The following is a 55,434-nucleotide window of genomic DNA, read 5'->3' as shown; positions in this document are numbered from 1 at the left end:
AGCAGCTGGAATCACTATATAAGTGAGAGCTATGAGTTTGGAACGGTCAAGCAAGCCTTGACAGTAAGCGGTTGTTCCCTCATAATCATCAGTTCTCTGCGGAGGGGTGCCCGAGTGGCTAAAGGGGGCAGACTGTAAATCTGTTGGCTTACGCCTACGTTGGTTCGAATCCAACCTCCTCCACCAGAATGCAGGTTGTAGCAGTAGATGGGAATCCATGGATCCTTGCGGGTGTAGCTCAATGGTAGAGCAGAAGCCTTCCAAGCTTACGACGAGGGTTCGATTCCCTTCACCCGCTCCAGCAACAAAGAAGTAGCGCCCATGTGGCTCAGTGGTAGAGCACTCCCTTGGTAAGGGAGAGGTCGGCAGTTCGATCCTGCCCATGGGCACCAGAAGTACTCGGTGATTGTTTGCGCGCGGCGCAACGTACGGATAAATCCTCTTAGGAGTCGAAAATGGCCAAGGGTAAGTTTGAGCGGACCAAGCCGCACGTGAACGTCGGCACGATCGGTCACGTTGACCACGGCAAGACCACGCTGACGGCAGCGATCACGACGGTTCTGACCAAGAAGTTTGGCGGCGAAGCAAAGGCATATGACCAGATCGACGCGGCGCCGGAAGAAAAGGCACGCGGTATCACGATCAACACGGCGCACGTCGAGTACGAAACGGCTAACCGCCACTACGCACACGTCGACTGCCCGGGCCACGCTGACTATGTGAAGAACATGATCACGGGCGCAGCGCAGATGGACGGCGCGATTCTGGTGTGCTCGGCCGCAGACGGCCCGATGCCGCAAACGCGTGAGCACATCCTGCTGGCGCGTCAGGTTGGCGTTCCGTACATCATCGTGTTCCTGAACAAGTGCGACATGGTGGACGACGCTGAGCTGCTGGAGCTCGTCGAGATGGAAGTTCGTGAACTTCTGTCGAAGTACGATTTCCCGGGCGACGACACGCCGATCATCAAGGGTTCGGCCAAGCTGGCGCTGGAAGGCGACACGGGCGAGCTGGGCGAAGTGGCGATCATGAATCTGGCCGATGCGCTGGACACGTACATCCCGACGCCGGAGCGCGCAGTTGACGGTGCGTTCCTGATGCCGGTGGAAGACGTGTTCTCGATCTCGGGTCGTGGCACGGTGGTGACGGGTCGCGTTGAGCGTGGCGTCGTGAAGGTCGGCGAAGAAATCGAAATCGTCGGTATCAAGCCGACGGTGAAGACGACCTGCACGGGCGTGGAAATGTTCCGCAAGCTGCTCGACCAGGGTCAGGCAGGCGACAACGTTGGTATCCTGCTGCGCGGCACGAAGCGTGAAGACGTGGAGCGTGGCCAGGTTCTGGCGAAGCCGGGTTCGATCAACCCGCACACGCATTTCACGGCTGAAGTGTACGTGCTGAGCAAGGATGAAGGCGGCCGCCACACGCCGTTCTTCAACAACTATCGTCCGCAGTTCTACTTCCGTACGACGGACGTGACGGGCTCGATCGAGTTGCCGAAGGACAAGGAAATGGTCATGCCGGGCGACAACGTGTCGATCACGGTGAAGCTGATCAACCCGATCGCGATGGAAGAAGGTCTGCGCTTCGCAATCCGCGAAGGCGGCCGTACGGTCGGGGCAGGTGTCGTTGCCAAGATTCTCGAGTAACGCCAGATAGTTCTCGTTAATCGGTGGTTTCGGGGTTGGCGGTGTCGTCAACCCCAAAATGGTTTAGGGGTATAGCTCAACTGGCAGAGCGTCGGTCTCCAAAACCGAAGGTTGGGGGTTCGATTCCCTCTGCCCCTGCCAACTCACGCGTCGTATGTGGCGCTTCGTTAAGGTGTTATGGCGAATCCTTCCGTCGAAACTGTAAATACATCCGGCGACAAGCTGATGCTCGTCGCGGGCGTATTGTTGGTCTTGGCCGGGTTCGTGGGGTTCTTCTGGCTCAGCGGCCAGGAATGGTACGTCCGCGGAGCTGCCTTGGCTGTTGGCGCTATCGCAGGTGTTGCAGTCGGTCTTCTCTCCGCGCCTGGCAAGGGTTTCATCGCTTTCGCCAAAGACTCGTACAAAGAAGTTCGTAAGGTTGTCTGGCCGACTCGTAAAGAGGCCACCCAGACAACGCTCGTAGTGTTCGGCTTCGTGTTCGTGATGGCGATCTTTCTTTGGATTAGCGATAAATCCATCGAATGGGCGATTTTCTCGGTGATTCTGGGTTGGAAATGATATGAGCGATACTCCGGCGTCCCCGAGCGGCAAACGTTGGTACGTGGTGCACGCCTACTCCGGCATGGAGAAGAGCGTGCAACGTGCGCTTCAAGAGCGCATTGAACGTGCTGGCATGCAAGACCAATTTGGTCAAATCCTCGTTCCGACTGAAGAAGTGGTCGAGGTGAAAGGTGGTCACAAATCAGTGACCGAACGTCGTTTCTTTCCGGGTTATGTGCTCGTGGAAATGGAGATGACGGATGAGACGTGGCACCTTGTGAAGAATACTGCAAAGGTGACGGGTTTCGTCGGCGGGGCGCGTAATCGTCCGAGCCCGATTTCCCCGCGGGAAGTCGAAAAGATCATGTCGCAAATGCAGGAAGGCGTGGAAAAGCCGCGTCCGAAGACCCTGTTCGAAGTGGGCGAGATGGTTCGGGTGAAGGACGGTCCATTCACGGATTTCAACGGCAGCGTCGAAGAAGTGAACTACGAAAAGTCGCGCGTCCGTGTTTCCGTTACAATTTTCGGCCGCGCAACGCCGGTCGAGCTGGAATTCGGCCAGGTCGAAAAGTTGTAATCCAGAATTCTACGGGGCGCACCAATCGGTGCGCCCCGTATTTCGCGCTTACGGTCCGCGTAATGGCCGTTGAGGAGCGCAAGTAGCCTGTTTTTGGCGAACGCGCGCTACTACTCACTGAATGTCCGCTTGTACCCCGGCGGCGTTCCTAAGAGGTTTTCAAAATGGCAAAGAAAATCATCGGCTTTATCAAGCTGCAGATTCCTGCAGGTAAAGCCAACCCGTCGCCGCCGGTCGGTCCGGCACTGGGCCAACGCGGCCTGAACATCATGGAGTTCTGCAAAGCGTTTAACGCGCAGACTCAAGCTATGGAACCGGGTCTGCCGATTCCGGTCGTGATCACTGCGTTCGCGGACAAGAGCTTCACGTTCGTTCTGAAGACGCCGCCGGCTACGGTTTTGATCAAGAAAGCAGCAAAGATCGACAAGGGTTCGGCTAAGCCGCATACCGACAAGGTCGGCAAGATCACCCGCGCTCAAGCTGAAGACATCGCCAAGACCAAGATGCCCGATCTGACGGCAGCTGATCTGGACGCAGCGGTTCGTACAATCGCTGGTAGCGCCCGCTCGATGGGCATCACCGTGGAGGGCGTGTAAATGGCTAAGCTTTCAAAGCGTCTGCAAGCATTTGCAGCCAAGGTTGATCGTCAAAAGCTGTACGCGATCGACGAAGCTCTGTCGCTCGTGAAGGAATGCGCAAGCGCCAAGTTCGACGAGTCGATCGACGTTGCAGTGCAACTCGGCATCGACGCGAAGAAGTCGGACCAAGTGGTTCGAGGCTCGGTCGTGCTGCCGGCTGGTACCGGTAAGTCGGTTCGCGTGGCCGTATTCGCTCAAGGCGAAAAGGCTGAGCAGGCTCGTGCAGCCGGCGCGGAAATCGTCGGTATGGAAGACCTGGCTGAACAAGTCAAGGCTGGCAAGTTGGACTTCGACATCGTGATCGCTTCACCGGACACGATGCGCGTTGTCGGTACGCTTGGTCAGATTCTCGGCCCGCGCGGCCTGATGCCGAATCCGAAGGTTGGCACGGTTACGCCGGACGTCGCGACCGCGGTCAAGAACGCCAAGGCTGGCCAGGTGCAATTCCGTGTCGACAAGGCCGGTATCATCCACGCCACGATTGGTCGTGCTTCGTTTGAGCCGACGGCTCTGCGCAGCAACCTGAACGCTCTCGTCGACGCGCTGCAAAAGGCGAAGCCGGCAACGAGCAAGGGTGTGTACCTGCGCAAGGTTGCGCTGTCGAGCACGATGGGTGTTGGCGTTCGCGTCGACCAGGCATCGATCGCAGCACAGTAACGAATTCATCGCCTCGATGTGAGTCGAGGCGGTTTTATGGGCTTTGGGCGGTCGCAAGATGGCAGTTAGCATCGAGCGACCGGTTGTCAAAGACCGTTGGCGGGAACGCAGCAGGCAGGCGGCCCCTTAATGTAAAGCCAACGCAGATGGCGAACCCGAAAAGGTTTTGTAGTGATGACGCCGTTGGATGTCCGCAGAAATGTGGAGATCGGGCGGTCGAAATACTCCTGACTGGTCGGACGCCGTTATTGAACGCGGTACACAAGGCGCACGCTGCGTGTATCGAATCTGGAGGTTAACCGTGCCACTCAATAAAGAAAGCAAGCAGGCCGTCGTCGCTGAGGTTGCCGCGCAAGTCGCGAAAGCCCAGACCGTGGTTCTGGCTGAGTATCGTGGGATCACGGTTGGCGATCTGACCAAGCTGCGCGCGAAAGCGCGTGAGCAACAGGTTTACCTTCGTGTGTTGAAAAACACGCTGGCGCGTCGCGCTGTTGAAGGTACCCCGTTTGCTTCTTTGGCAGAGCAGATGACCGGTCCCCTGATCTACGGCATCTCGGAAGATGCCATTGCCGCTGCTAAGGTCGTCAACGACTTCGGCAAGAGCAATGACAAGTTGATCATCAAGGCTGGTTCCTACGAAGGCAAGGTGATGGACAAGGCTGGCGTGCAAGCGCTGGCAAACATCCCGAGCCGCGAAGAACTGCTCTCCAAGCTGTTGTACGTTATGCAAGCACCTGTTTCTGGCTTTGCGCGCGCTCTGGCCGCGCTGGCAGAAAAGAAACAAGGCGAAGAAGCTGCTGCTTAACGCACTTCAGTCGAGCGTGATTGATCGCTGGCTGTATCCGAATTCAATTTAGGAGTATTTCAAATGGCAATCGCAAAAGATGACATCCTCGAGGCAGTAAGCTCGATGTCGGTTCTGGAACTGAACGAGCTGGTCAAGGCGTTCGAAGAAAAGTTTGGCGTGTCGGCCGCTGCTGTTGCAGTGGCAGGCCCGGCAGGCGCAGCTGCAGCTGTCGCTGAAGAGCAAACCGAATTCACGGTCAACCTGACGGAAGTCGGCGCGAACAAGGTTTCGGTCATTAAGGCTGTTCGTGAACTGACGGGTCTCGGCCTGAAGGAAGCGAAGGACCTGGTCGACGGTGCACCGAAGCCTGTTAAGGAATCGGTACCGAAGGCTGCTGCTGAAGAAGCCAAGAAGAAGTTGGAAGAAGCCGGCGCGAAGGCTGAAATCAAGTAAGTTTCAGCGCGTTGTGCGAAGGCTGGCGGTTTTCCACCGCCGGCCTTTTTGTGCTTTGTGGGAATCACGTTTTTGCCAGCTGATTTCGGCAAGAGCGGGGGTCCCAGAAGCCAAAGAAAATCGCCTATCGGCAATATTGACCGGCGCTTCTCTTTGTCTTCTGAAGCGACTGCAGAAGGCAAGTTTGGTCGGGTAGCGGGCAACATAGGCATCCGCTGCCGTCAGCCAGCGGTTGGTAGCGGCCAACCACCAAGCTTCTAGGCTCGTTCAAGCCATCGGACGGCCATCGGGTCTCAGTCGGTGAACACTCGGGTTGTCTCATCAAGGTATCCTGCCTCGACAACAATGCCCGCCGTGATTCGGAGATCGTATGCAATATTCCTTCACCGAGAAGAAGCGCATTCGCAAGAGTTTTGCGAAGCGCCCCATCGTTCACCAAGTACCTTTCCTGCTGGCTACCCAGCTTGAATCATTCAGCACGTTTCTGCAAGCAGACACGTCGTCCACGCAACGCAAGCCGGAAGGCCTGCAGGCTGCGTTTACATCCGTTTTCCCGATTGTTTCGCACAACGGGTTCGCGCGTCTAGAGTTCGTCAGCTACATGCTGTCGCCGCCGGCATTCAACATCAAGGAATGTCAGCAGCGCGGTTTGACCTACTGCTCGGCACTGCGCGCGAAAGTGCGTCTGGTGCTGCTCGACAAGGAATCGCCGAGCAAGCCGGTCGTCAAGGAAGTGAAGGAACAGGAAGTGTACATGGGCGAAATTCCGCTCATGACGCCGACGGGTTCGTTCGTCATCAACGGTACGGAACGTGTGATCGTTTCGCAGCTGCATCGTTCGCCGGGCGTGTTCTTCGAACACGACAAGGGCAAGACGCACAGCTCGGGTAAGCTCCTGTTCTCGGCACGTATCATTCCTTACCGCGGTTCGTGGCTCGACTTCGAATTCGATCCGAAGGACGTGCTGTACTTCCGCGTTGACCGCCGTCGCAAGATGCCGGTCACGATTCTGCTCAAGGCTATTGGCCTGACGCCGGAACAGATCCTCGCGAACTTCTTCGTGTTCGACAATTTCACGCTGATGCCGGAAGGCGCGCAGATGGAATTCGTGCCGGAGCGTCTGCGTGGTGAAGTCGCACGTTTCGATATTACGGATCGTGACGGCAACGTGATCGTCCAGAAGGACAAGCGGATCAACGCCAAGCACATTCGCGATCTCGACAACGCGAAGACGAAGTTCATCTCGGTTCCGGAAGACTATCTGCTCGGGCGCGTGCTGGCGAAGAACGTCGTCGACGGCGACACAGGTGAAGTCATCGCTAACGCGAACGACGAAATCACCGAAACCGTCCTCGAAAAGCTCCGCGAATCGAAGATCAAAGACATCCAGACGCTCTACACGAACGATCTGGATCAAGGTCCGTACATCTCGTCGACGCTGCGTATCGACGAAACCGCCGACAAGATGGCCGCTCGCATCGCGATCTACCGCATGATGCGTCCGGGCGAACCGCCGACCGAAGAAGCGGTCGAGGCGCTGTTCAACCGTCTGTTCTATAGCGAAGACGCATACGACCTGTCCAAGGTGGGTCGTATGAAGTTCAATCGCCGTGTCGGTCGCGACGAAATCGTCGGTCCGATGACGCTGCAAGACGACGACATCCTCGCCACGATCAAGATCCTGGTCGAACTGCGTAACGGCAAGGGCGAAGTGGACGACATCGACCACTTGGGCAATCGTCGTGTGCGTTGCGTCGGCGAACTGGCGGAAAACCAGTTCCGCGCAGGTCTCGTGCGTGTCGAACGTGCTGTGAAGGAACGCCTCGGCCAGGCCGAAAGCGAAAACCTGATGCCGCACGACCTGATCAACTCGAAGCCGATTTCGTCGGCGATTCGTGAGTTCTTCGGTTCGTCGCAGCTGTCGCAGTTTATGGACCAAACGAACCCGCTGTCGGAAATCACCCACAAGCGCCGTGTTTCGGCACTTGGCCCGGGCGGTTTGACGCGTGAGCGCGCTGGCTTTGAAGTTCGCGACGTGCACCCGACCCACTATGGCCGTGTGTGTCCGATTGAAACGCCGGAAGGTCCGAACATCGGCCTGATCAACTCGCTCGCACTGTACGCGCACCTGAACGAATACGGCTTCCTGGAAACGCCGTATCGCAAGGTCGTGGACAGCAAGGTGACCGATCAAATCGACTATCTGTCGGCGATCGAAGAAGGCCGTTACGTGATCGCTCAGGCGAACGCGGCGGTTGCTGCTGATGGCTCGCTGACCGACGAACTGGTGTCGTCGCGTGAAGCAGGCGAAACGCTGATGGTTACGCCGGACCGCATCCAGTATATGGACGTGGCGCCGTCGCAGATCGTCTCGGTGGCAGCATCGCTGATTCCGTTCCTCGAGCACGATGACGCGAACCGCGCATTGATGGGTTCGAACATGCAGCGTCAGGCTGTGCCGTGTCTGCGTCCTGAAAAGGCTGTGGTCGGTACGGGTATTGAACGCACGGTGGCAGTCGACTCGGGTACCACGGTTCAGGCATTCCGTGGTGGTGTGGTCGATTACGTCGACGCAGGCCGTATGGTGATTCGCGTGAACGACGATGAAGCCGTTGCTGGCGACGTCGGCGTGGACATCTACAACCTGATCAAGTACACGCGTTCGAATCAGAACACGAACATCAACCAGCGCCCGATCGTGAAGGTCGGCGACATCGTGTCGCGTGGCGACGTGCTGGCTGACGGTGCATCGACCGACCTCGGCGAACTGGCTCTCGGCCAGAACATGCTGGTCGCGTTCATGCCGTGGAACGGCTACAACTTCGAAGATTCGATCTTGATCTCGGAGAAGGTGGTTGCTGACGACCGTTACACGTCGATCCACATCGAAGAACTGAACGTCGTAGCTCGCGATACGAAGCTCGGACCGGAAGAAATTACGCGCGACATCTCGAACCTGGCTGAAGTTCAACTCGGCCGTCTCGATGAGTCGGGCATCGTCTACATCGGCGCTGAAGTTGAAGCAGGCGACGTGCTGGTCGGTAAGGTTACGCCGAAGGGTGAAACCCAGCTGACGCCGGAAGAAAAGCTGCTGCGCGCGATCTTCGGTGAGAAGGCTTCGGACGTGAAGGACACGTCGCTGCGCGTGCCGTCGGGCATGAGCGGCACGGTCATCGACGTGCAAGTGTTCACGCGTGAAGGCATCCAGCGCGACAAGCGTGCGCAACAGATCATCGACGATGAACTGAAGCGTTATCGCCTCGACCTGAACGACCAGCTGCGTATCGTGGAAGGCGATGCATTCCAGCGTCTCGCACGTATGCTGGCCGGCAAGGTCGCGAACGGCGGTCCGAAAAAGCTCGCGAAGGGTACCAAGATCGAACAGGCTTACCTGGAAGATCTCGACCACTACCACTGGTTCGACATCCGCCTCGCGGATGAAGAAGCAGCGGCACAGCTCGAAGCGATCAAGGACTCGATCGAACAGAAGCGTCACCAGTTCGATCTGGCGTTCGAAGAAAAGCGCAAAAAGCTCACGCAAGGCGACGAACTGCCGCCGGGCGTGCTGAAGATGGTCAAGGTGTATCTGGCTGTTAAGCGTCGTCTGCAGCCTGGCGACAAGATGGCCGGCCGTCACGGTAACAAGGGTGTTGTGTCGAAGATCGTTCCGATCGAAGACATGCCGTACATGGCCGATGGCCGTCCGGCTGACGTCGTTCTGAACCCGCTCGGCGTGCCGTCGCGGATGAACGTGGGTCAGGTTCTCGAAGTGCATCTGGGTTGGGCCGCGAAGGGTCTCGGCTGGCGTATCGCCGAAATGCTGCAGCGTCAGGCGAAGATCGCTGACCTGCGCGAATTCCTGACCAAGATCTACAACGAGTCGGGCCGCGCTGAGGAGCTGGATAGCTTCACGGACGACGAAATCGTCGAACTGGCGAAGAACCTGCGCGAAGGCGTGCCGTTTGCCACGCCGGTGTTCGACGGTGCGACGGAAGAAGAAATGTCGCGCGCGCTGGATCTGGCATTCCCGGACGACATCGCGAAGAACCTCGGCATGACGCCGTCGAAGAATCAGGTGCGTCTGTACGACGGCCGCACGGGCGAGATGTTCGAACGTACGGTAACGGTCGGCTACATGCACTACCTGAAGCTGCACCACTTGGTCGACGACAAGATGCACGCGCGTTCCACGGGCCCGTACTCGCTCGTGACGCAGCAGCCGTTGGGCGGTAAGGCGCAGTTCGGTGGCCAGCGTTTCGGTGAAATGGAAGTGTGGGCGCTCGAAGCGTACGGCGCATCGTACGTGTTGCAGGAAATGCTCACGGTGAAGTCGGATGACGTGGCGGGCCGGACCAAGGTGTATGAGAACCTGGTCAAGGGTGATCACGTGATCGACGCCGGCATGCCGGAATCCTTCAACGTGTTGGTGAAGGAAATCCGCTCGCTCGGTATCGATATCGACCTCGACCGCAACTAATCGGACTACGGAGAGAAAGCAATGAAAGCTCTGCTCGATCTATTCAAGCAAGTCCAACAGCCTGAAGTTTTTGACGCGATCAAGATCGGTCTGGCTTCGCCAGACAAGATCCGTTCGTGGTCGTTCGGTGAAGTTAAGAAGCCGGAAACCATCAACTACCGGACGTTCAAGCCGGAACGCGATGGTCTGTTCTGCGCGAAGATCTTCGGGCCGATCAAAGACTACGAATGCCTTTGCGGCAAGTACAAGCGCCTGAAGCATCGTGGCGTGATCTGTGAAAAGTGCGGCGTCGAAGTGACGCTCGCGAAGGTGCGTCGCGAACGGATGGGCCACATTGAGTTGGCCTCGCCGGTTGCTCACATCTGGTTCCTGAAGTCGCTGCCGTCGCGTCTGGGCATGGTGCTCGACATGACGCTGCGCGACATCGAACGCGTGCTGTACTTCGAAGCATACGTGGTGATCGATCCGGGCATGACGCCGCTGAAAGCGCGGCAGATCATGACGGAAGAGGATTACTACAACAAGGTCGAAGAGTACGGTGACGAATTCCGTGCCGAGATGGGCGCGGAAGGCGTTCGCGAACTGCTGCGCGCGATCAACATCGACGAACAGGTCGAGATGCTGCGCACCGAACTCAAGAATACGGGTTCGGAAGCGAAGATCAAGAAGTACGCGAAGCGCCTGAAGGTGCTCGAGGCTTTCCAACGTTCGGGCATCAAGCCTGACTGGATGGTGCTCGAAGTGCTGCCGGTGCTGCCGCCGGAACTGCGTCCGCTGGTGCCGCTGGATGGCGGCCGCTTCGCGACGTCGGACCTGAACGACCTGTATCGCCGCGTGATCAACCGTAACAACCGGTTGAAGCGTCTGCTCGAATTGAAGGCGCCTGAAATCATCGTCCGCAACGAAAAGCGGATGCTGCAGGAAGCCGTCGATTCGCTGCTCGACAACGGTCGTCGCGGTAAGGCAATGACCGGCGCGAACAAGCGCCCGCTGAAGTCGCTCGCTGACATGATCAAGGGTAAGGGCGGTCGTTTCCGTCAGAACTTGCTCGGTAAGCGCGTTGACTACTCGGGCCGTTCGGTGATCGTGGTCGGCCCGACGCTCAAGCTGCATCAGTGCGGTCTGCCGAAACTGATGGCGCTCGAACTGTTCAAGCCGTTCATCTTCAACAAGCTCGAAGTGATGGGTGTGGCTACCACCATCAAGGCTGCGAAGAAGGAAGTCGAGAACCAGACGCCGGTGGTGTGGGACATTCTGGAAGAAGTGATCCGCGAACATCCGGTGATGCTGAACCGCGCGCCGACGCTTCACCGTCTTGGCATTCAGGCTTTCGAGCCGGTGCTGATCGAAGGTAAGGCTATCCAGCTGCACCCGCTCGTTTGCGCGGCGTTCAACGCCGACTTCGACGGTGACCAGATGGCTGTGCACGTGCCGCTGTCGCTCGAAGCGCAGATGGAAGCGCGTACGCTGATGCTGGCGTCGAATAACATCCTGTTCCCGGCCAACGGCGATCCGTCGATCGTGCCGTCGCAGGATATCGTGCTCGGCCTGTACTACGCGACGCGTGAAGCTGTGAATGCCAAGGGCGAAGGCCTGACGTTCACCGGCGTGTCGGAAGCACTGCGCGCTTACGAGAACAAGGAAGTCGAGCTGGCCTCGCGCGTCAACGTGCGGATCACGGAAATGGTCCACAACGAGGACACGTCGGAAGGCGCGCCGAAGTTCGTGCCGAAGATTACGCTGTATCCGACGACCGTTGGCCGTTCGATCCTGTCGGAAATTCTGCCGCCGGGTCTGCCGTTCTCGGTGCTGAACAAGCCGCTGAAGAAGAAGGAAATCTCGCGTCTGATCAACACCGCATTCCGCAAGTGCGGTCTGCGTGAGACGGTGATCTTTGCCGACCAGCTGATGCAGATGGGTTTCCGTCTGGCAACGCGCGCCGGTATTTCGATTTGCGTCGACGACATGCTCGTGCCGCCGCAGAAAGAACAGATCGTTGGCGATGCAGCCAAGAAGGTGAAGGAGTACGACCGTCAGTACATGTCGGGTCTCGTCACGTCGCAAGAACGCTACAACAACGTAGTCGACATCTGGTCGGCAACGTCGGAAGCGGTCGGTAAGGCGATGATGGAACAGCTGTCGACGGAACCGGTGGTCGATCGCGACGGCAACGAAACGCGTCAGGAATCGTTCAACTCCATCTACATGATGGCTGACTCGGGTGCTCGTGGTTCCGCGGTTCAGATTCGTCAGTTGGCCGGTATGCGTGGCCTGATGGCGAAGCCGGACGGCTCGATCATCGAGACGCCGATTACGGCGAACTTCCGTGAAGGCCTGAACGTGTTGCAGTACTTCATCTCGACCCACGGTGCACGTAAGGGTCTGGCTGATACGGCACTCAAGACGGCTAACTCGGGTTACCTGACGCGTCGTCTCGTCGACGTGACGCAGGATCTGGTGGTGGTCGAGGACGATTGCGGTACGTCCAACGGCGTCGCCATGAAGGCGTTGGTCGAAGGCGGTGAAGTCGTCGAAGCGCTGCGTGACCGTATTCTCGGTCGCGTAACGGTGGCCGACGTCGTCAATCCGGAATCGCAGGAAACGCTGTACGAAACGGGCACGTTGCTCGACGAAGACGCGGTCGAAGAAATCGAACGCCTCGGCATCGACGAAGTGCGCGTGCGTACGCCGCTGACATGCGAAACGCGTTACGGTCTGTGCGCAGCCTGCTATGGCCGCGACTTGGGTCGTGGCTCGTCGGTCAACGTCGGTGAAGCAGTTGGTGTGATCGCTGCTCAGTCGATCGGCGAACCGGGCACGCAGCTCACGATGCGTACGTTCCACATCGGTGGCGCGGCGTCGCGTGCAGCAGTGGCTTCGTCGGTTGAAGCCAAGTCGAACGGTACGGTTCGTTTCACGGCGACCATGCGTTACGTTACCAATGCGAAGGGCGAGCAGATCGTCATCTCGCGTTCGGGCGAAGCGATGATCACCGACGACCACGGCCGCGAGCGCGAACGTCACAAGGTGCCGTACGGCGCGACGCTGTTGCAACTGGACGGTGCGCAGATCAAGGCCGGCACGCAACTGGCGACGTGGGATCCGATGACGCGTCCGATCATCACCGAGTACGGTGGCACGGTGAAGTTCGAAAACGTCGAAGAAGGCGTGACGGTTGCCAAGCAGATCGACGATGTGACGGGTCTCTCGACGCTGGTCGTGATCGACGTGAAGCGCCGCGGTTCGCAAGCGTCGAAGACGGTGCGTCCGCAGGTCAAGCTGCTCGACGCGAACGGCGAAGAAGTCAAGATCCCGAACACCGAGCACTCGGTGCAGATCGGCTTTCAGGTCGGCGCTCTGATCACCGTGAAGGACGGTCAGCAAGTGCAGGTTGGTGAAGTGCTGGCACGTATCCCGGTTGAATCGCAAAAGACTCGCGACATTACCGGTGGTCTGCCACGCGTGGCCGAACTGTTCGAAGCGCGCTCGCCGAAGGACGCCGGTATTCTGGCGGAAGTCACGGGCACGACGTCGTTCGGTAAGGACACGAAGGGCAAGCAGCGTCTCGTTATCACGGACCTCGAAGGCAATCAGCACGAGTTCCTGATCGCGAAGGAAAAGCAGGTTCTGGTGCACGATGGTCAGGTCGTCAACAAGGGCGAAATGATTGTCGACGGGCCGGCTGATCCGCACGACATCCTGCGTTTGCAGGGCGTCGAAGCGCTGGCGCGCTACATCGTGGACGAAGTGCAGGACGTGTATCGTCTGCAGGGCGTGAAGATCAATGACAAGCACATTGAAGTGATCGTCCGTCAGATGCTGCGCCGTGTGCAGATCGTCGATAACGGTGACACGCGCTTCATCATGGGCGAACAGGTCGAGCGCTCGGATATGCTCGACGAGAACGACCGGATGGCTGCGGAAGACAAGATCCCTGCAACCTACGACAACGTGCTGCTCGGTATCACGAAGGCGTCGCTGTCGACCGATTCGTTCATCTCCGCGGCGTCGTTCCAGGAAACGACTCGCGTGCTGACCGAAGCGGCGATCATGGGCAAGCGCGACGATCTGCGCGGGCTGAAGGAAAACGTGATCGTTGGTCGTCTGATTCCGGCTGGTACGGGTCTCGCGTTCCACAAGGCACGCAAGAGCAAGGAACTGTCCGACCGCGAGCGTTTCGATCAGATCGCAGCGGAAGAGTCGTTCGAATTCGGTACGCCGGAAACCCCGGCCGCCGAACAGCAGCACTCAGGCGAGTAAGTCCCGGCGGCGCAAGCCGCTCGGGCTCACCAGCCAGCGAAGCCGCTCAGTTTCGACTGAGCGGCTTTTTTTATGCGCCTCATTTTTGTGCGGTTTTGTGGATTCGTCGGCCAAACGGCTAACGTTTGTGCAAAGCGCGGGCGCAGCACGAATGCGTTGGTAAAATTCGTGTCACCGGCATTACGCTGCTTCTCTCAAATTCATGTCCCGTCCGCTCGAAATCCTCAACGAAGTCTTCGGTTACCCCGCGTTTAGAGGACAGCAGGGCGAAATTGTCGAGCACGTCGCCGGCGGCGGCGATTGCCTCGTGCTGATGCCGACGGGCGGTGGCAAGTCGTTGTGTTATCAGATTCCGTCACTGGTGCGGCGCGAAGCTGGATGCGGAGCGGGGATCGTGGTGTCCCCGTTGATCGCATTGATGCAGGACCAGGTCGCTGCGCTCACGGAAGTCGGTGTGCGTGCCGCGTACCTGAATTCGACGCTGTCGAGCGCGGAAGCGATGGCCACCGAGCGCGCGTTGCGCGAAGGCGAAATCGATCTGTTGTATGTGGCGCCGGAACGGCTGATGACGCCCCGTTTCCAGGAACTGCTTGAGCGCACGCGCATCGGCCTGTTCGCAATCGACGAAGCGCATTGCGTGTCGCAATGGGGGCACGATTTCCGCCCTGAATATATTCAGCTGTCGGTGCTGCACGAGCGCTTTCCGAACGTACCCCGCATCGCGCTCACCGCGACCGCCGACGCGATTACGCGCGACGAAATCATCCACCGTCTCGCGCTGGATGACGCGCGCATCTTCGTATCGAGTTTCGATCGGCCGAACATTCGCTATCGCATTGTTGAGAAGGACAATGCGCGTACGCAATTGCTGGACTTCATCCGCGCCGAACATTCGAAGCCGGACGGCACGACCGACGCCGGCGTGGTGTATTGCCTGTCGCGGCGCAAGGTCGAAGAAACGGCCGAGTGGTTGAAAGAGAAAGGGATGCGCGCGTTGCCTTATCACGCCGGCATGGAGTTCGAGATCCGCCAGAAGCATCAGGAGATGTTTCAGCGCGAGGAGGGCATCGTGATGTGCGCGACGATCGCCTTTGGTATGGGTATCGACAAGCCGGATGTGCGTTTTGTGGCTCACCTTGATTTACCGAAGAGCGTCGAAGGCTACTATCAGGAAACCGGTCGCGCCGGTCGCGACGGCATGCCTGCCAATGCCTGGATGGCATACGGTCTCGGCGACGTCGTGCAGCAGCGCAAGATGATTGACGAATCCGACGCCGACGATGCGCATAAGCGCGTCCAGACAGGCAAGCTCGATGCGCTTCTCGGACTTTGCGAAGCGGCGACCTGCCGCCGGGTGCGGTTGCTCGCGTATTTCGGCGAATCGAGCAAGCCGTGCGGCAACTGCGACAACTGCATCGAGCCGCCCGACACCTGGGACGCGACACGCGAAGCGCAGATGGCGCTGTCCTGCGTATTCCGCGCGCAGCGGGCGAGCGGCTTTCATTTCGGCGCCGGGCACTTGATCGACATTCTCCGCGGCAACCGTAGCGAGAAGATCCTGCAACGTGGCCACGAAAAGCTGACAACGTTCGGAATCGGCGCCGCGCTCGGCGAGCCGGAGTGGCGCGCTATCTTTCGCCAGCTCGTCGCATTCGGCTACCTCACCGTCGACCACGAAGGTTTCGGCTCGCTGGTACTGACAGAGGCTGCCAAAGCGGTGCTGAAGAGTGAGCAGAGCGTCACGATGCGCCGCTATGTGAAGCCCACGCGTACCCGTCAGTCGTCCGGTCGCACAAGCGAGCGGGCCGATCCGACGATCGGTATGGGTCCGCGCGAGCGTGCCCGCTGGGAGCGCCTGCGCACTTGGCGCACTGAGACGGCGAAGAGCGATGGCGTGCCGGCCTATGTCATTTTCCACGACGCCACGCTGGCGGAAATTGCGCGCAACGGTCCAGATTCCATCGAGGATTTGCGTGGCATTCCCGGCATGGGCGCGCGCAAACTCGACCGTTTCGGCGACGAATTGCTGGAAGTTGTCGCCGCCGACTGAGAGCCGCGAGCGCTATTTGAGGTCGGCAGGCGTGCGAAACATTGCAACCTGTTGACTCGCTTAGCATTTTCGGAATATTATGCTAGGTTCCGGTTCTTGGAATGCCTGTGTGCGAAGTGAATTCGTGCGCTGGCACCTCGGTCCGGAAGTTCGATGCGCAATCGTTTCTGCTTTGCCCGGAAACAGATGCGTCGATTTTGTTCAATTTCAGGAATAAACAATGCCAACCATCAATCAACTGGTTCGCAAAGGCCGCGCGTCGGAAACGACGAAGAGCAAGAGCCCGGCTTTGCAGGACTGCCCCCAGCGTCGTGGCGTGTGCACCCGTGTGTACACCACGACGCCTAAGAAGCCGAACTCGGCACTTCGTAAGGTTGCGAAGGTGCGCCTGACGAACGGCTTCGAAGTCATTTCGTACATCGGTGGTGAAGGCCACAATCTGCAGGAACACTCGGTCGTGCTGATTCGCGGCGGCCGTGTTAAAGACTTGCCGGGTGTGCGTTACCACATGGTTCGCGGCTCGCTGGATACCCAGGGCGTCAAGGATCGTAAGCAGGCTCGCTCGAAGTACGGTGCGAAGCGTGCCAAGGCTGGCAAGTAATCAGCCGGTCAAAGTAGTTTCAGGTCGCCTGCGAGGGCGGTAATAGCGGTGGTGCCGGAATCGCCGGTGCTGTCGAGTAAGTGGTCACCCGACCAGGCTGGTAAGTCGTTAGGGATGAATCGGGTTAGTTGGTGGCCGCGGGGCTGATAAACAGCTCCAACTGAAAAGTAAAGGAAGAAACATGCCGCGTCGTCGCGAAGTCCCCAAGCGGGAAGTGTTGCCGGATCCGAAGTTCGGTAACGTAGATGTAGCTAAGTTCATGAACGTGCTGATGCTCTCCGGTAAGAAGTCGGTTGCTGAGCGCATTGTGTACGGCGCTTTCGAACAGATCCAGACCAAGGGTGGCAAGGACCCGCTGGAAGTGTTCACGGTAGCGCTCAACAACGTCAAGCCGGTGGTCGAAGTTAAGAGCCGCCGCGTTGGTGGTGCGAACTATCAGGTTCCGGTCGAAGTGCGTCCGTCGCGTCGTATGGCATTGGCGATGCGTTGGTTGCGTGAAGCCGCGAAGAAGCGCAGCGAGAAGTCGATGGCCCTGCGTCTGGCAGGTGAACTCTCCGAAGCGGCCGAAGGCCGTGGCGGCGCGATGAAGAAGCGCGACGAAGTTCACCGGATGGCAGAAGCCAACAAGGCGTTCTCGCACTTCCGTTTCTAAGCTTCCCGAACCCGGGTTTGGCAGAAAAAGCGGAAAGAAATTCCGGGCGGGTGCGCTTACAAAGCGCCTCGCCCGTTTGTGTTACAGCGCGATGGGTATTTTCTCGCATCGCGTCATCCCAATAGAGGATTAAAGTGGCTCGCAAGACACCTATCGAGCGCTACCGTAACATCGGTATTAGCGCTCACATCGACGCCGGCAAAACGACGACGACCGAGCGCATCCTGTTCTACACCGGCGTGAACCACAAGATTGGTGAAGTTCATGACGGCGCTGCCACCATGGACTGGATGGAGCAGGAGCAGGAACGCGGTATCACGATCACGTCCGCTGCTACCACGGCATTCTGGAAAGGCATGGCCGGCGACCGCGCTGAGCACCGCATCAACATCATCGACACCCCGGGCCACGTTGACTTCACGATTGAAGTTGAGCGCTCGATGCGCGTGCTCGACGGTGCATGCATGGTGTACTGCGCAGTGGGCGGCGTGCAGCCGCAGTCGGAAACCGTGTGGCGTCAAGCTAACAAGTACAAGGTTCCCCGTCTCGCGTTCATCAACAAGATGGACCGTACCGGCGCGAACTTCTTCAAGGTCTACGACCAGCTCAAGCTGCGTCTGAAGGCGAACCCGGTTCCGGTTGTCGTGCCTATCGGCGCCGAAGAAACGTTCACGGGCGTGGTCGATCTGCTGAAGATGAAGGCGATCATTTGGGACGAAGCGTCCCAAGGCACGAAATTCTCGTACGAAGAAATCCCGGCTGAGCTCGTCGACACGTGCAACGAATGGCGCGAGAAGATGGTCGAAGCTGCGGCCGAGTCGAACGAAGACCTGATGAACAAGTACCTCGAGTCGGGCGAACTGACGGAAGCGGAAATCATCAAGGGTCTGCGCGACCGTACGATCGCGTGCGAAATCCAGCCGATGCTGTGCGGTACCGCGTTCAAGAACAAGGGCGTGCAACGTATGCTGGACGCCGTGCTCGACTTCCTGCCGTCGCCGATCGACATTCCGCCGGTTACGGGTGAACTCGAAAACGGTGAAAAGGCTGAGCGTCGCGCAGCTGACGATGAGAAGTTCTCGTCCCTCGCGTTCAAGATCATGACCGACCCGTTTGTCGGCCAGTTGATCTTCTTCCGCGTGTACTCCGGTACGACGAAGTCGGGTGACACGCTGCTGAACGCGACCAAGGACAAGAAAGAACGCCTCGGTCGTATTCTGCTGATGCACGCAAATCAGCGTGAAGAAATCAAGGAAGTGCACGCGGGCGACATCGCTGCTGCAGTTGGCTTGAAAGACGCGACCACGGGCGACACGCTGTGCGATCCGCTGCACCCGATCGTGCTCGAGCGCATGATTTTCCCGGAGCCGGTGATTTCGCAGGCTGTTGAGCCGAAGACGAAGCCCGACCAGGAAAAGATGGGTCTGGCGCTGAACCGTCTGGCTCAGGAAGATCCGTCGTTCCGCGTTCAAACGGACGAAGAATCGGGTCAAACCATCATTTCGGGTATGGGCGAGCTCCACCTCGAAATTCTGGTCGACCGGATGAAGCGTGAATTCGGCGTCGAAGCAACGGTCGGCAAGCCGCAAGTAGCGTATCGTGAAACGATCCGCGGCAAGGCGGAAGACGTCGACGGCAAGTTCGTCAAGCAGTCGGGTGGTCGCGGCCAGTACGGTCACGCGGTCATCACGCTCGAGCCGAATGAGCAAGGCAAGGGCTACGAGTTCCTGGACGAAATCAAGGGCGGCGTGATTCCGCGTGAATACATCCCGGCAGTCGACAAGGGTATCCAGGAAACGCTGAAGGCTGGCGTGCTGGCAGGCTTCCCGGTCGTTGACGTGAAGGTTCACCTGACGTTTGGTTCGTACCACGACGTTGACTCGAACGAAAATGCGTTCCGCATGGCCGGTTCGATGGCGTTCAAGGAAGCAATGCGCAAGGCGCAACCGGTCATCCTCGAACCGATGATGGCTGTGGAAGTCGAAACGCCGGAAGACTACATGGGCAACGTGATGGGCGACCTGTCGGGCCGTCGCGGTATTGTTCAGGGCATGGAAGACATGATCGGCGGCGGCAAGATCGTTCGCGCTGAAGTTCCGCTGTCGGAAATGTTCGGCTACTCGACTTCGCTGCGTTCGCTGAGTCAAGGTCGTGCAACGTACACAATGGAGTTCAAGCACTACTCCGAAGCACCGCGCAACGTGTCTGAAGCGATCATCAACGCGAAGTCGAAGTAATCGCGCGGCAAGTCATTCAACGATTAACTTTTTGAAAGAAGAGAAACATGGCTAAAGGTAAATTCGAACGGACCAAGCCGCACGTGAACGTCGGCACGATCGGTCACGTTGACCACGGCAAGACCACGCTGACGGCAGCGATCACGACGGTTCTGACCAAGAAGTTTGGCGGCGAAGCAAAGGCATATGACCAGATCGACGCGGCGCCGGAAGAAAAGGCACGCGGTATCACGATCAACACGGCGCACGTCGAGTACGAAACGGCTAACCGCCACTACGCACACGTCGACTGCCCGGGCCACGCTGACTATGTGAAGAACATGATCACGGGCGCAGCGCAGATGGACGGCGCGATTCTGGTGTGCTCGGCCGCAGACGGCCCGATGCCGCAAACGCGTGAGCACATCCTGCTGGCGCGTCAGGTTGGCGTTCCGTACATCATCGTGTTCCTGAACAAGTGCGACATGGTGGACGACGCTGAGCTGCTGGAGCTCGTCGAGATGGAAGTTCGTGAACTTCTGTCGAAGTACGATTTCCCGGGCGACGACACGCCGATCATCAAGGGTTCGGCCAAGCTGGCGCTGGAAGGCGACACGGGCGAGCTGGGCGAAGTGGCGATCATGAATCTGGCCGATGCGCTGGACACGTACATCCCGACGCCGGAGCGCGCAGTTGACGGTGCGTTCCTGATGCCGGTGGAAGACGTGTTCTCGATCTCGGGTCGTGGCACGGTGGTGACGGGTCGCGTTGAGCGTGGCGTCGTGAAGGTCGGCGAAGAAATCGAAATCGTCGGTATCAAGCCGACGGTGAAGACGACCTGCACGGGCGTGGAAATGTTCCGCAAGCTGCTCGACCAGGGTCAGGCAGGCGACAACGTTGGTATCCTGCTGCGCGGCACGAAGCGTGAAGACGTGGAGCGTGGCCAGGTTCTGGCGAAGCCGGGTTCGATCAACCCGCACACGCATTTCACGGCTGAAGTGTACGTGCTGAGCAAGGATGAAGGCGGCCGCCACACGCCGTTCTTCAACAACTATCGTCCGCAGTTCTACTTCCGTACGACGGACGTGACGGGCTCGATCGAGTTGCCGAAGGACAAGGAAATGGTCATGCCGGGCGACAACGTGTCGATCACGGTGAAGCTGATCAACCCGATCGCGATGGAAGAAGGTCTGCGCTTCGCAATCCGCGAAGGCGGCCGTACGGTCGGGGCAGGTGTCGTTGCCAAGATTCTCGAGTAAAATCGAGGGTTGAAGTTGCAGTAAGTGGTGCCCGGAGCCGGGCGCCGCCCCACGGCGGGCGTCCGGCTCTACGTTCTTTTACTATCTGGCGGCGCAATACCGCCTCGCTCTTTCCAAGGAATTGTCATGCAGAACCAGAAAATCCGCATTCGCCTGAAGGCTTTCGACTATCGCCTGATCGATCAATCGGCAGCTGAAATCGTCGACACGGCAAAGCGGACTGGCGCAATCGTTCGTGGTCCGGTGCCCCTGCCGACCCGCATTCAACGCTTCGACATCCTGCGTTCGCCGCACGTCAACAAGACGTCGCGCGATCAGCTCGAAATTCGTACGCACCAACGCCTGATGGACATCGTTGACCCGACGGACAAGACCGTTGACGCACTGATGAAGCTGGACCTGCCGGCTGGCGTGGACGTGGAAATCAAGCTGCAATAAGGCTTCCAGAGGTTGTCCGGCGTGCTGGACAACGCTAAGTCATTGATTGCTTGCGGAAAACGAAAAGCCTCGCTATAATGCAAGGCTTTTCGCGCATTTGCGCAAAAAAGTCGGTGTGCTGCAGCATGAATTCATGCCCGAAACGGCACCGGCATTTTGTAAATTAGCCCCGACCAATCGCAGTCGGGAATGGAGAAAACGATGAGCCTTGGACTCGTAGGTCGCAAGGTTGGCATGACCCGTATCTTCACGGCAGAAGGGGATTCGATTCCCGTTACCGTGCTGGACGTGTCCGACAACCGCGTGACGCAGATCAAGACTGTTGAAACCGATGGCTACACCGCCGTGCAGGTTGCATTCGGTACGCGCCGTGCATCGCGTGTGACGAAGCCGTTGGCCGGTCATCTCGCCAAAGCCGGTGTTCAAGCCGGTGAAGTCCTCAAAGAATTCCAGATCGATGCTGCCAAGGCTGCCGAGTTGTCGAACGGCACCGTGGTCGGTCCCGACCTGTTCGAAGTAGGCCAGAAGGTCGACGTGCAAGGCGTGTCGATCGGTAAGGGCTACGCCGGTACCATCAAGCGTTACAACTTCGCATCCGGCCGTGCATCGCACGGTAACTCGCGCTCGCACAACGTGCCGGGTTCGATCGGTATGGCGCAGGATCCGGGTCGTGTTTTCCCGGGTAAGCGCATGACCGGTCACATGGGTGACGATACGGTAACCGTGCAAAACCTCGAAATCGCTCGTATCGACGCTGACCGCAAGCTGTTGCTGGTCAAGGGCGCCGTTCCGGGTGCGAAGGGTGGCAAGGTATTCGTTACGCCGGCCGTGAAGACGCGTGCCGTGAAAGGAGCGAAATAATGGAACTTAAGCTCCTGAATGCCAATGGTCAGGAAGGTGCAGGCGTTAGCGCGTCGGACGTAGTGTTCGGTCGCGATTACAACGAAGCCCTGATTCACCAGGTGGTGGTGGCGTATCAAGCGAATGCCCGTAGCGGTAACCGCGCGCAGAAGGACCGTGAGCAAGTCAAGCACACGACCAAGAAGCCGTGGCGCCAGAAGGGTACGGGCCGTGCCCGTGCCGGTATGTCGTCGAGCCCGTTGTGGCGTGGCGGTGGCCGGATTTTCCCGAATTCGCCGGAAGAAAACTTTTCGCACAAGGTCAACAAGAAGATGCATCGCGCAGGTCTCTGCTCGATCTTCTCGCAGCTGGCCCGCGAAGGCCGCATCTCGGTGGTCGACGAGCTGACGCTCGAAGCGCCGAAGACGAAGCTGCTGGCCGAAAAATTCAAGGCGATGGGTCTCGACTCCGTGCTGGTGATTACCGACACGGTTGACGAAAACCTGTACCTCGCGTCGCGCAACCTCGCCCATGTGGCAGTTGTCGAGCCGCGTTACGCCGACCCGCTGTCGCTGATCTACTTCAAGAAGATCCTGATCACGAAGGCTGCGGTCGCCCAGATCGAGGAGTTGCTGTCATGAGCGAGATTCGCAAAAACGATCATCGTTTGATGCAGGTCCTGCTCGCGCCGGTGATCTCCGAAAAGGCGACGCTGGTGGCCGACAAGAACGAGCAAGTTGTGTTCGAAGTCGCGCCGGATGCCACGAAGCAGGAAGTGAAAGCTGCAGTCGAGCTGCTGTTCAAGGTGGAAGTCAATTCCGTCAACGTGCTGGTCTCGAAGGGCAAAGCCAAGCGCTTTGGCCGCTTCATGGGCAAGCGCAAGGACGTGAAGAAGGCGTACGTCTGCCTGAAGCCCGGCCAGGAAATCAACTTTGAAGCGGAGGCCAAGTAATCATGGCAATCGTTAAAGTTAAGCCGACTTCGCCGGGTCGCCGTGCGATGGTCAAGGTGGTCAACAAGGATCTGCATAAGGGTAAGCCGTTCGCACCGCTGCTCGATTCGCAATCCACGACCGCCGGCCGTAACAACAACGGCCACATCACTACGCGCCACAAGGGTGGTGGTCATAAGCATCATTACCGTGTCGTCGATTTCCGTCGCAACAAGGACGGCATTCCGGCAAAGGTCGAACGTCTTGAGTACGATCCGAACCGTAGCGCGAACATCGCGCTGGTTCTGTACGCAGACGGCGAGCGCAAGTACATCATCGCTCCGAAGGGTTTGACGGTTGGCCAGCAACTGATGTCGGGTTCGGAAGCTCCGATCCGCGCAGGTAACACGCTGCCGATCCGCAATATCCCGGTCGGTACGACGATTCACTGCATCGAAATGCTGCCGGGCAAGGGCGCGCAAATGGCGCGTTCGGCTGGTACGTCGGCGATGCTGCTGGCTCGTGAAGGCATCTACGCACAGGTCCGCCTGCGCTCGGGTGAAATCCGCCGCGTTCACGTTGAATGCCGCGCGACGATTGGTGAAGTTGGCAACGAAGAGCATAGCCTCCGTCAAATCGGTAAGGCTGGCGCGAATCGCTGGCGCGGTATCCGCCCGACGGTGCGTGGCGTTGCAATGAACCCGGTCGATCACCCGCACGGCGGTGGTGAAGGCAAGACGGCTGCAGGTCGCGATCCGGTGAGCCCGTGGGGCACGCCGGCCAAGGGTTATCGCACCCGCAGCAACAAGCGCACGACGAGCATGATCGTCCAGCGCCGTCACAAGCGTTAAGGAGTAGGCAATGGCACGTTCTGTAAAAAAAGGTCCGTTCTGCGACGCCCATTTGCTGAAGAAAGTTGAGTCGGCAGCCGCTGCGCGTGACAAGAAGCCGATCAAAACCTGGTCGCGTCGTTCGACGATTCTGCCGGATTTCATCGGTTTGACGATTGCTGTGCATAACGGCCGTCAACACGTTCCGGTGTACATCTCGGAAAACATGGTCGGCCACAAGCTTGGCGAGTTCGCATTGACCCGGACGTTCAAGGGTCATGCAGCCGACAAGAAGGCTAAGAAATAAGGGGATCATGATGGAAGTGAAAGCAATTCATCGCGGTGCCCGCATCTCGGCGCAGAAAACGCGCCTTGTGGCTGACCAGATCCGCGGTTTGCCGGTCGACAAGGCGTTGAACGTTCTGACGTTCTCGCCGAAGAAGGCTGCGGGAATCGTGAAAAAGGTTGTGCTGTCGGCGATCGCGAATGCGGAGCATAACGAAGGCGCCGATATCGACGAGCTCAAAGTAACGAGCATCATGGTCGACAAGGCTGCATCGCTGAAGCGTTTTACCGCGCGCGCTAAAGGCCGTGGTAACCGCATCGAGAAGCAATCCTGTCACATCACTGTGACGGTCGGGAATTAAGGGGTCATACGATGGGACAGAAAATTCATCCGACTGGCTTCCGTTTGGCCGTCAGCCGCAATTGGGCGTCGCGTTGGTACGCGAACAACAACAATTTCGCGGCGATGTTGCAGGAAGACATCGGTGTTCGTGAATACCTGAAGAAGAAGCTGAAAAACGCTTCGGTTGGTCGCGTCGTTATCGAGCGTCCGGCGAAAAACGCGCGCATCACGATTTATAGTTCGCGTCCGGGTGTCGTCATCGGTAAGAAGGGCGAGGATATCGAGCTGCTGAAGTCGGAACTGCAACGCCGCATGGGCGTTCCGGTCCACGTCAACATCGAAGAAATCCGCAAGCCGGAAACCGATGCGCAACTGATCGCGGATTCGATCACGCAACAACTCGAGCGCCGGATTATGTTCCGCCGCGCGATGAAGCGCGCGATGCAAAACGCAATGCGTCTGGGTGCCCAAGGCATCAAGATCATGAGCGCTGGCCGCCTGAACGGTATCGAAATCGCTCGTACGGAATGGTATCGCGAAGGTCGCGTGCCCCTTCATACGCTGCGTGCTGATATCGACTACGCAACTTCGGAAGCGAAGACGACGTACGGCATCATCGGCGTGAAGGTGTGGGTCTACAAGGGCGATACGCTCGGCCGCAACGACGCACCGGTGGTTGAAGAAGTCGCCGAAGAAAAGCGTCCGCGCCGCAACGCACGTCCGGGTGGCGATCGCCGTCCGCGTCGCGATGGTGAAGGTGGTGGCCCGGCAGGTGCACGCCGTGGCGCTCCTCGTCGTGCTGGCGGTGCCGGCGACGGCGGGAAGACTGGAGAATAACGATGCTGCAACCGAAACGCAGAAAGTATCGCAAAGAGCAGAAGGGTCGTAACACCGGTATCGCTACCCGCGGCAACGCGGTGTCGTTCGGTGAGTTCGGCCTGAAGGCCATCGGTCGTGGTCGTTTGACCGCGCGCCAGATTGAAGCGGCACGTCGTGCAATGACGCGTCACATCAAGCGTGGTGGCCGCATCTGGATCCGCATCTTCCCGGACAAGCCGATTTCGCACAAGCCGGCTGAAGTACGTATGGGTAACGGTAAAGGTAACCCTGAGTACTACGTCGCGGAGATTCAACCGGGCAAGATGCTGTACGAAATGGACGGCGTAACCGAAGAGCTGGCACGCGAAGCGTTCCGTCTGGCTGCAGCTAAGCTGCCGCTTAAGACGACGTTTATCGTGCGTCAGCTCGGCGCCTAAGGAGTAAATGATGAAGGCTTCCGAACTTCACCAGAAAGATCAGGCCGCGCTCAACAAGGAGCTGTCGGACCTGTTGAAGGCGCAATTCGGCCTGCGCATGCAACTCGCGACCCAGCAGCTCACGAACACGAGCCAGCTGAAGAAGGTTCGTCGCGACATCGCACGTGTGCGGACCGTCCTGACTGAGAAGGCGAACCAGAAATGAACGATAGCGTAAAAACCTCGCTCAAGCGGACGCTGGTCGGCAAGGTCGTCAGCAACAAGATGGACAAGACGGTCACCGTGCTGGTTGAGCACCGCGTGAAGCACCCGATCTACGGCAAGTATGTTGTGCGTTCGAAGAAGTACCACGCGCACGACGATGCGAACACGTACAACGAGGGTGACCTCGTTGAAATCCAGGAAACGCGTCCGATTTCGAAGACGAAAGCTTGGGTTGTGGCTCGCCTGGTTGAGGCTGCTCGCGTCATCTGACGCCGCAAGTTGTAGAAGTAGTTGAAATCGCAGTAAGTTTCGCTTGCAAGACCGAGATTATTTGTTATAATCTCGGTCTTCCCTCTTTTATGGGAGCCCCGTCGCGGGCGAAGTTGGTGGGGGAAGCGGTTCGGGCGCCAGTCTGTTCCGAAGGATTCACCGGATTGCGATGGCGGGTTTCGTTTGCCGTCGCTGCTGTTCATACCCAAGCAGCCGATTGGCTGACGGGACCAAGACTGACCGGGTACGCCATGGTGGTGTGACCGGATTAAGTTGGGAAAGATAAACCATGATCCAGACCGAAACTCGGCTTGAAGTGGCCGACAACACCGGTGCGCGTGAAGTCATGTGCATCAAGGTTCTCGGCGGCTCGAAGCGTCGTTATGCCAGCATTGGCGACATCATCAAGGTGACCGTCAAAGAAGCAACGCCGCGCGGGCGCGTGAAGAAAGGCGAAATTTATAACGCCGTGGTGGTTCGCACCGCCAAGGGCGTGCGCCGTCAGGACGGCTCGCTGATCAAGTTCGATGGCAATGCTGCAGTGCTGTTGAATGCCAAGCTCGAACCTATTGGCACCCGTATTTTCGGGCCTGTTACGCGCGAGTTGCGCAGCGAACGATTCATGAAGATCGTTTCGTTGGCACCTGAAGTGCTGTAAGGAGTCGCGATGAACAAGATTCGCAAAGGTGACGAAGTTATCGTCATCACCGGCAAAGATAAAGGCAAGCGCGGCGTCGTGCTGTCCGTTGGCGAAGACAAGGTGATTGTCGAGGGTATCAACCTCGTCAAGAAACACGTCAAGCCGAACCCGATGAAGGGGACGACGGGCGGTGTGGAAGCCAAGACGATGCCGCTGCAAATTTCGAACGTCGCATTGGTCGACGCGAATGGCAAGGCGTCGCGTGTAGGCATCAAGGTCGAAGGGGACAAGAAAGTTCGTTTCCTTAAGACGACCGGTGCTGTGCTGAGCGCCTGACGCTGCGGAGTAAAAAAATGGCTCGTTTGCAAGAGTTTTACAAAGAGAAGGTTGTACCCGGCCTCACCGAGAAGTTCGGTTACAAGTCCGTGATGGAAGTGCCGCGCATCACCAAGATCACCCTGAACATGGGCCTTGGCGAGGCGGTTGCTGACAAGAAGATCATCGAAAACGCCGTTGGCGACCTGACGAAGATCGCAGGCCAGAAGCCGGTGATCACGAAGGCACGCAAGGCAATCGCTGGCTTCAAGATCCGTCAGGGCTATCCGATCGGTGCAATGGTCACGTTGCGTGGTCAGGCGATGTACGAATTTCTGGACCGTTTCGTGACGGTTGCGCTCCCCCGTGTGCGTGACTTCCGTGGCGTGTCGGGTCGTGCTTTCGATGGTCGCGGCAACTACAACATCGGTGTGAAAGAGCAGATCATTTTCCCCGAAATCGACTACGACAAGATCGACGCACTGCGTGGGCTGAACATCAGCATCACGACAACTGCGAAGACCGACGACGAAGCAAAGGCTCTGCTCGCCAGCTTCAAGTTCCCGTTCAGAAACTGAGGTTACCGTGGCTAAACTGGCACTGATCGAACGTGAAAAGAAGCGTGCTCGCCTGGCCGCTAAGTACGCTCCCAAGCGTACTGAGCTGAAAGCGATCATCGGCGATATGAGCAAGTCGGACGAAGAGCATTACGCAGCACGTCTGGAACTGCAACAACTGCCGCGCAACTCTAACCCGACCCGTAAGCGCAATCGTTGCGCAATTACCGGTCGCCCACGTGGCACGTTCCGTAAATTCGGGCTGGCGCGTAACAAGATTCGCGAAATCGCGTTCCGCGGCGAGATCCCTGGCCTGACCAAGGCGAGCTGGTAATAGGAGAAACGTAAATGAGCATGAGTGATCCTATCGCCGATATGCTGACTCGCATCCGCAACGCGCAGATGGTTGAGAAAGTTTCGGTGACAATGCCCTCGTCGAAAGTCAAGGTTGCGATTGCGCAGGTCCTGAAGGACGAAGGCTATATCGATGATTTCGCAGTGAAGTCCGAAGGTGCGAAGTCTGAATTGAACATCGTGTTGAAGTACTACGCTGGCCGTCCGGTGATCGAGCGCATTGAACGCGTTTCGAAGCCTGGTCTGCGTGTGTACCGCGGCCGTAACGACATCCCCGTGGTCATGAATGGCCTCGGCGTGGCAATCGTGTCGACGCCGAAGGGCGTGATGACGGACCGCAAGGCGCGTGCAACGGGCGTTGGCGGCGAAGTCATCTGCTACGTCGCTTAAGGCCGAAAGGAGAGAAACATGTCTCGAGTAGGTAAAAGCCCGATCGCGCTGCAAGGCGCAGAAGTGGCCCTGAGCGACGAACGCATTACCGTCAAGGGCCCGCTGGGTACGATTTCGCAGGCTGCAAACAGCCTCGTGAAGGTGGTGAACGACAACGGCACGCTGAAATTCGAGCCGGTGGACGAAAGCCGCGAAGCGAATGCGATGTCGGGCACGATGCGCGCACTGGTTGCGAACATGGTGAACGGCGTGACGAAGGGTTTCGAGCGCAAGCTGACGCTGGTTGGCGTCGGTTATCGCGCACAGGCGCAAGGCGACAAGCTGAACCTGTCGCTGGGTTTCTCGCACCCCGTGGTGCACCAGATGCCGGAAGGCGTGAAGGCTGAAACCCCGACGCAAACCGAAATCGTGATCAAGGGGATCAATAAACAACAAGTTGGCCAAGTCGCTGCAGAAGTGCGCGGCTATCGCCCGCCGGAGCCCTACAAGGGCAAGGGTGTGCGTTACGCCAATGAGGTTGTGATCCTCAAAGAAACGAAGAAGAAGTAAGGGTGCGCAATCATGGATAAGACTCAATCTCGCCTGCGCCGCGCTCGTCAGACGCGTATCAAGATCGCTGAGCTGCAGGTCGCGCGTCTCGCCGTGCATCGCACGAACACGCACATCTATGCGCAAGTGTTCTCGCCGTGTGGCACCAAGGTGCTCGCCAGCGCGTCGACGCTCGAAGCCGAAGTGCGTGCGCAACTGGCTGATCAGACCGGCAAGGGCGGCAACGTCGCTGCTGCGACCCTGATCGGTAAGCGCATTGCAGAAAAGGCTAAGGCTGCCGGCATCGAATCCGTCGCCTTTGACCGTTCAGGTTTCCGTTACCACGGCCGCGTGAAAGCGCTGGCTGATGCGGCGCGCGAAGCCGGACTCAAGTTCTAAGGGAAGAATTCGTCATGGCAAAGATGCAAGCGAAAGTTCAGGCTGACGAACGCGACGACGGCCTTCGTGAAAAAATGATTTCGGTCAACCGCGTGACCAAGGTCGTGAAGGGTGGCCGGATTCTCGGCTTCGCCGCACTGACCGTGGTTGGCGACGGCGATGGCCGCATCGGCATGGGCAAGGGCAAAGCGAAGGAAGTTCCGGTTGCTGTTCAAAAGGCAATGGAACAAGCTCGTCGCAACATGTTCAAGGTGCCGCTGAAGAACGGTACGTTGCAACACGAAGTGCACGGTAAGCACGGCGCATCCGCAGTCCTCCTCGCTCCGGCGAAGGACGGTACGGGCGTGATCGCTGGCGGCCCGATGCGCGCGGTGTTCGACGTGATGGGCGTGCAAAACGTGGTTGCTAAGAGCCACGGTTCGACGAACCCGTACAACCTCGTTCGTGCAACGCTCGACGGTCTGCGCAAGCAGTCGACGCCGGGTGATATCGCGGCGAAGCGCGGCAAGTCCGTCGAAGATATTCTGGGCTAAGGTGGACACCATGTCTGATAAAACTGTCAAGGTCCAGCTCGTCAAGAGCCTGATCGGCACTCGTGAAACGCACCGTGCAACGGTGCGGGGCTTGGGCCTGCGCCGACTCAACTCGGTTAGCGAGTTGCAGGACACGCCGGCTGTGCGCGGCATGATCAACAAGGTTTCGTACCTCGTTAAGGTCATCAGCTAAGCAGCTGACCAGGACTCAAGGAGTTGATAATGGAATTGAATAACCTGAAGCCGGCTGAAGGCTCGAAGCACGCTAAGCGTCGCGTCGGCCGTGGTATCGGCTCCGGTCTGGGCAAGACTGCTGGCCGTGGTCATAAAGGTCAGAAGTCGCGTTCGGGCGGCTTTCACAAGGTTGGCTTCGAAGGCGGTCAAATGCCGCTGCAACGTCGCCTGCCGAAGCGTGGCTTCACTTCGCTGACGAAGGAATTCGTTGGTGAAGTGCGTCTCTCTGATCTGGAAAAGCTGCCGGTCGACGAAATCGATCTGTTGGCTCTGAAGCAAGCCGGCCTGCTCGGCGAGCTGATCAAGAGTGCCAAGATCATCGCGACGGGCGAGCTGAAGCGCAAGGTCGTTGTGAAGGGTCTGGGTGCGACGAAGGGTGCGCGCGCTGCTATTGAAGCAGCCGGCGGCTCTTTTGCCGAGTAACGCGCAAGTTATTTGCCGTCACTAGCATTTGCATCGGAGAAGGTACTTGGCTAACAGTCCGAGTCTCGCAAAACCCGGTCGCAGCGCGGCGAAATTTGGCGATCTGCGTCGGCGTGCAGTGTTCCTGCTGCTGGCGTTGATCGTCTACCGTATCGGCGCGCACATTCCGGTGCCGGGTATTGACCCGGACCAGCTGGCAAAGTTGTTCCAAAGCCAGTCGGGCGGCATCCTTGGCATGTTCAACATGTTCTCGGGTGGCGCACTTTCGCGGTTCACGATTTTTGCGCTGGGGATCATGCCGTACATTTCGGCGTCGATCATCATGCAGTTGCTGGCGATCGTCTCGCCGCAGCTGGAAGCGCTGAAAAAGGAAGGGCAGGCGGGTCAGCGGAAGATTACGCAGTACACGCGTATCTTCACGGTCCTGCTGGCGACGTTCCAGGCGTTCGGCATTGCCGTCGCACTGGAAAATCAGCCCGGCCTGGTGATCGATCCGGGAATGGTATTTCGGTTGACGACGGTCGTGACGCTGGTGACCGGCACGATGTTCCTGATGTGGCTGGGTGAGCAGATCACGGAACGCGGGCTTGGCAACGGTATCTCGATCATCATTTTCGGCGGTATTGCGGCGGGTTTCCCGAACGCAATCGGTGGTCTTTTCGAATTGGTGCGAACCGGCTCGATGAGCATCATCTCGGCGATTATCGTGGTCGCGTTGATTGCCGGTGTGACGTATCTGGTGGTGTTCATTGAACGCGGCCAGCGCAAGATTCTTGTGAATTACGCCAAACGGCAAGTCGGTAACAAGATTTACGGCGGTCAGTCTTCGCATCTGCCGCTGAAGTTGAATATGTCGGGTGTGATTCCGCCGATCTTTGCATCGTCGATCATTCTCTTCCCGGCAACCATCCTGAACTGGTTTAGTTCGGGGTCGCGTGCCAGCTGGTTCGCAGACACGTTGCACAACGTGGCCGAAGCTCTTAAGCCCGGTCAACCCGTGTACGTGTTGCTGTACGCGTTGGCGATCGTCTTCTTCTGCTTCTTCTACACCGCACTGGTGTTTAACAGCAGGGAAACGGCCGACAACCTGAAAAAAAGTGGCGCTTTCGTCCCAGGCATCCGCCCGGGCGATCAAACCGCGCGGTACATCGACCGCATCCTGACGCGTCTGACGCTGGCTGGTGCGATCTACATCGTGTTTGTTTGTTTGCTGCCTGAATTTTTGGTGCTGCGCTGGAACGTGCCGTTTTATTTTGGTGGAACGTCGCTGCTGATCATTGTCGTCGTCACAATGGATTTCATGGCGCAGGTGCAGTCGTACGTTATGTCGCAACAGTATGAATCGCTGCTGAAGAAAGCTAATTTCAAAGGCGGCGGCGTCCCGATGCGTTGAAAGGACTTATGGCCAAAGACGATGTTATCCAGATGCAGGGTGAAGTCATCGAAAACCTGCCTAACGCTACCTTTAGGGTGAAGCTGGAAAACGGCCATGTCGTATTGGGACACATATCCGGCAAGATGCGGATGCACTACATCCGAATCTTGCCGGGCGACAAGGTAACGGTTGAATTGACGCCTTACGATCTGTCGCGTGCGCGGATCGTGTTCCGGGCGAAGTGATTTGAAAAAAGGGTAATATCATGAAAGTGATGGCATCGGTTAAGCGCATTTGCCGCAATTGCAAGATCATCAAGCGCAAAGGCGTTGTGCGCGTGATTTGCAGCTCTGATCCGCGCCACAAACAGCGTCAAGGCTGAACGCCGCGCTTTTTGCTGCGCTTTTTGTTTGAGGAAAAACAATGGCTCGTATCGCAGGGGTTAACATCCCGAATCACCAGCATACCGAAATCGGCCTGACGGCAATTTACGGTGTAGGCCGCACGCGCTCGCGCGACATTTGCGTCGCTGCTGGTGTGGCATTTTCGAAGAAGGTCAAGGACCTGAACGACGCAGACCTCGAAAAGCTGCGTGAAGAAGTCGGCAAGTTCATCGTTGAAGGCGATCTGCGCCGTGAAACGACGATGAACATTAAGCGCCTGATGGATCTCGGCTGCTACCGTGGCGTGCGTCATCGCAAGGGCTTGCCCCTGCGTGGCCAACGCACGCGTACGAATGCCCGTACGCGCAAGGGTCCGCGTCGTGCAGCGCAATCGCTGAAGAAGTAAGCGGAACTGACAGTTACAGGAAAACGTAATGGCTAAGGCTTCGAACAACTCCGCGGCGCAACGCGTTCGCAAGAAGGTCAAGAAGAACGTCGCCGAGGGCGTGGTTCACGTTCACGCGTCGTTCAACAACACCATCATCACGATCACCGATCGTCAAGGCAATGCACTTGCTTGGGCAACGTCGGGTGGTCAGGGCTTCAAGGGTTCGCGTAAATCGACCCCGTTTGCAGCTCAGGTGGCGGCCGAATCGGCTGGCCGCGTGGCGATGGAATACGGCGTGAAGAACCTCGAAGTGCGGATCAAGGGCCCCGGTCCTGGCCGCGAATCGGCGGTGCGCGCGTTGCATGGTCTTGGTATCAAGATCACCGCGATCTCCGACGTGACGCCGGTCCCGCACAACGGCTGCCGTCCGCCGAAGCGTCGTCGTATCTAAGACGCTGTTTTCGCTAGCGCCTGTTGCCGCCGGTGTTCAAGCCGGCGACCACAGGCTGCTTGCGCTATTGAATTGACTAAGCCCACCGTTCGGCCCAAAGGGTTCGGACTAGCGCGAGTGCATGCATTCGTGTGATCAATCATAGAAGGAATCAACGTGGCACGTTATATCGGCCCTAAGGCCAAGCTGTCCCGCCGTGAAGGCACTGACCTCTTCCTGAAGAGCGCCCGTCGTTCGCTCGCTGACAAGTGCAAACTTGACAGCAAGCCTGGCCAACACGGCCGCACCTCGGGTGCACGTACGTCCGACTACGGCACGCAGCTGCGCGAAAAGCAAAAAGTGAAGCGCATCTATGGTGTCCTCGAGCGTCAATTCCGCCGTTACTTCGCCGAAGCCGACCGCCTGAAGGGCAATACGGGTGAAAACCTGCTGCAATTGCTCGAATCGCGTCTCGACAACGTCGTGTATCGCATGGGCTTCGGTTCGACGCGCGCTGAAGCGCGTCAGCTGGTGAGCCACAAGGCGATCACGGTGAACGGCGTTGTGTCGAACATCCCGTCGATGCAAGTGAAGGCAGGCGACGTCGTCGCAGTGCGCGAACAAAAGAAGAAGCAGGCGCGTATTCTCGAAGCGCTGTCGCTGGCTGAGCAAGGCGGTTTGCCGAGCTGGGTTGCTGTCGATTCGAAGAAGTTCGAAGGCACGTTCAAGAGCAAGCCGGAACGCAGCGACATCGCTGGCGATATCAACGAAAGCCTGATCGTCGAATTGTATTCGCGGTAATCGGATTAATGGCCGGGGCACCCTGATTGCGTTGCGCAAGGGGGCGTCTCGGCTGTTTATTTTCAGGTTGTTACCGGTCAGCCTTATCGGTGTAACGAGCCGAGGGTATTGAAAAGGAAAACCTATGCAAACCAGTTTGTTGAAGCCCAAGATCATCGCAGTTGAATCGCTTGGTGAGAGCCACGCGAAAGTGGTCATGGAACCGTTTGAACGCGGTTACGGCCACACCTTGGGTAACGCGCTTCGGCGCGTGCTGCTGTCGTCAATGATCGGCTACGCGCCGACCGAAGTGACGATCGCAGGCGTCGTACATGAGTATTCGACGCTCGACGGTGTGCAAGAGGATGTGGTCAACCTGTTGTTGAACCTGAAGGGCGTGGTGTTCAAGCTGCATAACCGTGACGAAGTGACGGTTACGCTGCGCAAGGAAGGCGAAGGCGTTGTCACCGCTGGCGACATCGAACTCGCGCACGATTGCGAAGTGATCAACCCGGATCACGTGATTGCGCATTTGTCGAAGGGCGGCAAGCTCGACGTGCAGATCAAGGTCGAAAAGGGCCGTGGTTATGTGCCGGGCAATGTGCGTCGTTACGGCGAAGAGTCGGCCAAGATCATCGGCCGTATCGTGCTGGACGCGTCGTTCTCGCCGGTTCGCCGCGTGAGCTACGCTGTTGAAAGCGCGCGTGTCGAACAGCGTACCGACCTCGACAAGCTCGTGATGAACATCGAGACCAACGGTGTGATTTCGCCGGAAGAAGCGATCCGTCAATCGGCGCGTATTCTGGTTGATCAACTGTCGGTGTTCGCTGCACTGGAAGGCACCGAAGCAACGGCGGAAGCGCCGTCGCGTGCGCCGCAGATCGATCCGATCCTGCTGCGTCCGGTTGATGATCTCGAACTGACGGTTCGTTCCGCGAACTGCCTGAAGGCCGAGAACATTTACTACATCGGCGATCTGATCCAGCGCACGGAAAACGAGTTGCTCAAGACCCCGAATCTGGGTCGCAAGTCGTTGAACGAAATCAAGGAAGTACTGGCGTCGCGTGGTTTGACGCTCGGCATGAAACTCGAAAACTGGCCGCCGGCAGGATTGGACAAGTAAGTCGAGAAGTAATCTCGGGATAAGGCCCGCCGCTGCACTGGCAAAGACGCGGATTTTCCTTTAAAATCCGCGTCTTGTCATTTTTTCACTACCGGCCCGTGCACTCGTCACCATTGGGAAACCGAGGGTAGTTCGAGCGCGATAGAAGAGCTGGACCAAAACTTTGAATCAAAGGAATTAACATGCGTCACCGTCATGGTCTGCGGAAACTGAACCGCACGAGCAGCCACCGTCTGGCAATGCTCCGTAACATGTCCAACTCGTTGATCGAGCACGAAGTCATCAAGACGACGCTGCCGAAGGCGAAAGAACTCCGTAAAGTCGTCGAGCCGCTGATCACGCTCGGCAAAAAGCCGTCGCTGGCAAATCGTCGTCTGGCGTTCAACCGCCTGCGCGATCGTGACTCGGTCACGAAGCTGTTCGAAGTTCTCGGCCCGCGTTACGCCACCCGTCCGGGCGGCTACCTGCGCGTCCTGAAGTTCGGCTTCCGCGTCGGCGACAACGCACCGATGGCACTGGTCGAATTGCTGGACCGTCCGGAAGTCGAAGAAGTTGAAGTGCAAGAAGCTGAGTAAGCTTTTTAGCATCGAAGAAAAAGCCAGGCACCAAGCCTGGCTTTTTTGTTTGTAGCGGCGGAATCCGTCCCCGCAACTCGATCACGGCGGCTAAATGCCGCATCCTCGCCGCGGGCGCTGCAGCGGCACCGCAAGGCTAGGTGATACGATATCGGCACCTGATTCGTGCCTGTCCGGAGCCTTTGTGAGCCTGAATGTGACTTTGATTCTGACGACGGTGCCCGATGCCGCCGTTGCTCAGAAGCTCGCCGCGGGCGCATTGGCCGCACGCCTATGCGCCTGCGTCACGCAGTTAGGCGCGGTGCAGTCCAGCTATCACTGGCAGGGCACGATCGAAGCGGCGCAGGAGGTTCAGTTACTGTTCAAGACGAGCGGCGCACGCGCGCTGGAATTGGAACAGTACATTCAGGCGCACCATCCCTACGACACGCCGGAAATCCTCTCGTGGCAAGCTACGGCATCGGCCGCGTACGGCCAGTGGGTCACGGCTGAAACCCAACGTCCTCTCCATGTTTAACGGTTCCAACCGACGCGCACGCAATGCACTGCGCACAGTCCTTTTCCTGCTTGGCTGCCTGATCTTTGCGCAGTTCGGCACGCTTGCCCGCGCTGCGGACGACTTCCTTGACCCCGCCGTCGCGTTCAAATTCGGCGCAACCGAGAAACCGGGCGAAGTCGACGTCACTTACAAGATTGCGGACGGTTACTACATGTACCGCGAGCGCTTCGCGTTTGCGACCCGTAACGGTACGGCGACCATCGGCGAAGCACTATTGCCTGCAGGCCACGTCAAGTTCGATCAGACCTTCAACAAGAACGTCGAAACCTATCGCAATGAGTTGACGATCCGTATTCCCGTCAAGCAGGCGGCTGGGCCGTTCGATCTTGCCGTCACGTCGCAAGGCTGCGCCGATGCCGGCATCTGCTACCCGCCGATGGAGCGTGTGTATCACGTGAGCGGTGAGGCGTTGCAGCCGGCCGGCAGTGCGGCAGTCGCCGCCACTGCCGCCACGCAGCAATCCGCAGCAGCCGGCGCGCCGTGGTATGAGCGCGCCACCAGCGCCGACTATGCGCAGTCGCTGCTGCAAGGCGGCGGTTTCTTCGCAATCATCGGGCTCTATTTCGTGGCCGGCGCCGTGCTCAGTCTGTTGCCGTGCTCGTATCCGATGATTCCGATCCTGTCTGCGATCATCATCGGCGAAGGCGCGCGGGTCACGCGTGCCCGCGGCTTTGCTTTGTCGCTGGCGTATGTGATCGGAATGGCGCTCGTGTACACGGCGCTTGGCATTGCGGCGGCGCTCGTTGGGCAGAGCCTCGGCGCGTGGCTGCAGAATCCGTGGGTGCTCGGGACGTTCGGCGTACTGTTGACTGTTTTTGCGCTGACCCTGATCGCGGGCTTCGATATCGCGTTGCCGCAGCGCTGGCAGGACGGCGTGTCACGTGCATCGAGCGGGCGTTCCGGCGGCAAGTTTGCCGCGGTTGCCGTCATGGGCGCGCTCTCCGCGCTAGTGGTGGGCGCCTGCATGACCGCGCCGCTCTTTGCCGTGCTGGCGTTCATCGCGCATACGGGCGACGCATTGCTCGGCGGCGCGGCACTGTTCTCGATGGGACTCGGTCTCGGCGTTCCGCTCCTGATCATCGGTCTTGGCGCCGGTACCTTGCTGCCGCGCGCCGGTGCGTGGATGGACGGCGTCAAGGTGTTTTTTGGCGTGGTGCTGCTTGCTGCGGCCCTGTGGATCGTCTGGCCGGTGCTCGGCGCGACACCGACAATGCTGCTGAGCGCGTTGTGGTTGCTGATCGCCGCCGCTGGACTCGGTCTTTTCTCGGCGCCGGCTGTGAACGCCTCAGTGTGGCGTCGGCTCGGCCGTGGTATCGGCGCGGCGCTGGCAATCTGGGCTGCGGTGCTGCTGGTGGGTCTGGCTGCGGGCTCCTCCGATCCGCTGCGTCCGCTGGCTGTCCTGGCCGCGCGCGCTGGTGGTGGGTCTGGTGTGGCAAACGCCTCCAATGCGCCGAATGCGGCGCCACAGGGCGATCTGACGTTCGCCCCGGTTCGTTCCTCGACCGAGCTCGACGAGGCCGTCAAAACGGCCGCGCAGCCCGCTATGCTCGATTTTTACGCAGACTGGTGCGTGAGCTGCAAAGAAATGGAGAAGTTCACATTCAGCGATCCGCGTGTCCAGGCGAAGTTGAAGCAGATGAACCTGCTGCGCGCTGATGTCACCGCGAATAACGCCGACGATCAAATGCTCCTCAAGCGTTTCAGCCTGTTCGGGCCGCCAGGCATCATTTTCTTCGACCAAGGTGGCAAAGAAGTGTTGCGCGTCGTCGGATACGAATCCGCAGACAAGTTCTTGCGCAGCCTCGATCGCGCAAATACGCCCGGCGCGTAGCCGGCAGCGCGGTTCTCCCGCCAAGGCGCATATAACAAACGGAGGCGTGACTGTGAAGTCCGCCTCCGTTTTTTTGAGCGTTCAGACTGACGCGGCCCGCGAAGGCAACGCGTCGACGCCAATCACTTCTGCGAGCGCAAAATTCGCGCGGCGTCCAGTGCGAAGTAGGTCAGCACGCCATCCGCGCCTGCCCGCTTGAACGCCAGCAGCGATTCCATCATCGCCTTGTCGTGATCGAGCCAGCCATTCTGTGCGGCGGCCTTCAGCATCGCGTATTCGCCGCTGACCTGGTACACGTAAGTCGGGAACTTGAACTCGTCTTTCACACGACGCACGATGTCCAGATACGGCATACCCGGCTTGACCATCACCATATCCGCGCCTTCCTCGATGTCCGCTTGCACTTCACGCAGCGCTTCATCCGAATTGGCCGGATCCATCTGGTAGGTCATCTTGTTGCTCTTGCCGAGGTTCGTTGCGGAACCGACGGCGTCGCGGAACGGGCCGTAAAACGCCGAAGCGAACTTGGCCGCGTAAGCCATGATGCGCGTGTGGACATGGTCTTCGCTCTCGAGCATTTCGCGGATCGCACCGATGCGGCCGTCCATCATGTCCGAGGGCGCGACGATATCGACGCCCGCTTCAGCCTGCGCGCGCGCCTGCTCGATGAGGATCTCGACGGTCTCGTCGTTGATCACGTAGCCGGTTTCGTCGAGCACACCGTCCTGGCCGTGGCTCGTGTACGGATCGAGCGCGACGTCGGTGAGCACGCCGAGGTCGGGAAAGTTCTTTTTCAGTTCGCGAACCGCGCGCGGGATCAGGCCGGCTGGGTTGGTCGCTTCGCGGCCATCAGGCGTCTTCAAGGAAGGCTCGATTGCCGGAAAGAGCGACAGCACCGGCACGCCCAACTCGACGCATTGTTCGGCCACGCCCATCAGCAGATCTACCGACACGCGCTCGACGCCCGGCATCGACGGTACGGCTTGCCGCACGTTGGTGCCTTCAACGATGAACACGGGATAGATCAGATCGTTCGTGGTGAGGATGTTTTCTCGCATCAAACGGCGCGAGAAGTCGTCACGGCGCATGCGGCGCGGACGGTAGTGTGGGTAGAAGCTCATAAACGAATCGAAGAAACGTGGATGTGTGGGGTGGACAAGTAACGCCTGCCTCCGCTCCGGAAACTTTTCGAGACAATGGTATATCATACCGATCGAGCAAGGCGCCCTGCGCTGACCTCCCCGCTTCTCCTCCCTGAGCGGGTGCCTGTCGTTTTTTTCGATTAGGCTGTTTGACCCGCCGTTAAAGCGGCGGGTTTTTTTATGGGCGGACGAAAAGGCACTTTTGCCTACCGTGTACAAGCCGCGCGGTTACTGCGGGGCGTCTGTTTCGCCCTTCGCATCGGGGATCAGCCAGCTTTCGATCAGTTCGTGCGCTTCGTCGATACCGATGCGTTTGAGCGCCGAGAACAGTTGCGCGGTCAATTCGCCCTGATAGCCGGCAGCACGATATTCAGCCAAACCTTTCTGCGTCGCACGCAAGGCGTTGACGCTTTCCTGGCGCGTCAATTTGTCGCACTTCGTCAGCAGCGTATGGATCGGCTTGCCGGTCGGGGCGAACCACTCGATCATCCGCCGGTCCAGATCCGTCAACGGGCGGCGCGAGTCCATCATCAGGATCATGCCGCGCAATTGTGAGCGCGATTGCAGGTAGGTGGAGAGCAGCGCTTCCCAATGGGCCTTGGCTGCGCCCGGTACTTCCGCATAACCGTAACCCGGCAGGTCGACCAGGTGCGCAGTCGGCTCGTCCGCCTTTCCCACCGAGAAATAATTGATGTGCTGCGTGCGGCCAGGTGTCTTGCTGGCGAACGCGAGGCGCTTCTGATTGCACAGAATATTGATGGCCGTCGACTTGCCCGCATTCGAGCGTCCGGCAAAGCAGATCTCAGGTTGCGCGGTGGCCGGCAGATCACGCAGGTGATTGACTGTCGTGAAAAAACGGGATTGGTGGAGCAGGAAGGAAGACATGATCAGGCCAGGATTCGAGACGCCGGGGAACCCGGAGTGGGGACGGGTCAAGCCCGACTGGCGTCTTAGCGATTAGCGAGTTATTGTACAATACGATGGTTTACTGAAAACCTGAGGGGGCCAGCCCGCGTGCCTTGGCGGCTCTTTGGGGTCACTCAGTCGCTGTCGTATCTTGCAAAACCTCTAAAATCCCACAAGACGAGACAGGGTGTGCGAATGAATCGACTGTGCAAGACTCTGATGGTGTTTCAAGTAGCGGCAGGTCTTTCAGGTTTGGCAATTCAGGCACGAGCAGCAGATCCGGCAAAGCCGGACGTCAATCGGGGGCAGGCAATCGCGGTGCAGGTTTGCGCGTCATGTCACGGTGCAGACGGCAATAGTGCCGGCGGCGCCTATCCGAAGCTGGCGGGTCAGCATCCGGAGTACCTCGTCAAACAGCTCATGGATTTCAAGACGCAGCCTGGCGCCAAGCAGCCCGCACGCAACAATGCGATCATGGCGGGCATGGCGGCGGCACTGTCCGATCAGGACGTGGCCAACGTGGCTGCCTATTTTTCGACGCAGACCCCGAAGCCAGGCTACGCGCATAACAAAGATACCGTGCCGCTGGGCCAGAAGATTTATCGTGGCGGCATTGCGGACAAGGGCGTGCCGGCGTGTGCAAGCTGCCACGGGCCGACCGGTCAAGGGATTCCGTCGCAGTATCCGCGTCTGTCGGGACAGTGGGCCGAATATACGGTGGCGCAGTTGACCGCGTTCACACAAGGTCCGGGCGCACGTAACAACAATGAGGCGATGCATGCAATTGCAACGCGTCTGTCGGACAGTGAGATCAAGGCTGTAGCCGATTACATCGCGGGCTTGCACTAAGATAGAGCCCCCAGGCCTGTCGCTTCGCGTCAGGTCCCCGAGGGGGTGAGAAAACTTGGGGCGGCCCGGCGTTTTCACGAGTCCGCACACAAGTGCAACCGGCCCAGCGAGGCCGGTACAAAACAAGAAAAGGGTGGGGGCGTCGTGCCTACGACAGCCCTTCACCCTTTTTTGCTGTTCAGTCGGAGTATGAATGAGCGTCACCACGTCGGGTTTGCAGTCGAAGTCAGGCAATCGCATCACGCGCAGCGTCGTCGAAGTCATGAGTTCGATGCGTTTCGCCATCGCGCTACTCGTGATTCTGTCGATCGCCAGTATCATCGGCACCGTCCTCACGCAGGACGACCCCTATCCCAACTACGTCAATCAGTTCGGCCCGTTCTGGGCGGACATTTTCCGCTCGCTGAGTCTGTACACGGTGTACAGCTCGTGGTGGTTCATGCTGATTCTCGGCTTCCTGATGGTGTCGGTGTCGCTGTGCGTGATCCGCAATGCGCCGAAAATGGTCGCGGACGCCAAGAGCTGGAAGGACAAGGTTCGCGAAGGCAGCTTGCGCGCGTTCCATCACAAGGGCGAGTTCGCGGTGCACGGCACGCGTGCGGAGACCTCGGCGGTGCTTGCCCGGCTCTCCGCCAAGTTCGGCTATAAGTTCGTCACACGTGAGTCGGACGGTGCCACGCTGATCGCCGCCAAGCGCGGAGCGTTGACCAAATTCGGCTACATCTCCGCGCACATTGCGATCGTGGTGATCTGTCTCGGTGGTCTGCTCGACAGCAATCTGCCGATCAAGCTGCAAATGTGGCTGTTCGACAAGTCGCCGATTCGCGCCAACACGGTGATCAACGACATTCCTCCGGAACATCGTTTGTCGCAATCGAACCCGACGTTCCGCGGTTACGCGTGGGTGCCGGAAGGGCAGCATGTATCGACGGCAATTCTGAATCAGCCGGACGGCTCGCTAATCCAGGACCTGCCGTTCTCGATTGAGCTCAACAAGTTCATCGTTGACTACTACTCGACCGGCATGCCGAAGCTGTTCGCGAGCGACATCGTCGTGGTCGACCATAAGACCGGCGCACGTGTGCCGGCGCGAGTCGAAGTGAACAAGCCGTTCACCTACGACGGCGTGTCGATTTATCAGTCGAGCTTCCAGGATGGCGGCTCGCAGATGCAGATGACTGCGTACCCGATGTCCGGCGCGAGCGCGAAGACCGCGCCGTTCGGCGGCACGATCGGCGGTAATGCGCCGTTGAGCACGGCCTCGCCGCTGGCGGACGGCCAGACCGTCGAATTCACCGATTTCCGCGCGATCAACGTCGAAAACGTCTCAAACGGCAGCGGCCAGACCGATGCCCGTGGCGTCGCCGCACATCGAACACTAAAAGAAGCGTTCGACGAGCGCCTCGGCTCGGGCGCGAAGACCTCGAAACCGCTCGATCTGCATAACGTCGGCCCGTCGGTTCAGTACAAGGTGCGTGACAAGGACGGCCAGGCGCGCGAGTACAACAACTACATGCTGCCGGTGGACGTAGCCGGCGAAAAGATGTTCCTCGCCGGCATGCGCCTGAATCCGGACGACCCGTTCCGCTACTTGCGTATTCCCGCCGACACCGGCGGTACCGTCAAGGAATGGATGAACCTGCGCGCCACGCTTGAAAATCCGGCCATGCGCGCAGCGGCCGCCCACCGTTTCGCGCTGCGCTCGGTGCCAGGTTCGAATACCGAACTGCAACAGCATCTGGAAGAAAGCGCCTTGCGTGTCCTGACCCTGTTTGCCGGTGCTGACAACAGTATCAAGATGCCGAATGGCCAGACGGTCGGCGGCTTCCAGGCGATTGCCGGTTTCATTGATCATTCGGTGCCGAAGGGCGAGCAGGAAAAGGCTGCCGGCCTGCTCCTGCGTATGCTGGAAGGCGCGACGTGGGACCTGTGGCAACTGTCGCGTGAGCAGCTGGGCGAACCGGATGCGCAGGCCAACGCGGACGCCAGCCGCTTCATCCAAAGCTCGATCAATGCAATATCCGACAGCTTTTTGTATGGATCGCCGGTCTACTTGCAGCTTGACTCCTTCAAGCAGGTGCAAGCTTCGGTATTTCAGTTGACGCGCGCGCCGGGCAAAAAAGTCGTGTATCTTGGCAGCCTGCTTCTCGTGTTAGGCATCTTTTCGATGTTCTACGTCCGCGAACGGCGCCTCTGGTTCTGGCTCAAAGATACCGATCACGGCACGAATGTCGTGATGGCGATGTCGAGTGCGCGCAAAACGCTCGATTTCGAAAAGGAGTTCGTCCAAACGCGCGACGCTGTAGGCGCCGCACTGGGCGCCAAACTCACAGAAGCATCCGACGCCGCCGGCGCCTCCGGCAATGCCGGCGCGCCGTCCGCAAGCTCACAAGATTCGACCCGGTAAGATCATGGACTTGACTCAGGCTTCCTCATCCTCTTCATCAGCCTCGCGGCCCCCCCGGGCGTTTGCGAGCGAGACACTCAGCGTCGCGCAGTATGACGAACGGCCGTTTCTGAAACGGCTCGGTGTCGTCGACTGGCTGTTCGCCGTCGTGATGGTCGCGGGCGCGGGGTTCGCGCTGTCGCGCTATCACCCGTTCATGAATTACTACGACAAACTGGTGCTGTGCTGCGCCGTGCCGGTGTTCATCGTACTGGGCTGGCGCTGGAAGCCCGTGCGTCCGCTGATGGTGACTATCGCCGCACTGTCGCTGCTGGCGATCCAGATCTATCACGGCGATCTGGCGCGCGCGGATACCGCGTTCTTCCTCAAATATTTTCTGTCGAGCCAGTCCGCGATTCTGTGGATGAGCGCGCTCTTCGTGTTCGCCACCGTCTTTTACTGGATCGGCCTGCTGTCGCGCTCGCCGACCGGTGCCGCGATCGGTTCGAAAATGACGTGGGCTGCGGTGGTGATGGGCTTCGTCGGTTTGATGGTGCGCTGGTACGAGTCGTACCTGATCGGCGCGGACGTCGGTCATATTCCAATCTCGAACCTGTACGAAGTGTTCGTGCTGTTCAGCCTGATCACGGCATTGTTCTATCTGTACTACGAGCAGCACTACAACACGCGTGCACTCGGTGCGTTCGTGCTGCTGGTGATCGGCGCGGCGGTCGGCTTCCTGATGTGGTACTCGGTTGCTCGTGACGCACAGCAGATCCAGCCGCTGGTTCCCGCACTGCAAAGCTGGTGGATGAAGATCCACGTGCCGGCTAATTTCATCGGCTATGGCAGCTTCGCGCTGTCGGCAATGGTCGGCGTTGCGTATCTGGCGAAAGAGCACGGCGTGCTGGCAGACCGCCTGCCGCCACTCGATGTGCTCGACGACTTGATGTACAAGTCGATCGCCGTGGGTTTCGCGTTCTTCACGATCGCGACGATCCTTGGCGCACTGTGGGCCGCTGAAGCATGGGGCGGTTACTGGAGCTGGGACCCGAAGGAAACGTGGGCGCTGATCGTCTGGCTGAACTACGCGGCCTGGCTCCATATGCGTTTGATGAAGGGCCTGCGCGGCGCGGTCGCGGCCTGGTGGGCGCTGACCGGCCTGCTGGTGACGACTTTCGCGTTCCTCGGCGTCAATATGTTCCTGTCGGGGCTGCATAGCTACGGCAAGCTGTAAGATTTGCCGTTCTGAGCCGACCAAGAACCGCCGCGTGTTTCACACCGGCGGTTTTTTTACGTCTGGCGGAATATTCGCTGCATCCAGGGTGTTCGTTAGAGCAGTACCTACGGATGACTGGGCGAGCGGCTAAACGAGCCGATCAACAATATGGCCCCTTACGACAAGCCGAAGGGCCGGCAAGGAGCAGCACGATGTGGATCAAGCGAAGCGACAGGATTCAACTCATCGGCGATGACATCGCACGTAGCGAAATCACGCCACAGCGGGTCTTCGAGAACCGGCGGCGCGTATTGCAGGCTGCGGGCGCGTTAGCGCTCGGCAGTCTGATCGGTGTGAACGGCGAAGCGTTGGCAGCGTATTCGTCTCAGGATCCGAAGGCGCAGAAGCTCGCGGCGAAGACCAACGCGAAGTTCGTCGCGCTCGACAAGATCACGCCGTACAAGGACATCACCACGTACAACAATTACTACGAATTCGGCACTGACAAGGCGGATCCCGCGCACAACGCCGGCACCTTGCGGCCGCATCCGTGGAAAGTGAGTGTCGAGGGTGAAATCAAGAATCCGAAGGTGTACGACATTGACGAGTTGCTGAAGCTCGCGCCGCTCGAGGAGCGTGTGTACCGGTTGCGTTGTGTTGAAGGCTGGTCGATGGTGATTCCGTGGATTGGCGTGCCGCTCTCGGAGTTGATCAAGCGTGTGCAGCCGACCGGCAACGCCAGATACGTGCAGTTCATCACGCTCGCCGATCCGTCGCAAATGCCTGGTCTGTCGACACCGGTACTCGACTGGCCGTACACCGAAGGTCTGCGGATGGACGAAGCGATGAATCCGCTGACGCTGCTGACGATGGGCCTCTACGGTCAGGTGCTGCCGAATCAGAATGGCGCGCCGATCCGGGTGGTGGTGCCATGGAAATACGGCTTCAAGAGCGCGAAGTCGCTGGTGAAAATCCGCTTCCTCGACAAGCAGCCGCCGACCAGCTGGAATACGTACGCATCAAACGAATACGGTTTCTATTCGAACGTGAATCCGAACGTCGATCACCCGCGCTGGAGCCAGGCCACCGAGCGACGCATCGGCGAAGACGGTTTCTTCACGCCCAAACGCAAGACCCTGATGTTCAATGGCTACGGCGATCAGGTCGCATCGCTGTATCAGGGCATGGACCTGAAGAAGAATTTTTGAGCGACGTAACCATGGCTTCCGATACGCAACCTGTTACTCAACCCGAACGCAAAGCGCCGCGAGCAGCGCAGGCGTCGACCATGGCGAAACGCCCGGCAGGCGGCGCGCGCTGGATCGTGCCGGTCAAGATCGCGGTATTTATCGCGGCGTGGTATCCGCTCGCGCGCATCGTGCTGTTTGGCGTGACCGATCGGCTTGGCGCGAATCCGATCGAGTTTATTACGCGCTCGACGGGTCTGTGGACGCTTGTCTTTCTTTGCATCACGTTGGCCGTGACGCCGTTGCGTCGACTGACCGGCATCACCGCACTGGCCCGTTTTCGCCGGATGCTCGGCCTCTACGCATTTTTCTACGCGACGCTGCACTTCACCACTTACCTGTGGTTCGACAAGTGGTTCGATGTCGCCGCGATTCTCAAGGACATCGGCAAGCGGCCGTTCATTACCGTGGGCTTCGCTGCATTCGTGCTGCTGATCGCGTTGGCCGTCACGTCGCCGCGCGCGATGGTGCGCAAACTTGGACGCCGCTGGCAGACGTTGCATCGGGCGATCTATGCGATCGGCGCGCTCGCGATCCTGCACTTCTGGTGGATGAAGGCGGGCAAGCACGATCTGGTCTTGCCGAGGATCTACGGCGCGATCATGGTCGCGTTGTTGGGGTGGCGTTTGCTCGTATGGCTGCGCGAGCGGAGTTTAAAAACGCGCTGACCATCAGGTACAGCGCACAAATAGAAAAAGGCGACGCCGAAGCGGCATCGCCTTTTTTATGCTGCTTAAGCTCTGGACGTTTACGCCGGCAAGATCGTTTCGCCCGCAAACAGCTGCTTGATCTCTTCGCGAGCGCGAACGATATGCACCTGTGTACCATCAACCATTACCTCGGCCGCACGCGGACGGGTGTTGTAGTTCGAGCTCATCACGAAGCCATACGCGCCAGCCGAGCGAATCGCCAGCAGATCACCCGGTTCGACCGCCAGCAGACGCTCACGACCCAGCCAGTCGCCGCTTTCGCAAACCGGGCCGACCACGTCGTACACATGGGCGGGCACGTCGCGCTTAACAACTGCCTCGATCGCGTGATACGCCTCGTACATGGCAGGGCGTGCCAGATCGGTCATCGCCGCGTCCACGATGGCGAAGTTCTTTTCCGCGCCTGGCTTCAGAAACTCGACACGCGTGAGTAGCACGCCCGCATTGCCGACCAGCGAACGGCCCGGCTCGAAATACACCTCGCGATGCCCGTGACCGCGTGCTTCGATGCGATCCAGCACGGTGCGCACGAAGTCGCCGATTTCCGGCGGGGTTTCGTCGTCGTACGTGATGCCGAGACCGCCGCCTACGTCGATATGGCGAATCTTCACGCCGTCCTGCTCGATCTGTTCGACCAGTTCGAGAACCTTGTCGACCGCGTCCAGATACGGTGAGACCTCAGTGATCTGCGAGCCGATATGACAGTCGATGCCGACTACGTCGAGATGCGTCATCGCCGCGGCGGCTTGATACGTAGCGCGTGCATCTTCGAACGCGACGCCGAACTTGTTCGACTTCAGACCAGTGGAAATATACGGATGCGTTTTCGCGTCGACGTCCGGATTCACGCGCAGCGAGACGGGCGCTTTTTTGCCCATTTCCGCCGCAACCGCGTTCAGGCGGTCGAGCTCGGGAATCGATTCGACGTTGAAGCATTTGACGCCGGCTGCGAGTGCCTGACGCATTTCGTCCGCATTCTTGCCGACGCCGGAAAACACGGTGTTTTCCGCTTTGCCGCCCGCAGCCAGCACACGTGCCAGTTCGCCGCCCGACACGATGTCGAAGCCGGCGCCGAGGCGCGCGAATACGTTCAGCACCGCGAGATTGCTATTGGCCTTGACAGCGACATGGACCGTCGCGCGGCGCCCGGCGCAAGCGCCTGCGTAGGCATTCCACGCTTCGGTCAGCGCGGCGCGCGAATAGACGTACAGCGGCGTGCCGAACTGCTCGGCGAGTGAGACGGCGGACACGCCTTCGGCGTGCAACACGCCGTCGACGTAGTCAAATGCGGATCGAGTCATGCGAAAGTCTTATTGAACGGGAGTGGCGGCGGAGGCAGGTTGCGCAGGGGTAGCAGCGGATGCGGCAGACGCGGGCGGCGCAGCGAGTTCGGTTTCCGGCGACAACGAGAGCGGTGCGCCCGACGTATCCGGGACCTCACCCATCGGGGTGGCGGTTTCCGCGCCCGGTTTCACTTCAGCCGGCGATGCTGACGGCGGCGGTTCCGTGCGAGTGACCGGCTTGGCCGGTAGCGGCGGAACGGTGGGCAAATAGAGCGAACCACGTTGCCCGCAGCCGGCAAGTGCACAACCTGCGAGAATGGCTAAACCCGCTACAATCGCGCGGCCGGGCGCCGCAGCGCGCATCCGAGATACGACTCGCATGACTGTCCCTGAATAAATAATCGATGGAGTTTAGCATGTCCGATAGTGATTACCTGACCCGCGCGGAAGCCGCGCTAGCCGCCATCGAACGCGCGCTCGACGACACGGAAGCCGACATCGAACTCGAGCGCAGCGGCAATGTCCTGACCCTCGAATTCGAGAACCGCACGAAGATCATCGTCAACCTGCAACCGCCGATGAGCGAGATCTGGATCGCCGCGAAAGCGGGTGGTTTTCACTTCCGTTTCATCGACGGTGAGTGGCGCGATACCCGCAGCGGCACGGAATTTTTCGCTGCGCTGTCGGAGTACGCGACGCAGCAGGCCGGTGAGCCGGTTCACTTCGAAGCGTAAAGCCGGCGCCCAAACGAAACCGCCGCGCATTCAGCGCGGCGGTTTTTTTACGGACTTTGGCGCCTCTTTCGAGGCACCGCGTTTAGTGCCCGCGGAACAGATTCATGATGTCCTGCTTTTCCTGTTCTCCGACTTGCTGGGGCGCCACCGCGGACGCGCCGCTCGCGTCGGCATCCAGCGCGGCCTGACTGATTCCGACTGTCGCGATGAAACCGTGGCCCGGCGTGAAGTCGTCGAAATACAATTCTGAGCCGAGTTCGGTCACGCCGTCCGGCATCGGCATCTTGTAGTCCGGCACGCCTTTGAGCGCGCGCGCCATGTATTCGATCCACACCGGCAACGCGAGGCCGCCGCCGGTTTCCTTATCGCCGAGACTGCGCGGGTTGTCGTAGCCGATCCACGCGATGGCTGTCAGCGTGTGCTGATAGCCGGCGAACCATGCATCGCGCGAATCGTTGGTCGTGCCGGTCTTGCCGCCGAGATCGGTACGCTTCAGCACGTTGGTCTTGGCACCCGTGCCACGTTGCGCGACGCTTTGCAGCAGGCTGTTCATCACATACGCGTTGCGTGGTTCGATCGCGTGCGGCGCACTCTGCGCGGCCACCAGCGGTTGCGCGTGCGCCACGACGATACCGCGCTGATCGGTAACTTCGGCGATCAGATACGGATTGATGCGATAACCGCCGTTGGCAAATACCGAGAACGCACCCGCCATCTGCAAGGGCGTGACGAGACCCGCGCCGAGCGCCATCGGCAGATAAGCCGGGTGACGGTCCGCATCGAAGCCGAAACGCGTGATGTATTGCTGCGCGTACTTGGTGCCGATCTGGTTCAGGATGCGAATCGACACGAGGTTCTTCGACTTCTGCAGTGCGGTACGCATGGTCATCGGACCGTCGAAACCGCCGCCGTAGTTCTTCGGTTCCCACGCCTGGCCACCCGTCTCCGCTGCGCTGAAAAAGAGCGGCGCGTCATTGATCACCGTGGCCGGTCCGAGCCCCTTTTCGAGCGACGCCGAATAGATGAACGGCTTGAAGCTCGAACCCGGCTGGCGCCACGCCTGGGTCACATGGTTGAACTTGTTCTTGTTGAAGTCGAAACCGCCGACCAGCGCGCGAATCGCGCCATCTTGCGGCACGACCGAAACGAATGCGCCTTCCACTTGCGGCAACTGGGTGATCGACCAGTTGCCGTCGTCACCCTTCACGAGGCGAATGATCGCGCCGGGCCGCACGCGTTGATTAGGCTGCGCACGCGTGCCGAGCGCGAACTGCGCGAAGCGCAGGCCGTCGCCCTGAATGGTCGCGACGTTGCCGTCGATGAAGGTGGCTTGCACCTGCTTTGGGCTCGCCGCCGTCACCACCGCGGCGATGAGTTCGCCGTTGTCGGGATGCTCGAGCAGCGCGTCGTCGATGTCCTGTTCGCGGTCGTCCGCATCGGACGGCAAATCGATGAACGCCTCCGGGCCGCGATAGCCGTGGCGCCGTTCATAGTCCATCAGACCTTTGCGCAGCGCCCGGTAAGCGACGTCCTGATCGGCCGAGTCGATGGTGGTCACGACATTCAGGCCGCGCGTGTACGCCTCTTCGCGATACTGCGCGTACATCATCTGCCGCACCATCTCTGCGACGTATTCCGCGTGCACGCTGAACTCCTTGCCCGCGCCCTTGACGACCAGCGGCTGCTTGCTTGCTTCCTCGTATTGTTCCTGTGTGATGTAGTGCAACTCGTACATGCGCTGCAGGATGTACTCCTGACGGATCTTCGCGCGCTTTGGATTGACTACCGGGTTATACGCGGACGGCGCCTTCGGCAGGCCCGCCAGCATGGCGGATTCCGCCAGCGTCAGGTCCTTCAGATCTTTCCCGAAGTACACCCGCGCCGCGCTCGCGAAGCCATACGCACGCTGGCCGAGATAAATCTGATTCATGTACACCTCGAGAATCTGATCTTTCGTCAGCTTTGACTCGATCTTGTACGCGAGCAGCATCTCGTAAATCTTACGCGTGTAGGTCTTCTCACTCGAAAGGAAGAAGTTGCGTGCCACCTGCATGGTGATTGTGCTGGCGCCTTGCGTGGCGTGACCATTGGTCAGTGCGACGAAGCCGGCTCGTGCAATGCCTGTGAGGTCGACGCCGCCGTGATCGTAGAAGCGCGCGTCTTCGATCGCCAGCACGGCTTTCTTCAGGCTGTCAGGCACGTCCTGGATATGGACGATGTCACGCCGCTCTTCACCGAATTCGCCGATCAGCACGTGGTCCGCCGTATAGATGCGCAATGGCACCTTCGGCCGGTAGTCGGTCAGCGCATCGAGCGACGGCAGGTTCGGCGTTGCTACCACCAGCGCATAACCGAGCACCAGCAGAACGCACAGGATGCCGGCGACGATAAGACCCACAAAGCCGATGATGAGCTTAAGCCACAAGGGGCGTTTGCGCTTCTGGGGCGCGGGCGGCGGGGACGTAGGAGACGTTGATTGCATATGGGCACCAAAAAACAGTCCCGCGATTATAGCCGTCTCGCTTTTCGGCTTTCGGCATGCTTACTGACAGTTCTTGACAAGTCGGCGCGCCGCGCAGGAATGACTTCACTGTAGACGCTTTGATGGCATGCCGGGCGTACCTCGCGCAACGTTAGCCATTCGGCTGAGTGTCGCGCGGCGGCGCGGCTGCGCACAATTCTTCCTCGTTACTCGCGTTCGAATGGTTCGCCGCGTGAGTCTGAGGGAGGGCGTGATGACGTTCAAAAATTCGTGGCTTCAAGGTGTGCAACTCGGTGCGCAGCGTTTTGCTGCGGGAATCGATGTGGGTTCGCAGGCGGTGCGTCTGGTCGTGGTGAGTCAGCATTCGCGCACACGTGCCGCGCTGCACATCGAATACGCGTGCACGGTGCCGCTTGGCGCCGGTGCGATGGCCGGCACGGAGATCGCCGACCGCCATGCGGTGGCGCGTGCGTTGCGCGACGCATTCGCCGGTCTGCCGCACGCGTGTGCGACGCAGGCATTGCGATGCGCAATGGCGCTGCCCGCCTCGGCCACGTTGACAACGACAGTGCCACTTACACAGCTCGCCACACTAAGCGGCTGTGCGGACGACGGCGGCCATGAACTCGCCGAACTCGAGCCGGCGGTGATGAGCGAAGTCGAACGCATAGCGGGTCTCGAGCGACATGCTTTAGCCGTTGACTGGTTCGTCGACGAAACGCGTTCGCCGATTCGTTCGGTGACGATCGCCGCAACCGCACGCCAGCATCTCGAAGCGCGTATCGAATGCGCAGCGACTGCCGGTATCTCACTCACCGCGATCGACGGCGAGCCGCACGCGGCTTTGCGCGCAATGCGTTACGCGGCGAGCCACGAACTCGATCCGCACGAGCCTTACGTCGCGCTATGGGTCGGCGCGGACGGCGTGTACGGCTGGCGCATCGTCGACGATTGCCTGGTCGGTGAGATGCGCTACCCGGCGCCCGAACACGCCGATCTCGCCGACGCGCTGCGCGATCTCGTCCACGGCCCTGTACTCGACTGTGCGTTGTTGAGCGGCGAGATCGATTTGCTCGACGGCGTGGGTTTCTCGATTGCGGATATAGCCGACGTATTGGGCTGTACTGTGCTGCCGTTCGAATGTGCGGCGCTTGGCGGGCTCGCACGTCAGCTGCACGATCCGTTGCTGCACGAGCCTTCTGCCGCGGTCGCATTCGGACTTGCGCTGCGTGGGGTGCTCGAATGATGCGCAGCCTGCGTTCTGGTTCGGACGCGGCGGCCGCGAACACGCGAATGTCTGCCCGTGGCGCGCGCTTCGCACGGCCGTGGCTCGGCGGCTTCAATCTGCTGCCTTACAGGCAACGCAATGCGCGGCTCGCGCGCGGACGGCGTTTGCTTGAATGGGTTGCCGCCGCGCTCACCGGCTTTGCGGGCGTGCTCGTGTTAGTCGGGTGGCAGGCATTTGAAAGAGCACGGGTCGATGTGCAGCGCGCGTCGATCGAACAATCGCTCACGCAACTGGCCATGCCGCTTGCGGAGCACGCCAGTTTACTGCGGGCGCAAGACGAACAACGCAAAGGCGCAGCGCGTGCGATGACCTTGTCCGGGCCGCTTACGCATTTGCGCGATCTGCTGGATGCGTTGAGTTTTGAACCCGGTGATGGCGTGGTGCTGCAGCAATTGCGCCAGCGCGAGCACGAGACAGAGTTGCTCGCGACATCGCGCGGACATATCGCGTCGGCCGAGTGGCTCAAGCGCCTGAGCGCGATCCGCGGCGTGAGGGGCGCGGAGGTGAGCGATCTGCATCGCTCGACGTCCCGCAGCAATGCAGTTGCGGCGGCCGGCGTTACCGGCCCCATCGAATTTGGAGCGCATCTGCGCTGGGATCCACCGCCGCAGAAAACCGCCCTTACGTCTGGCTTTGCGGCGCAGCGTCCCATGAAGTCTGCACAATCAGGAGGTGCGAAATGAGTACGACTTTTGTCGAGTTCGGCGGCGCGGCAAGTGCGCGGCCCTCTTTTTCCCAGTGGGTGAAGCGTGTGCGCCTGCCGTTCGCGGCCTGGAGTCGTCGGCGCCGTTGGGTGGTCGCAGTGCTGATCGCTGTGGTGGTGTTCGGACTTGGCGCGCACGGCTGGGTTGTGGCCGATCTTGGCGGGGTCGAGGCAAGCCGTACGGCACTGGGGGCCGCGACGCAGCATCTGGCAGATGCACGCCGCGCGCTGGCGCAATTGCCCGCGCTACGCCGGCAAGCTGCCGCCACGCCGGGCGCACAGTTACCAGCGTCATGGAGTTCCGCGGACGATGTGCGCATCGTGTCCGAACTCGCGGCTCAGAATAGCGTCTCCCTGCTTTCGGTAGAACCGGGCGCCGCCAGCGGTTCGGGCGTCGAAGGCATGCGTCCTATACAACTCACCGCGCACACCGATTTCGTACACCTGATGGCATTCCTACGCGGCCTGTCGGATCTGCCCGTGCTGATCGTTCCCGTCGACGTGACGGTAAACCGCGATGCCGCTTCGTTAGCAGTGAGAGCAACGCTGCATGTATTCAGCGCGCTGAGGCCGGTGCCTTCAACCGCGAATGCAGATGCGTTTGCCGACGATAGTCTCGATTCGGACGACGAAGAAGACATCGTATTCTTCGACCCGTTTTCGCTGCCGCAGATACTCGCGTCCGGCGAACAGCTGCCCGACGCTTCGCAACTGCGTCTGGTTGGTTTGCTGCGCGATCGCACACGCGGGCTGGCCTTGCTCGATACGCCGGATGGCGCGACCACCGTCGCGTCCGGGCAGCAGCTCGGTACCGAGCGCGTCACGCGGCTCGACGCGCTCAGCATCACGCTAGCCAACGGCAGCGCGACCCGGACACTGGCACTGACGGAGGCGTCCTGATGAGGCTGATGAAGCCGTTCAGTCTCGCTGCGTCGCGCATCGGCATGCGTGTGTGTTTTGGCCTTGGTGTGTGTCACGGCTTGTCTGGAAGTATGCGTGGCACCCGGGTTCGCAACCTGGCTCGTAGCTCGATTCGCAACCCGGTTCGCAGTTTGGTCGCAGGCATGGCGATAAGCGTTGGCATCGCGCAGGCTTCGACCCCACCGCTGCCGCCGCTGCCCGCATACATGCCGCTCGACGATGCCACTGCGCCGCCCGATGCTCGATACGACGTACTGCCTTTATCACGCGGCATCGCTGCGGAAGTACCCAATCCGTTCCGCGACAATTCCGTGGACGACTCCGCCGCCGACTCTGGCGTATCACGAGCGGCCGCCGCCGGCATCGGGCGCACCGACGACCTGACCGTCGACGCAGACGGCTCAGTGCCGCTACGGAGGCAATCCGCAGCGTCCGCGCGCGACGACCTAACCGGAACCTCGGCGCTCGAAGGGCCGCCGGTGCCGCTGCCTCCGCTCGCGCGTCTGAGCGACGCGCCGAAAACGCCTGCAGACGCCAAACTCGCCGCCGACGACAAACCGATCTCGCTTAACTTCCAGCGCGCCGAACTCGGCGCGGTACTGAACGCGTTCGCCCAGTTCACCGGACTGAACATCGTCGCAAGCGAGAGAGTACGCGGCGCCGTGTCACTGCGACTCGACAAGGTGCCGTGGCGTACCGCATTCGATACCTTGCTCGACGTCAACGGGCTGGCCATGGAGCGTCACGGCAACGTGATCTGGGTCGCGCCGATCGCGGATCTGGCCACTCGCGAGCGGCAGCGTTTCGAAGCGCACGCCCGAGCGGCCGATCTTGAGCCGCTCGCGAGCCGCACGTTCGAGCTGCACTACGCGCGCGCCGAGGATGTGCGGCGCCTGCTGACCGGCGCCGGAAACCAGCGCGTGCTGTCCAAACGCGGCGCCGCGACTGCCGATCCGCGCACCAATCTGCTGTTCGTCACCGATCTCGAAGGACGCCTCGTGCAAATCACGGCGTTGCTTGCGTCCGTCGACCGGCCGACCCGTCAGGTATTGATCGAAGCGCGTATCGTCGAGGGCGAGCATGGGTTTTCGCGCAATCTAGGCGTACGGCTTTCCATGGCGGCCGCCAACGCTGACGGCACCACCCGAGGTTTGGCGGGCGGCAAGGACGGCACCGTGTACGATCTGTCGGCGCGGCCGATTTCCGGTTTCGACGCCGCCACCGCCGGGCTGACCTTGTTTGCAGCCGGAGCGACGCGGCTCCTGAACATCGAGCTGAGCGCGCTGGAGGCCGAAGGGCGTGGTGAAATCGTCTCAAGCCCCCGGGTCGTGACGGCGGACCGGATGAAAGCGGTCGTCGAGCAGGGCACCGAGCTGCCCTATCAGGCGAAAGTCGGGCAGGGCGTGTCGGGCGTGCAGTTTCGCCGCGCCACGCTCAAACTGGAGGTCGAGCCGCAAATCATGCCGGACGGCCGAGTGGTACTGGACCTCGACGTCGCCAAAGACAGCGTCGGCGAGCAGACCGACGCCGGGCCCGC

61 protein-coding genes and 4 tRNA genes (1 of these 65 only partly in view) are annotated in these 55,434 nt (G+C 59.6%); 59 read left to right on the top strand and 6 right to left on the bottom strand.

All coding sequences use genetic code 11. From position 1 onward, the window contains the following. Positions 1 to 100 precede the first annotated feature (100 nt). The 11 genes from PQQ52_RS24505 to rplL all read left to right on the top strand — a co-directional run bounded on the left by PQQ52_RS24505 (position 101) and on the right by rplL (position 5,298). Positions 101 to 186: transfer RNA gene (locus PQQ52_RS24505), tRNA-Tyr, on the top strand. Positions 187 to 227: 41 nt separating this feature from the next. Beyond that, a tRNA-Gly gene (locus tag PQQ52_RS24500) sits at positions 228 to 301 on the top strand. A gap of 16 nt (positions 302 to 317) precedes the next feature. Beyond that, positions 318 to 392: transfer RNA gene (locus tag PQQ52_RS24495), tRNA-Thr, on the top strand. A gap of 63 nt (positions 393 to 455) precedes the next feature. Then, positions 456 to 1,646, top strand: coding sequence for an elongation factor Tu (gene tuf / locus PQQ52_RS24490; RefSeq protein WP_063497539.1), 1,191 nt, complete (start codon positions 456 to 458; stop codon positions 1,644 to 1,646). A gap of 65 nt (positions 1,647 to 1,711) precedes the next feature. Further along, positions 1,712 to 1,787 (top strand) — tRNA-Trp (locus PQQ52_RS24485). 36 nt (positions 1,788 to 1,823) lie between these two features. Further along, positions 1,824 to 2,204, top strand: a complete 381-nt coding sequence (gene secE / locus PQQ52_RS24480; RefSeq protein ID WP_046567533.1) for a preprotein translocase subunit SecE — start codon at positions 1,824 to 1,826, stop codon at positions 2,202 to 2,204. A gap of 1 nt (position 2,205) precedes the next feature. Continuing rightward, positions 2,206 to 2,763: a transcription termination/antitermination protein NusG gene (gene nusG / locus PQQ52_RS24475; RefSeq protein ID WP_007180147.1), complete on the top strand. Its 558-nt coding sequence runs from the start codon at positions 2,206 to 2,208 to the stop codon at positions 2,761 to 2,763. A gap of 164 nt (positions 2,764 to 2,927) precedes the next feature. After that, positions 2,928 to 3,359 (top strand): 50S ribosomal protein L11, encoded by a 432-nt coding sequence (gene rplK, locus PQQ52_RS24470; RefSeq protein ID WP_025496715.1) that lies wholly within the window; start codon positions 2,928 to 2,930, stop codon positions 3,357 to 3,359. After that, positions 3,360 to 4,058 (top strand): 50S ribosomal protein L1, encoded by a 699-nt coding sequence (rplA, locus tag PQQ52_RS24465; protein WP_035554727.1) that lies wholly within the window; start codon positions 3,360 to 3,362, stop codon positions 4,056 to 4,058. It begins immediately after the preceding gene. Between the two features lie 301 nt (positions 4,059 to 4,359). After that, positions 4,360 to 4,863, top strand: a complete 504-nt coding sequence (rplJ, locus tag PQQ52_RS24460; RefSeq protein ID WP_054043370.1) for a 50S ribosomal protein L10 — start codon at positions 4,360 to 4,362, stop codon at positions 4,861 to 4,863. Positions 4,864 to 4,926: 63 nt separating this feature from the next. After that, a complete protein-coding gene (gene rplL, locus PQQ52_RS24455; protein ID WP_172318043.1) occupies positions 4,927 to 5,298 on the top strand; it encodes a 50S ribosomal protein L7/L12 in 372 nt (123 codons plus the stop codon). 3 nt (positions 5,299 to 5,301) lie between these two features. Here the strand turns inward: rplL and PQQ52_RS24450 are convergent, their stop codons facing one another. Next, entirely contained in the window at positions 5,302 to 5,544 is a 243-nt protein-coding gene (locus tag PQQ52_RS24450) for a hypothetical protein (protein ID WP_408216910.1), read from the bottom strand. A 124-nt stretch (positions 5,545 to 5,668) separates the two neighbouring features. On the opposite strand from PQQ52_RS24450, the gene rpoB reads away from it, so the two are divergent. The 38 genes from rpoB to dsbD all read left to right on the top strand — a co-directional run bounded on the left by rpoB (position 5,669) and on the right by dsbD (position 38,027). Further along, on the top strand, positions 5,669 to 9,775 hold the full coding sequence (rpoB, locus tag PQQ52_RS24445) for a DNA-directed RNA polymerase subunit beta (RefSeq protein ID WP_408216907.1): 4,107 nt from the start codon (positions 5,669 to 5,671) through the stop codon (positions 9,773 to 9,775). A gap of 21 nt (positions 9,776 to 9,796) precedes the next feature. After that, the gene (gene rpoC, locus PQQ52_RS24440) at positions 9,797 to 14,035 is read left to right on the top strand and encodes a DNA-directed RNA polymerase subunit beta' (protein WP_408216904.1); all 4,239 of its coding nucleotides are present in this window, start codon (positions 9,797 to 9,799) and stop codon (positions 14,033 to 14,035) included. Positions 14,036 to 14,237: 202 nt separating this feature from the next. Beyond that, entirely contained in the window at positions 14,238 to 16,085 is a 1,848-nt protein-coding gene (gene recQ / locus PQQ52_RS24435) for a DNA helicase RecQ (RefSeq protein ID WP_408216902.1), read from the top strand. Positions 16,086 to 16,305: 220 nt separating this feature from the next. Next, a complete protein-coding gene (gene rpsL / locus PQQ52_RS24430; RefSeq protein WP_006998493.1) occupies positions 16,306 to 16,686 on the top strand; it encodes a 30S ribosomal protein S12 in 381 nt (126 codons plus the stop codon). A gap of 181 nt (positions 16,687 to 16,867) precedes the next feature. After that, complete coding sequence (gene rpsG / locus PQQ52_RS24425) at positions 16,868 to 17,338, top strand: 30S ribosomal protein S7 (RefSeq protein ID WP_006053291.1); 471 nt, start codon at positions 16,868 to 16,870, stop codon at positions 17,336 to 17,338. 134 nt (positions 17,339 to 17,472) lie between these two features. Then, positions 17,473 to 19,575 (top strand): elongation factor G, encoded by a 2,103-nt coding sequence (fusA, locus tag PQQ52_RS24420; RefSeq protein WP_408216899.1) that lies wholly within the window; start codon positions 17,473 to 17,475, stop codon positions 19,573 to 19,575. Between the two features lie 47 nt (positions 19,576 to 19,622). Beyond that, positions 19,623 to 20,813, top strand: coding sequence for an elongation factor Tu (gene tuf / locus PQQ52_RS24415; RefSeq protein WP_063497539.1), 1,191 nt, complete (start codon positions 19,623 to 19,625; stop codon positions 20,811 to 20,813). A 126-nt stretch (positions 20,814 to 20,939) separates the two neighbouring features. After that, positions 20,940 to 21,251, top strand: coding sequence for a 30S ribosomal protein S10 (rpsJ, locus tag PQQ52_RS24410; protein ID WP_006998489.1), 312 nt, complete (start codon positions 20,940 to 20,942; stop codon positions 21,249 to 21,251). 201 nt (positions 21,252 to 21,452) lie between these two features. Further along, positions 21,453 to 22,112, top strand: a complete 660-nt coding sequence (rplC, locus tag PQQ52_RS24405; RefSeq protein ID WP_408216896.1) for a 50S ribosomal protein L3 — start codon at positions 21,453 to 21,455, stop codon at positions 22,110 to 22,112. Further along, complete coding sequence (gene rplD, locus PQQ52_RS24400) at positions 22,112 to 22,732, top strand: 50S ribosomal protein L4 (RefSeq protein WP_007180136.1); 621 nt, start codon at positions 22,112 to 22,114, stop codon at positions 22,730 to 22,732. Before rplC ends, rplD begins: the two co-directional genes overlap by 1 nt. Then, on the top strand, positions 22,729 to 23,043 hold the full coding sequence (gene rplW, locus PQQ52_RS24395) for a 50S ribosomal protein L23 (RefSeq protein ID WP_007180135.1): 315 nt from the start codon (positions 22,729 to 22,731) through the stop codon (positions 23,041 to 23,043). Before rplD ends, rplW begins: the two co-directional genes overlap by 4 nt. A gap of 2 nt (positions 23,044 to 23,045) precedes the next feature. Further along, positions 23,046 to 23,873 (top strand): 50S ribosomal protein L2, encoded by an 828-nt coding sequence (rplB, locus tag PQQ52_RS24390; RefSeq protein ID WP_169487532.1) that lies wholly within the window; start codon positions 23,046 to 23,048, stop codon positions 23,871 to 23,873. Positions 23,874 to 23,883: 10 nt separating this feature from the next. After that, entirely contained in the window at positions 23,884 to 24,159 is a 276-nt protein-coding gene (gene rpsS / locus PQQ52_RS24385; RefSeq protein WP_054036552.1) for a 30S ribosomal protein S19, read from the top strand. 7 nt (positions 24,160 to 24,166) lie between these two features. Next, complete coding sequence (rplV, locus tag PQQ52_RS24380) at positions 24,167 to 24,499, top strand: 50S ribosomal protein L22 (protein WP_197070230.1); 333 nt, start codon at positions 24,167 to 24,169, stop codon at positions 24,497 to 24,499. Between the two features lie 11 nt (positions 24,500 to 24,510). Beyond that, positions 24,511 to 25,317: a 30S ribosomal protein S3 gene (gene rpsC, locus PQQ52_RS24375; RefSeq protein WP_011490053.1), complete on the top strand. Its 807-nt coding sequence runs from the start codon at positions 24,511 to 24,513 to the stop codon at positions 25,315 to 25,317. Between the two features lie 2 nt (positions 25,318 to 25,319). Then, complete coding sequence (rplP, locus tag PQQ52_RS24370; protein ID WP_007180131.1) at positions 25,320 to 25,736, top strand: 50S ribosomal protein L16; 417 nt, start codon at positions 25,320 to 25,322, stop codon at positions 25,734 to 25,736. A gap of 10 nt (positions 25,737 to 25,746) precedes the next feature. Continuing rightward, a complete protein-coding gene (rpmC, locus tag PQQ52_RS24365) occupies positions 25,747 to 25,941 on the top strand; it encodes a 50S ribosomal protein L29 (RefSeq protein ID WP_007180130.1) in 195 nt (64 codons plus the stop codon). Then, positions 25,938 to 26,210, top strand: a complete 273-nt coding sequence (gene rpsQ, locus PQQ52_RS24360) for a 30S ribosomal protein S17 (protein WP_007180129.1) — start codon at positions 25,938 to 25,940, stop codon at positions 26,208 to 26,210. The genes rpmC and rpsQ overlap by 4 nt, the downstream gene beginning before the upstream one ends. Before the next feature lie 289 nt (positions 26,211 to 26,499). Then, positions 26,500 to 26,868, top strand: coding sequence for a 50S ribosomal protein L14 (gene rplN, locus PQQ52_RS24355; RefSeq protein ID WP_006052212.1), 369 nt, complete (start codon positions 26,500 to 26,502; stop codon positions 26,866 to 26,868). Positions 26,869 to 26,877: 9 nt separating this feature from the next. Then, a complete protein-coding gene (rplX, locus tag PQQ52_RS24350; RefSeq protein WP_028199569.1) occupies positions 26,878 to 27,186 on the top strand; it encodes a 50S ribosomal protein L24 in 309 nt (102 codons plus the stop codon). Between the two features lie 17 nt (positions 27,187 to 27,203). Continuing rightward, positions 27,204 to 27,743: a 50S ribosomal protein L5 gene (gene rplE / locus PQQ52_RS24345; RefSeq protein WP_091019622.1), complete on the top strand. Its 540-nt coding sequence runs from the start codon at positions 27,204 to 27,206 to the stop codon at positions 27,741 to 27,743. 7 nt (positions 27,744 to 27,750) lie between these two features. Continuing rightward, positions 27,751 to 28,056, top strand: coding sequence for a 30S ribosomal protein S14 (rpsN, locus tag PQQ52_RS24340; RefSeq protein WP_408216892.1), 306 nt, complete (start codon positions 27,751 to 27,753; stop codon positions 28,054 to 28,056). Positions 28,057 to 28,070: 14 nt separating this feature from the next. Further along, positions 28,071 to 28,466, top strand: a complete 396-nt coding sequence (rpsH, locus tag PQQ52_RS24335) for a 30S ribosomal protein S8 (protein ID WP_006052216.1) — start codon at positions 28,071 to 28,073, stop codon at positions 28,464 to 28,466. Between the two features lie 18 nt (positions 28,467 to 28,484). Next, positions 28,485 to 29,015 carry a 50S ribosomal protein L6 gene (gene rplF, locus PQQ52_RS24330; protein ID WP_028199570.1) on the top strand — a complete coding sequence of 177 codons (531 nt, stop codon included), beginning with the start codon at positions 28,485 to 28,487 and terminating at the stop codon, positions 29,013 to 29,015. Between the two features lie 12 nt (positions 29,016 to 29,027). Beyond that, on the top strand, positions 29,028 to 29,393 hold the full coding sequence (gene rplR / locus PQQ52_RS24325) for a 50S ribosomal protein L18 (RefSeq protein ID WP_006052218.1): 366 nt from the start codon (positions 29,028 to 29,030) through the stop codon (positions 29,391 to 29,393). Positions 29,394 to 29,407: 14 nt separating this feature from the next. After that, positions 29,408 to 29,926, top strand: a complete 519-nt coding sequence (gene rpsE, locus PQQ52_RS24320; protein WP_007180127.1) for a 30S ribosomal protein S5 — start codon at positions 29,408 to 29,410, stop codon at positions 29,924 to 29,926. 10 nt (positions 29,927 to 29,936) lie between these two features. Further along, positions 29,937 to 30,119, top strand: a complete 183-nt coding sequence (gene rpmD / locus PQQ52_RS24315) for a 50S ribosomal protein L30 (protein WP_007180126.1) — start codon at positions 29,937 to 29,939, stop codon at positions 30,117 to 30,119. Positions 30,120 to 30,148: 29 nt separating this feature from the next. Further along, positions 30,149 to 30,583, top strand: a complete 435-nt coding sequence (rplO, locus tag PQQ52_RS24310) for a 50S ribosomal protein L15 (protein WP_074281990.1) — start codon at positions 30,149 to 30,151, stop codon at positions 30,581 to 30,583. A 46-nt stretch (positions 30,584 to 30,629) separates the two neighbouring features. After that, entirely contained in the window at positions 30,630 to 31,976 is a 1,347-nt protein-coding gene (gene secY, locus PQQ52_RS24305) for a preprotein translocase subunit SecY (protein WP_115781220.1), read from the top strand. 8 nt (positions 31,977 to 31,984) lie between these two features. Next, complete coding sequence (gene infA, locus PQQ52_RS24300; protein WP_004521905.1) at positions 31,985 to 32,203, top strand: translation initiation factor IF-1; 219 nt, start codon at positions 31,985 to 31,987, stop codon at positions 32,201 to 32,203. Positions 32,204 to 32,223: 20 nt separating this feature from the next. Further along, positions 32,224 to 32,340 carry a 50S ribosomal protein L36 gene (gene rpmJ / locus PQQ52_RS24295; RefSeq protein ID WP_004199844.1) on the top strand — a complete coding sequence of 39 codons (117 nt, stop codon included), beginning with the start codon at positions 32,224 to 32,226 and terminating at the stop codon, positions 32,338 to 32,340. Positions 32,341 to 32,381: 41 nt separating this feature from the next. Beyond that, positions 32,382 to 32,747 (top strand): 30S ribosomal protein S13, encoded by a 366-nt coding sequence (gene rpsM / locus PQQ52_RS24290; RefSeq protein WP_012434566.1) that lies wholly within the window; start codon positions 32,382 to 32,384, stop codon positions 32,745 to 32,747. Between the two features lie 28 nt (positions 32,748 to 32,775). Further along, the gene (gene rpsK / locus PQQ52_RS24285) at positions 32,776 to 33,180 is read left to right on the top strand and encodes a 30S ribosomal protein S11 (protein ID WP_006052224.1); all 405 of its coding nucleotides are present in this window, start codon (positions 32,776 to 32,778) and stop codon (positions 33,178 to 33,180) included. Between the two features lie 156 nt (positions 33,181 to 33,336). Further along, positions 33,337 to 33,960, top strand: coding sequence for a 30S ribosomal protein S4 (gene rpsD, locus PQQ52_RS24280; protein WP_027800372.1), 624 nt, complete (start codon positions 33,337 to 33,339; stop codon positions 33,958 to 33,960). Positions 33,961 to 34,084: 124 nt separating this feature from the next. After that, entirely contained in the window at positions 34,085 to 35,062 is a 978-nt protein-coding gene (locus PQQ52_RS24275; protein ID WP_006052226.1) for a DNA-directed RNA polymerase subunit alpha, read from the top strand. A gap of 182 nt (positions 35,063 to 35,244) precedes the next feature. Further along, positions 35,245 to 35,637 (top strand): 50S ribosomal protein L17, encoded by a 393-nt coding sequence (rplQ, locus tag PQQ52_RS24270; RefSeq protein WP_006052227.1) that lies wholly within the window; start codon positions 35,245 to 35,247, stop codon positions 35,635 to 35,637. Positions 35,638 to 35,821: 184 nt separating this feature from the next. After that, entirely contained in the window at positions 35,822 to 36,154 is a 333-nt protein-coding gene (gene cutA, locus PQQ52_RS24265) for a divalent-cation tolerance protein CutA (protein WP_408216888.1), read from the top strand. Further along, positions 36,147 to 38,027, top strand: coding sequence for a protein-disulfide reductase DsbD (gene dsbD, locus PQQ52_RS24260; RefSeq protein WP_408216885.1), 1,881 nt, complete (start codon positions 36,147 to 36,149; stop codon positions 38,025 to 38,027). Before cutA ends, dsbD begins: the two co-directional genes overlap by 8 nt. 122 nt (positions 38,028 to 38,149) lie before the next feature. On the opposite strand, the gene hemB is transcribed toward dsbD, so the two are convergent. Both hemB and yihA read right to left on the bottom strand, forming a co-directional pair. After that, positions 38,150 to 39,148, bottom strand: a complete 999-nt coding sequence (gene hemB, locus PQQ52_RS24255) for a porphobilinogen synthase (protein WP_408216882.1) — start codon at positions 39,146 to 39,148, stop codon at positions 38,150 to 38,152. 249 nt (positions 39,149 to 39,397) lie between these two features. Then, positions 39,398 to 40,054: a ribosome biogenesis GTP-binding protein YihA/YsxC gene (yihA, locus tag PQQ52_RS24250; protein WP_408216879.1), complete on the bottom strand. Its 657-nt coding sequence runs from the start codon at positions 40,052 to 40,054 to the stop codon at positions 39,398 to 39,400. Positions 40,055 to 40,270: 216 nt separating this feature from the next. Between yihA and PQQ52_RS24245 the strand changes: the two genes are divergently transcribed. From PQQ52_RS24245 to msrQ, 5 genes are all read left to right on the top strand, one after another. Further along, positions 40,271 to 40,924: a c-type cytochrome gene (locus tag PQQ52_RS24245; RefSeq protein WP_408216927.1), complete on the top strand. Its 654-nt coding sequence runs from the start codon at positions 40,271 to 40,273 to the stop codon at positions 40,922 to 40,924. A 193-nt stretch (positions 40,925 to 41,117) separates the two neighbouring features. After that, complete coding sequence (locus PQQ52_RS24240) at positions 41,118 to 43,331, top strand: cytochrome c biogenesis protein ResB (protein WP_408216877.1); 2,214 nt, start codon at positions 41,118 to 41,120, stop codon at positions 43,329 to 43,331. A 4-nt stretch (positions 43,332 to 43,335) separates the two neighbouring features. Beyond that, on the top strand, positions 43,336 to 44,547 hold the full coding sequence (ccsB, locus tag PQQ52_RS24235; protein ID WP_408216874.1) for a c-type cytochrome biogenesis protein CcsB: 1,212 nt from the start codon (positions 43,336 to 43,338) through the stop codon (positions 44,545 to 44,547). A 194-nt stretch (positions 44,548 to 44,741) separates the two neighbouring features. After that, positions 44,742 to 45,737 (top strand): protein-methionine-sulfoxide reductase catalytic subunit MsrP, encoded by a 996-nt coding sequence (gene msrP / locus PQQ52_RS24230; RefSeq protein WP_408216872.1) that lies wholly within the window; start codon positions 44,742 to 44,744, stop codon positions 45,735 to 45,737. Between the two features lie 11 nt (positions 45,738 to 45,748). Then, positions 45,749 to 46,444, top strand: a complete 696-nt coding sequence (gene msrQ / locus PQQ52_RS24225) for a protein-methionine-sulfoxide reductase heme-binding subunit MsrQ (RefSeq protein WP_408216925.1) — start codon at positions 45,749 to 45,751, stop codon at positions 46,442 to 46,444. A gap of 80 nt (positions 46,445 to 46,524) precedes the next feature. Here the strand turns inward: msrQ and lysA are convergent, their stop codons facing one another. Further along, positions 46,525 to 47,787: a diaminopimelate decarboxylase gene (gene lysA, locus PQQ52_RS24220; RefSeq protein ID WP_408216870.1), complete on the bottom strand. Its 1,263-nt coding sequence runs from the start codon at positions 47,785 to 47,787 to the stop codon at positions 46,525 to 46,527. 9 nt (positions 47,788 to 47,796) lie between these two features. Continuing rightward, on the bottom strand, positions 47,797 to 48,150 hold the full coding sequence (lptM, locus tag PQQ52_RS24215; protein WP_408216867.1) for an LPS translocon maturation chaperone LptM: 354 nt from the start codon (positions 48,148 to 48,150) through the stop codon (positions 47,797 to 47,799). Between the two features lie 35 nt (positions 48,151 to 48,185). Here lptM and cyaY point away from each other — a divergent pair, with 35 nt between their 5' ends. Beyond that, positions 48,186 to 48,503, top strand: coding sequence for an iron donor protein CyaY (gene cyaY, locus PQQ52_RS24210; RefSeq protein WP_054036574.1), 318 nt, complete (start codon positions 48,186 to 48,188; stop codon positions 48,501 to 48,503). Between the two features lie 82 nt (positions 48,504 to 48,585). Here cyaY and PQQ52_RS24205 read toward each other — a convergent pair whose 3' ends face one another. Continuing rightward, the gene (locus PQQ52_RS24205) at positions 48,586 to 50,985 is read right to left on the bottom strand and encodes a penicillin-binding protein 1A (RefSeq protein WP_408216865.1); all 2,400 of its coding nucleotides are present in this window, start codon (positions 50,983 to 50,985) and stop codon (positions 48,586 to 48,588) included. A gap of 253 nt (positions 50,986 to 51,238) precedes the next feature. Here PQQ52_RS24205 and pilM point away from each other — a divergent pair, with 253 nt between their 5' ends. The 4 genes from pilM to PQQ52_RS24185 form a co-directional block, all read left to right on the top strand. After that, complete coding sequence (gene pilM / locus PQQ52_RS24200; protein WP_408216862.1) at positions 51,239 to 52,231, top strand: type IV pilus biogenesis protein PilM; 993 nt, start codon at positions 51,239 to 51,241, stop codon at positions 52,229 to 52,231. A 47-nt stretch (positions 52,232 to 52,278) separates the two neighbouring features. Next, positions 52,279 to 52,956: a PilN family protein gene (locus tag PQQ52_RS24195; protein ID WP_408216860.1), complete on the top strand. Its 678-nt coding sequence runs from the start codon at positions 52,279 to 52,281 to the stop codon at positions 52,954 to 52,956. Beyond that, a complete protein-coding gene (locus PQQ52_RS24190; RefSeq protein ID WP_408216857.1) occupies positions 52,953 to 53,876 on the top strand; it encodes a hypothetical protein in 924 nt (307 codons plus the stop codon). Before PQQ52_RS24195 ends, PQQ52_RS24190 begins: the two co-directional genes overlap by 4 nt. A 164-nt stretch (positions 53,877 to 54,040) precedes the next feature. Further along, positions 54,041 to 55,434, top strand: the 5' portion of a protein-coding gene (locus tag PQQ52_RS24185) for a type IV pilus secretin PilQ (RefSeq protein WP_408216922.1). 220 nt of this gene lie beyond the right edge of the window; 1,394 of the gene's 1,614 nt are visible here — the first part of the coding sequence; its start codon is at positions 54,041 to 54,043; the stop codon falls past the right edge of the window.

It is taken from the genome of Paraburkholderia sediminicola (genome assembly GCF_046030555.1).
In the GTDB taxonomy this organism is placed as follows: Bacteria; Pseudomonadota; Gammaproteobacteria; order Burkholderiales; family Burkholderiaceae; genus Paraburkholderia; species Paraburkholderia sediminicola_E.
Note: the sequence above shows the minus strand (reverse complement) of the source record. Positions and strands in the feature narration are given on the sequence as shown.

Coding starts and splice junctions, on each gene's coding strand:
- rplP (WP_007180131.1), top strand. CDS start 25,320: ATGCTGCAACCGAAACGCAGAAAGTATCGCAAAGAGCAGAAGGGTCGT.
- lysA (WP_408216870.1), bottom strand. CDS start 47,787: ATGACTCGATCCGCATTTGACTACGTCGACGGCGTGTTGCACGCCGAA.
- cyaY (WP_054036574.1), top strand. CDS start 48,186: ATGTCCGATAGTGATTACCTGACCCGCGCGGAAGCCGCGCTAGCCGCC.
- rplX (WP_028199569.1), top strand. CDS start 26,878: ATGAACAAGATTCGCAAAGGTGACGAAGTTATCGTCATCACCGGCAAA.
- rpsG (WP_006053291.1), top strand. CDS start 16,868: ATGCCGCGTCGTCGCGAAGTCCCCAAGCGGGAAGTGTTGCCGGATCCG.
- yihA (WP_408216879.1), bottom strand. CDS start 40,054: ATGTCTTCCTTCCTGCTCCACCAATCCCGTTTTTTCACGACAGTCAAT.
- rpsQ (WP_007180129.1), top strand. CDS start 25,938: ATGAACGATAGCGTAAAAACCTCGCTCAAGCGGACGCTGGTCGGCAAG.
- hemB (WP_408216882.1), bottom strand. CDS start 39,148: ATGAGCTTCTACCCACACTACCGTCCGCGCCGCATGCGCCGTGACGAC.
- rpsC (WP_011490053.1), top strand. CDS start 24,511: ATGGGACAGAAAATTCATCCGACTGGCTTCCGTTTGGCCGTCAGCCGC.
- msrQ (WP_408216925.1), top strand. CDS start 45,749: ATGGCTTCCGATACGCAACCTGTTACTCAACCCGAACGCAAAGCGCCG.
- rplD (WP_007180136.1), top strand. CDS start 22,112: ATGGAACTTAAGCTCCTGAATGCCAATGGTCAGGAAGGTGCAGGCGTT.
- rpoC (WP_408216904.1), top strand. CDS start 9,797: ATGAAAGCTCTGCTCGATCTATTCAAGCAAGTCCAACAGCCTGAAGTT.
- PQQ52_RS24245 (WP_408216927.1), top strand. CDS start 40,271: ATGAATCGACTGTGCAAGACTCTGATGGTGTTTCAAGTAGCGGCAGGT.
- lptM (WP_408216867.1), bottom strand. CDS start 48,150: ATGCGAGTCGTATCTCGGATGCGCGCTGCGGCGCCCGGCCGCGCGATT.
- rplA (WP_035554727.1), top strand. CDS start 3,360: ATGGCTAAGCTTTCAAAGCGTCTGCAAGCATTTGCAGCCAAGGTTGAT.
- rpsS (WP_054036552.1), top strand. CDS start 23,884: ATGGCACGTTCTGTAAAAAAAGGTCCGTTCTGCGACGCCCATTTGCTG.
- tuf (WP_063497539.1), top strand. CDS start 19,623: ATGGCTAAAGGTAAATTCGAACGGACCAAGCCGCACGTGAACGTCGGC.
- rpsE (WP_007180127.1), top strand. CDS start 29,408: ATGGCAAAGATGCAAGCGAAAGTTCAGGCTGACGAACGCGACGACGGC.
- rpsL (WP_006998493.1), top strand. CDS start 16,306: ATGCCAACCATCAATCAACTGGTTCGCAAAGGCCGCGCGTCGGAAACG.
- rplK (WP_025496715.1), top strand. CDS start 2,928: ATGGCAAAGAAAATCATCGGCTTTATCAAGCTGCAGATTCCTGCAGGT.
- nusG (WP_007180147.1), top strand. CDS start 2,206: ATGAGCGATACTCCGGCGTCCCCGAGCGGCAAACGTTGGTACGTGGTG.
- pilM (WP_408216862.1), top strand. CDS start 51,239: ATGACGTTCAAAAATTCGTGGCTTCAAGGTGTGCAACTCGGTGCGCAG.
- rplB (WP_169487532.1), top strand. CDS start 23,046: ATGGCAATCGTTAAAGTTAAGCCGACTTCGCCGGGTCGCCGTGCGATG.
- PQQ52_RS24240 (WP_408216877.1), top strand. CDS start 41,118: ATGAGCGTCACCACGTCGGGTTTGCAGTCGAAGTCAGGCAATCGCATC.
- rplN (WP_006052212.1), top strand. CDS start 26,500: ATGATCCAGACCGAAACTCGGCTTGAAGTGGCCGACAACACCGGTGCG.
- PQQ52_RS24195 (WP_408216860.1), top strand. CDS start 52,279: ATGTCTGCCCGTGGCGCGCGCTTCGCACGGCCGTGGCTCGGCGGCTTC.
- dsbD (WP_408216885.1), top strand. CDS start 36,147: ATGTTTAACGGTTCCAACCGACGCGCACGCAATGCACTGCGCACAGTC.
- rplL (WP_172318043.1), top strand. CDS start 4,927: ATGGCAATCGCAAAAGATGACATCCTCGAGGCAGTAAGCTCGATGTCG.
- rpsK (WP_006052224.1), top strand. CDS start 32,776: ATGGCTAAGGCTTCGAACAACTCCGCGGCGCAACGCGTTCGCAAGAAG.
- msrP (WP_408216872.1), top strand. CDS start 44,742: ATGTGGATCAAGCGAAGCGACAGGATTCAACTCATCGGCGATGACATC.
- rpmJ (WP_004199844.1), top strand. CDS start 32,224: ATGAAAGTGATGGCATCGGTTAAGCGCATTTGCCGCAATTGCAAGATC.
- recQ (WP_408216902.1), top strand. CDS start 14,238: ATGTCCCGTCCGCTCGAAATCCTCAACGAAGTCTTCGGTTACCCCGCG.
- rplV (WP_197070230.1), top strand. CDS start 24,167: ATGATGGAAGTGAAAGCAATTCATCGCGGTGCCCGCATCTCGGCGCAG.
- rpsH (WP_006052216.1), top strand. CDS start 28,071: ATGAGCATGAGTGATCCTATCGCCGATATGCTGACTCGCATCCGCAAC.
- PQQ52_RS24275 (WP_006052226.1), top strand. CDS start 34,085: ATGCAAACCAGTTTGTTGAAGCCCAAGATCATCGCAGTTGAATCGCTT.
- rplE (WP_091019622.1), top strand. CDS start 27,204: ATGGCTCGTTTGCAAGAGTTTTACAAAGAGAAGGTTGTACCCGGCCTC.
- rplF (WP_028199570.1), top strand. CDS start 28,485: ATGTCTCGAGTAGGTAAAAGCCCGATCGCGCTGCAAGGCGCAGAAGTG.
- rplQ (WP_006052227.1), top strand. CDS start 35,245: ATGCGTCACCGTCATGGTCTGCGGAAACTGAACCGCACGAGCAGCCAC.
- rpsJ (WP_006998489.1), top strand. CDS start 20,940: ATGCAGAACCAGAAAATCCGCATTCGCCTGAAGGCTTTCGACTATCGC.
- rpmD (WP_007180126.1), top strand. CDS start 29,937: ATGTCTGATAAAACTGTCAAGGTCCAGCTCGTCAAGAGCCTGATCGGC.
- rpmC (WP_007180130.1), top strand. CDS start 25,747: ATGAAGGCTTCCGAACTTCACCAGAAAGATCAGGCCGCGCTCAACAAG.
- rpsM (WP_012434566.1), top strand. CDS start 32,382: ATGGCTCGTATCGCAGGGGTTAACATCCCGAATCACCAGCATACCGAA.
- tuf (WP_063497539.1), top strand. CDS start 456: ATGGCCAAGGGTAAGTTTGAGCGGACCAAGCCGCACGTGAACGTCGGC.
- rplC (WP_408216896.1), top strand. CDS start 21,453: ATGAGCCTTGGACTCGTAGGTCGCAAGGTTGGCATGACCCGTATCTTC.
- rplW (WP_007180135.1), top strand. CDS start 22,729: ATGAGCGAGATTCGCAAAAACGATCATCGTTTGATGCAGGTCCTGCTC.
- rplR (WP_006052218.1), top strand. CDS start 29,028: ATGGATAAGACTCAATCTCGCCTGCGCCGCGCTCGTCAGACGCGTATC.
- PQQ52_RS24190 (WP_408216857.1), top strand. CDS start 52,953: ATGAGTACGACTTTTGTCGAGTTCGGCGGCGCGGCAAGTGCGCGGCCC.
- rpoB (WP_408216907.1), top strand. CDS start 5,669: ATGCAATATTCCTTCACCGAGAAGAAGCGCATTCGCAAGAGTTTTGCG.
- rplO (WP_074281990.1), top strand. CDS start 30,149: ATGGAATTGAATAACCTGAAGCCGGCTGAAGGCTCGAAGCACGCTAAG.
- ccsB (WP_408216874.1), top strand. CDS start 43,336: ATGGACTTGACTCAGGCTTCCTCATCCTCTTCATCAGCCTCGCGGCCC.
- PQQ52_RS24205 (WP_408216865.1), bottom strand. CDS start 50,985: ATGCAATCAACGTCTCCTACGTCCCCGCCGCCCGCGCCCCAGAAGCGC.
- secE (WP_046567533.1), top strand. CDS start 1,824: ATGGCGAATCCTTCCGTCGAAACTGTAAATACATCCGGCGACAAGCTG.
- infA (WP_004521905.1), top strand. CDS start 31,985: ATGGCCAAAGACGATGTTATCCAGATGCAGGGTGAAGTCATCGAAAAC.